Annotated in this window: 52 protein-coding genes, 4 tRNA genes and 2 pseudogenes (1 of these 58 running past the window's edge); 28 read left to right on the top strand and 30 right to left on the bottom strand. The window is 69.9% G+C overall.

Annotation, left to right across the window (positions count from 1 at the left end):
- From ACFYTE_RS36990 to ACFYTE_RS36965, 6 genes and pseudogenes are all read right to left on the bottom strand, one after another.
- Nucleotides 1–2,319: the 5' portion of a molybdopterin oxidoreductase family protein gene (locus ACFYTE_RS36990; protein WP_388720269.1), read on the bottom strand. Its footprint begins 336 nt before the window's first position; 2,319 of the gene's 2,655 nt are visible here — the first part of the coding sequence; its start codon is at nt 2,317–2,319; the stop codon falls past the left edge of the window.
- Between the two features lie 250 nt (nt 2,320–2,569).
- Nucleotides 2,570–3,316 carry an SAM-dependent methyltransferase gene (locus tag ACFYTE_RS36985; protein WP_388720266.1) on the bottom strand — a complete coding sequence of 249 codons (747 nt, stop codon included), beginning with the start codon at nt 3,314–3,316 and terminating at the stop codon, nt 2,570–2,572.
- A 183-nt stretch (nt 3,317–3,499) separates the two neighbouring features.
- A complete protein-coding gene (locus ACFYTE_RS36980; RefSeq protein WP_388720263.1) occupies nt 3,500–4,027 on the bottom strand; it encodes a DUF1062 domain-containing protein in 528 nt (175 codons plus the stop codon).
- Nucleotides 4,028–4,268: 241 nt separating this feature from the next.
- Nucleotides 4,269–4,964 (bottom strand): annotated as a pseudogene (locus tag ACFYTE_RS36975) (SDR family oxidoreductase).
- A 97-nt stretch (nt 4,965–5,061) separates the two neighbouring features.
- Nucleotides 5,062–5,475, bottom strand: a complete 414-nt coding sequence (locus ACFYTE_RS36970; protein ID WP_388720260.1) for an NUDIX hydrolase — start codon at nt 5,473–5,475, stop codon at nt 5,062–5,064.
- Nucleotides 5,472–6,134, bottom strand: coding sequence for an NUDIX domain-containing protein (locus ACFYTE_RS36965; protein WP_388720257.1), 663 nt, complete (start codon nt 6,132–6,134; stop codon nt 5,472–5,474). Before ACFYTE_RS36965 ends, ACFYTE_RS36970 begins: the two co-directional genes overlap by 4 nt.
- A 506-nt stretch (nt 6,135–6,640) precedes the next feature.
- Here ACFYTE_RS36965 and ACFYTE_RS36960 point away from each other — a divergent pair.
- The 6 genes from ACFYTE_RS36960 to ACFYTE_RS36935 all read left to right on the top strand — a co-directional run bounded on the left by ACFYTE_RS36960 (nt 6,641) and on the right by ACFYTE_RS36935 (nt 11,218).
- Entirely contained in the window at nt 6,641–7,150 is a 510-nt protein-coding gene (locus ACFYTE_RS36960; protein WP_388720254.1) for a nucleoside-diphosphate kinase, read from the top strand.
- A gap of 72 nt (nt 7,151–7,222) precedes the next feature.
- Nucleotides 7,223–7,522 carry a hypothetical protein gene (locus ACFYTE_RS36955; protein WP_388720251.1) on the top strand — a complete coding sequence of 100 codons (300 nt, stop codon included), beginning with the start codon at nt 7,223–7,225 and terminating at the stop codon, nt 7,520–7,522.
- Nucleotides 7,523–7,674: 152 nt separating this feature from the next.
- Nucleotides 7,675–8,259, top strand: coding sequence for a hypothetical protein (locus tag ACFYTE_RS36950; protein WP_388720248.1), 585 nt, complete (start codon nt 7,675–7,677; stop codon nt 8,257–8,259).
- Nucleotides 8,260–8,299: 40 nt separating this feature from the next.
- On the top strand, nt 8,300–9,067 hold the full coding sequence (locus ACFYTE_RS36945) for a hypothetical protein (RefSeq protein ID WP_388720246.1): 768 nt from the start codon (nt 8,300–8,302) through the stop codon (nt 9,065–9,067).
- Nucleotides 9,067–10,458, top strand: a complete 1,392-nt coding sequence (locus ACFYTE_RS36940; RefSeq protein WP_388720243.1) for a hypothetical protein — start codon at nt 9,067–9,069, stop codon at nt 10,456–10,458. The genes ACFYTE_RS36945 and ACFYTE_RS36940 overlap by 1 nt, the downstream gene beginning before the upstream one ends.
- A gap of 19 nt (nt 10,459–10,477) precedes the next feature.
- Complete coding sequence (locus ACFYTE_RS36935; protein WP_388720240.1) at nt 10,478–11,218, top strand: class I SAM-dependent methyltransferase; 741 nt, start codon at nt 10,478–10,480, stop codon at nt 11,216–11,218.
- 136 nt (nt 11,219–11,354) lie between these two features.
- On the opposite strand, the pseudogene ACFYTE_RS36930 reads toward ACFYTE_RS36935, so the two are convergent.
- The 3 genes and pseudogenes from ACFYTE_RS36930 to ACFYTE_RS36920 all read right to left on the bottom strand — a co-directional run.
- Nucleotides 11,355–11,531 (bottom strand): annotated as a pseudogene (locus ACFYTE_RS36930) (DUF1062 domain-containing protein); the annotation flags it as partial.
- Between the two features lie 226 nt (nt 11,532–11,757).
- Nucleotides 11,758–12,369: a hypothetical protein gene (locus ACFYTE_RS36925; protein ID WP_388720237.1), complete on the bottom strand. Its 612-nt coding sequence runs from the start codon at nt 12,367–12,369 to the stop codon at nt 11,758–11,760.
- Entirely contained in the window at nt 12,366–12,620 is a 255-nt protein-coding gene (locus tag ACFYTE_RS36920) for a hypothetical protein (protein WP_388720234.1), read from the bottom strand. The genes ACFYTE_RS36925 and ACFYTE_RS36920 overlap by 4 nt, the downstream gene beginning before the upstream one ends.
- A 105-nt stretch (nt 12,621–12,725) precedes the next feature.
- Here ACFYTE_RS36920 and ACFYTE_RS36915 point away from each other — a divergent pair, with 105 nt between their 5' ends.
- Nucleotides 12,726–13,553, top strand: coding sequence for a helix-turn-helix domain-containing protein (locus ACFYTE_RS36915; protein ID WP_388720231.1), 828 nt, complete (start codon nt 12,726–12,728; stop codon nt 13,551–13,553).
- Entirely contained in the window at nt 13,550–13,759 is a 210-nt protein-coding gene (locus ACFYTE_RS36910) for a DUF397 domain-containing protein (protein WP_388720229.1), read from the top strand. The genes ACFYTE_RS36915 and ACFYTE_RS36910 overlap by 4 nt, the downstream gene beginning before the upstream one ends.
- A 62-nt stretch (nt 13,760–13,821) precedes the next feature.
- On the opposite strand, the gene ACFYTE_RS36905 is transcribed toward ACFYTE_RS36910, so the two are convergent.
- From ACFYTE_RS36905 to ACFYTE_RS36895, 3 genes are read right to left on the bottom strand one after another with little or no spacing between them, the layout of a single operon-like run.
- Nucleotides 13,822–14,682 (bottom strand): helix-turn-helix domain-containing protein, encoded by an 861-nt coding sequence (locus ACFYTE_RS36905; RefSeq protein WP_388720226.1) that lies wholly within the window; start codon nt 14,680–14,682, stop codon nt 13,822–13,824.
- A 21-nt stretch (nt 14,683–14,703) separates the two neighbouring features.
- Nucleotides 14,704–15,234 carry a DUF6879 family protein gene (locus tag ACFYTE_RS36900; protein WP_388720223.1) on the bottom strand — a complete coding sequence of 177 codons (531 nt, stop codon included), beginning with the start codon at nt 15,232–15,234 and terminating at the stop codon, nt 14,704–14,706.
- The gene (locus ACFYTE_RS36895; protein ID WP_388720220.1) at nt 15,206–15,466 is read right to left on the bottom strand and encodes a hypothetical protein; all 261 of its coding nucleotides are present in this window, start codon (nt 15,464–15,466) and stop codon (nt 15,206–15,208) included. The genes ACFYTE_RS36900 and ACFYTE_RS36895 overlap by 29 nt, the downstream gene beginning before the upstream one ends.
- A gap of 927 nt (nt 15,467–16,393) precedes the next feature.
- On the opposite strand from ACFYTE_RS36895, the gene ACFYTE_RS36890 reads away from it, so the two are divergent.
- The 3 genes from ACFYTE_RS36890 (at nt 16,394) to ACFYTE_RS36880 (ending at nt 18,135) form a co-directional block, all read left to right on the top strand.
- Nucleotides 16,394–16,636: a DUF397 domain-containing protein gene (locus tag ACFYTE_RS36890; protein WP_388720217.1), complete on the top strand. Its 243-nt coding sequence runs from the start codon at nt 16,394–16,396 to the stop codon at nt 16,634–16,636.
- Between the two features lie 68 nt (nt 16,637–16,704).
- Nucleotides 16,705–17,226, top strand: a complete 522-nt coding sequence (locus ACFYTE_RS36885) for a hypothetical protein (protein ID WP_388720214.1) — start codon at nt 16,705–16,707, stop codon at nt 17,224–17,226.
- A 12-nt stretch (nt 17,227–17,238) separates the two neighbouring features.
- Nucleotides 17,239–18,135, top strand: a complete 897-nt coding sequence (locus ACFYTE_RS36880; protein WP_388720211.1) for a JmjC domain-containing protein — start codon at nt 17,239–17,241, stop codon at nt 18,133–18,135.
- 127 nt (nt 18,136–18,262) lie between these two features.
- On the opposite strand, the gene ACFYTE_RS36875 is transcribed toward ACFYTE_RS36880, so the two are convergent.
- Both ACFYTE_RS36875 and ACFYTE_RS36870 read right to left on the bottom strand, forming a co-directional pair.
- A complete protein-coding gene (locus ACFYTE_RS36875) occupies nt 18,263–20,140 on the bottom strand; it encodes a DEAD/DEAH box helicase (RefSeq protein WP_388720208.1) in 1,878 nt (625 codons plus the stop codon).
- A gap of 87 nt (nt 20,141–20,227) precedes the next feature.
- Nucleotides 20,228–20,431: a cold-shock protein gene (locus ACFYTE_RS36870; RefSeq protein ID WP_059194910.1), complete on the bottom strand. Its 204-nt coding sequence runs from the start codon at nt 20,429–20,431 to the stop codon at nt 20,228–20,230.
- 387 nt (nt 20,432–20,818) lie between these two features.
- Between ACFYTE_RS36870 and ACFYTE_RS36865 the strand changes: the two genes are divergently transcribed.
- Nucleotides 20,819–23,542 carry an SdrD B-like domain-containing protein gene (locus ACFYTE_RS36865; RefSeq protein ID WP_388720205.1) on the top strand — a complete coding sequence of 908 codons (2,724 nt, stop codon included), beginning with the start codon at nt 20,819–20,821 and terminating at the stop codon, nt 23,540–23,542.
- A 156-nt stretch (nt 23,543–23,698) separates the two neighbouring features.
- Nucleotides 23,699–26,617, top strand: a complete 2,919-nt coding sequence (locus tag ACFYTE_RS36860) for a SpoIIE family protein phosphatase (RefSeq protein ID WP_388720202.1) — start codon at nt 23,699–23,701, stop codon at nt 26,615–26,617.
- A 32-nt stretch (nt 26,618–26,649) separates the two neighbouring features.
- Here the strand turns inward: ACFYTE_RS36860 and ACFYTE_RS36855 are convergent, their stop codons facing one another.
- From ACFYTE_RS36855 to ACFYTE_RS36845, 3 genes are all read right to left on the bottom strand, one after another.
- Nucleotides 26,650–27,327 carry a vancomycin high temperature exclusion protein gene (locus ACFYTE_RS36855; protein ID WP_388720199.1) on the bottom strand — a complete coding sequence of 226 codons (678 nt, stop codon included), beginning with the start codon at nt 27,325–27,327 and terminating at the stop codon, nt 26,650–26,652.
- A gap of 176 nt (nt 27,328–27,503) precedes the next feature.
- Nucleotides 27,504–28,175, bottom strand: a complete 672-nt coding sequence (locus ACFYTE_RS36850) for a hypothetical protein (RefSeq protein WP_388720196.1) — start codon at nt 28,173–28,175, stop codon at nt 27,504–27,506.
- Complete coding sequence (locus ACFYTE_RS36845; RefSeq protein WP_388720193.1) at nt 28,169–28,441, bottom strand: hypothetical protein; 273 nt, start codon at nt 28,439–28,441, stop codon at nt 28,169–28,171. Before ACFYTE_RS36845 ends, ACFYTE_RS36850 begins: the two co-directional genes overlap by 7 nt.
- Nucleotides 28,442–28,610: 169 nt before the next feature.
- On the opposite strand from ACFYTE_RS36845, the gene ACFYTE_RS36840 reads away from it, so the two are divergent.
- From ACFYTE_RS36840 to ACFYTE_RS36820, 5 genes are all read left to right on the top strand, one after another.
- On the top strand, nt 28,611–29,480 hold the full coding sequence (locus ACFYTE_RS36840) for a sirohydrochlorin chelatase (protein WP_388720190.1): 870 nt from the start codon (nt 28,611–28,613) through the stop codon (nt 29,478–29,480).
- Between the two features lie 464 nt (nt 29,481–29,944).
- Nucleotides 29,945–31,216, top strand: a complete 1,272-nt coding sequence (locus tag ACFYTE_RS36835) for a deoxyguanosinetriphosphate triphosphohydrolase (RefSeq protein ID WP_388720187.1) — start codon at nt 29,945–29,947, stop codon at nt 31,214–31,216.
- 135 nt (nt 31,217–31,351) lie between these two features.
- Nucleotides 31,352–32,614 (top strand): NAD(P)/FAD-dependent oxidoreductase, encoded by a 1,263-nt coding sequence (locus ACFYTE_RS36830; protein WP_388720184.1) that lies wholly within the window; start codon nt 31,352–31,354, stop codon nt 32,612–32,614.
- Between the two features lie 144 nt (nt 32,615–32,758).
- Entirely contained in the window at nt 32,759–34,654 is a 1,896-nt protein-coding gene (gene dnaG, locus ACFYTE_RS36825; protein ID WP_388720181.1) for a DNA primase, read from the top strand.
- Nucleotides 34,655–34,745: 91 nt separating this feature from the next.
- Entirely contained in the window at nt 34,746–36,059 is a 1,314-nt protein-coding gene (locus ACFYTE_RS36820; protein WP_388720178.1) for an RNA polymerase sigma factor, read from the top strand.
- A 273-nt stretch (nt 36,060–36,332) separates the two neighbouring features.
- On the opposite strand, the gene ACFYTE_RS36815 is transcribed toward ACFYTE_RS36820, so the two are convergent.
- The 4 genes from ACFYTE_RS36815 to ACFYTE_RS36800 form a co-directional block, all read right to left on the bottom strand.
- Entirely contained in the window at nt 36,333–38,261 is a 1,929-nt protein-coding gene (locus tag ACFYTE_RS36815; RefSeq protein ID WP_388720175.1) for an ABC transporter ATP-binding protein, read from the bottom strand.
- Nucleotides 38,261–39,994, bottom strand: a complete 1,734-nt coding sequence (locus ACFYTE_RS36810; protein ID WP_388720172.1) for an ABC transporter ATP-binding protein — start codon at nt 39,992–39,994, stop codon at nt 38,261–38,263. The genes ACFYTE_RS36815 and ACFYTE_RS36810 overlap by 1 nt, the downstream gene beginning before the upstream one ends.
- Nucleotides 39,995–40,191: 197 nt before the next feature.
- Nucleotides 40,192–41,643: an FGGY family carbohydrate kinase gene (locus tag ACFYTE_RS36805; protein ID WP_388720170.1), complete on the bottom strand. Its 1,452-nt coding sequence runs from the start codon at nt 41,641–41,643 to the stop codon at nt 40,192–40,194.
- A 101-nt stretch (nt 41,644–41,744) separates the two neighbouring features.
- Nucleotides 41,745–42,050: a YtxH domain-containing protein gene (locus ACFYTE_RS36800; protein WP_388720321.1), complete on the bottom strand. Its 306-nt coding sequence runs from the start codon at nt 42,048–42,050 to the stop codon at nt 41,745–41,747.
- 161 nt (nt 42,051–42,211) lie between these two features.
- On the opposite strand from ACFYTE_RS36800, the gene ACFYTE_RS36795 reads away from it, so the two are divergent.
- From ACFYTE_RS36795 to ACFYTE_RS36785, 3 genes are all read left to right on the top strand, one after another.
- Nucleotides 42,212–42,284, top strand: a tRNA-Asn gene (locus tag ACFYTE_RS36795).
- 5 nt (nt 42,285–42,289) lie between these two features.
- Nucleotides 42,290–42,362, top strand: a tRNA-Asn gene (locus ACFYTE_RS36790).
- Between the two features lie 178 nt (nt 42,363–42,540).
- Nucleotides 42,541–42,614: transfer RNA gene (locus ACFYTE_RS36785), tRNA-Ile, on the top strand.
- A gap of 510 nt (nt 42,615–43,124) precedes the next feature.
- On the opposite strand, the gene ACFYTE_RS36780 is transcribed toward ACFYTE_RS36785, so the two are convergent.
- The 3 genes from ACFYTE_RS36780 to ACFYTE_RS36770 all read right to left on the bottom strand — a co-directional run bounded on the left by ACFYTE_RS36780 (nt 43,125) and on the right by ACFYTE_RS36770 (nt 44,152).
- Nucleotides 43,125–43,526, bottom strand: coding sequence for a hypothetical protein (locus ACFYTE_RS36780; protein WP_388720167.1), 402 nt, complete (start codon nt 43,524–43,526; stop codon nt 43,125–43,127).
- A gap of 129 nt (nt 43,527–43,655) precedes the next feature.
- Nucleotides 43,656–43,958, bottom strand: coding sequence for a hypothetical protein (locus ACFYTE_RS36775; RefSeq protein WP_388720165.1), 303 nt, complete (start codon nt 43,956–43,958; stop codon nt 43,656–43,658).
- On the bottom strand, nt 43,955–44,152 hold the full coding sequence (locus ACFYTE_RS36770; protein WP_388720162.1) for a hypothetical protein: 198 nt from the start codon (nt 44,150–44,152) through the stop codon (nt 43,955–43,957). The genes ACFYTE_RS36775 and ACFYTE_RS36770 overlap by 4 nt, the downstream gene beginning before the upstream one ends.
- A gap of 210 nt (nt 44,153–44,362) precedes the next feature.
- Between ACFYTE_RS36770 and ACFYTE_RS36765 the strand changes: the two genes are divergently transcribed.
- From ACFYTE_RS36765 to ACFYTE_RS36755, 3 genes are read left to right on the top strand one after another with little or no spacing between them, the layout of a single operon-like run.
- Nucleotides 44,363–44,623, top strand: coding sequence for a hypothetical protein (locus tag ACFYTE_RS36765; RefSeq protein ID WP_388720159.1), 261 nt, complete (start codon nt 44,363–44,365; stop codon nt 44,621–44,623).
- Entirely contained in the window at nt 44,595–45,122 is a 528-nt protein-coding gene (locus ACFYTE_RS36760; protein ID WP_388720156.1) for a DUF6879 family protein, read from the top strand. The genes ACFYTE_RS36765 and ACFYTE_RS36760 overlap by 29 nt, the downstream gene beginning before the upstream one ends.
- Nucleotides 45,123–45,145: 23 nt before the next feature.
- Entirely contained in the window at nt 45,146–45,997 is an 852-nt protein-coding gene (locus ACFYTE_RS36755) for a helix-turn-helix domain-containing protein (protein WP_388720153.1), read from the top strand.
- Between the two features lie 77 nt (nt 45,998–46,074).
- On the opposite strand, the gene ACFYTE_RS36750 is transcribed toward ACFYTE_RS36755, so the two are convergent.
- Nucleotides 46,075–46,344, bottom strand: coding sequence for a hypothetical protein (locus ACFYTE_RS36750; RefSeq protein WP_388720150.1), 270 nt, complete (start codon nt 46,342–46,344; stop codon nt 46,075–46,077).
- A gap of 391 nt (nt 46,345–46,735) precedes the next feature.
- Here ACFYTE_RS36750 and ACFYTE_RS36745 point away from each other — a divergent pair.
- A tRNA-Ile gene (locus ACFYTE_RS36745) sits at nt 46,736–46,811 on the top strand.
- 355 nt (nt 46,812–47,166) lie between these two features.
- On the opposite strand, the gene ACFYTE_RS36740 is transcribed toward ACFYTE_RS36745, so the two are convergent.
- The 4 genes from ACFYTE_RS36740 to ACFYTE_RS36725 all read right to left on the bottom strand — a co-directional run bounded on the left by ACFYTE_RS36740 (nt 47,167) and on the right by ACFYTE_RS36725 (nt 52,546).
- Nucleotides 47,167–47,694: a hypothetical protein gene (locus tag ACFYTE_RS36740; protein WP_388720147.1), complete on the bottom strand. Its 528-nt coding sequence runs from the start codon at nt 47,692–47,694 to the stop codon at nt 47,167–47,169.
- Nucleotides 47,695–48,230: 536 nt separating this feature from the next.
- A complete protein-coding gene (locus ACFYTE_RS36735) occupies nt 48,231–49,268 on the bottom strand; it encodes a rod shape-determining protein (protein ID WP_388720144.1) in 1,038 nt (345 codons plus the stop codon).
- A gap of 626 nt (nt 49,269–49,894) precedes the next feature.
- Entirely contained in the window at nt 49,895–51,331 is a 1,437-nt protein-coding gene (locus tag ACFYTE_RS36730; protein ID WP_388720141.1) for an acyl-CoA synthetase, read from the bottom strand.
- Nucleotides 51,332–51,460: 129 nt separating this feature from the next.
- Nucleotides 51,461–52,546: a MerR family transcriptional regulator gene (locus tag ACFYTE_RS36725; protein ID WP_388720318.1), complete on the bottom strand. Its 1,086-nt coding sequence runs from the start codon at nt 52,544–52,546 to the stop codon at nt 51,461–51,463.
- A gap of 153 nt (nt 52,547–52,699) precedes the next feature.
- Between ACFYTE_RS36725 and ACFYTE_RS36720 the strand changes: the two genes are divergently transcribed.
- Nucleotides 52,700–53,575 carry a RimK family alpha-L-glutamate ligase gene (locus ACFYTE_RS36720; RefSeq protein ID WP_388720138.1) on the top strand — a complete coding sequence of 292 codons (876 nt, stop codon included), beginning with the start codon at nt 52,700–52,702 and terminating at the stop codon, nt 53,573–53,575.
- 87 nt (nt 53,576–53,662) lie between these two features.
- On the opposite strand, the gene ACFYTE_RS36715 is transcribed toward ACFYTE_RS36720, so the two are convergent.
- On the bottom strand, nt 53,663–54,217 hold the full coding sequence (locus ACFYTE_RS36715; protein ID WP_388720315.1) for a hypothetical protein: 555 nt from the start codon (nt 54,215–54,217) through the stop codon (nt 53,663–53,665).
- Between the two features lie 441 nt (nt 54,218–54,658).
- Here ACFYTE_RS36715 and ACFYTE_RS36710 point away from each other — a divergent pair, with 441 nt between their 5' ends.
- Nucleotides 54,659–55,117 carry a lactococcin 972 family bacteriocin gene (locus ACFYTE_RS36710; RefSeq protein WP_388720135.1) on the top strand — a complete coding sequence of 153 codons (459 nt, stop codon included), beginning with the start codon at nt 54,659–54,661 and terminating at the stop codon, nt 55,115–55,117.
- Between the two features lie 142 nt (nt 55,118–55,259).
- Nucleotides 55,260–55,937 (top strand): hypothetical protein, encoded by a 678-nt coding sequence (locus ACFYTE_RS36705; RefSeq protein WP_388720131.1) that lies wholly within the window; start codon nt 55,260–55,262, stop codon nt 55,935–55,937.
- The last annotated feature ends 330 nt before the right edge of the window (nt 55,938–56,267 follow it).

Genomic DNA, 56,267 nt, shown 5'->3' with positions numbered 1-56,267 from the left:
GGTGGTCAGCAGCACCGGGTACTCGGCGTCCGGCTCCTCGGCGGCCGGCCGATGCGACACGGGCACGAACCGGGCCCGCCCGTCCTCGGTGGCGAACCGATCGAGAAACAGCCGAGGCGTACCAGGATGCCCCCCGGCCGGACCGGCAACCCCCGCCTCCGCCCCAGCCCCGGCCCCCGCGGTCGCCGTAGCCGGCGTGGCCGTTGTGCCCGCCGTGCCGGTGGGGGTGAATGCGGCCGTTGTCCTCGCGGTGGCAGTGGGAGCCGGCGTGGCCGTTGGGCTCGGCGGGGCCGTTGCCGTCGCCGCGGCCGTCACGCTTGGCGTGCTCGTCGCAGCCGCTGCACCTCTCCTGGCCGTCGCGGTCGCCGTACTCGCGATGCCCGCCGAGGTCGGCGAGCCGGGCATGTCTGGCGTGGCCGTCGTACTGGGCGTGGTCGGTGTGATCGTCGTACTCACCGCGGCCGTCGTACTCACCGCGGCCGTCGTACTCGTCGTGGCCGCCGAGGTCGGCGAGCCCGGCATGCCCGGCGCAGCCGTCGTACTGGGCGTGGCCGCCATACTCGGCATGCCCGTCGCGGTCGGCGTGCCTGTCGCGTCCGTCGTACTCACCGCCGCCGTCGTACCGGGCGTGGCCGCCCCACTCGGCATGCCCGGCGCGGCCGTCGTACTCACCGCCGCCGTCGCGCTCGCCGCCGCCGTCGTGCTCGGCGTGGCCGTCTCGGTCGGGCAGGGCCAGAACACGCCGTTCTCCTGGGCCAGCCGGTCGTAGGTGATGCCCGAGTAGTCCGCCGGGCCGCCCGCGCTCGCCCGGCGCAGTTCGTCGAAGACCTCCTCGGGGTCCGTCGGGAAGCCCTTCTCCACGCCCAGCCGGTCGGCGAGCCCGTGCAGCACCTCCAGGTCGCTGCGTACCCCGACGGGCGGGTCGAGGGCCCGCCGCCGCAGCAGCACCCGGCCCTCCAGACTGGTCGTCGTGCCCGTCTCCTCGGCCCACTGGGTGACCGGCAGGACGACGTCCGCGAGCGCCGCCGTCTCCGAGAGCACGACGTCCGCCACGGCCAGGAAGTCCAGCGACCGCAGCCTGCCCTCGATATGGGCCGCGCGCGGCGCCGACACCACCGGGTTGGACCCCATCAGCAGCAGCGCGCGCACGTCCGTGCCGAGGGCGTCGAGGAGTTCGTACGCGCTGCGGCCAGGACCCGGCAGCGTGTCCGGGTCCACGCCCCACACCTCCGCGACATGCCGCCGCGCCGCCGGGTCGGTCAGCTTGCGGTAGCCGGGCAACTGGTCGGCCTTCTGGCCGTGTTCGCGCCCGCCCTGTCCGTTGCCCTGCCCGGTCAGACAGCCGTACCCGGACCGTGGCCGGCCCGCCCGCCCGGTCGCCAGACACAGGTTGATCCAGGCGCCCACCGTGTCGGTGCCCTTGGACTGCTGTTCCGGCCCCCGCGCCGTGAGCACCATCGCCGCCTCCGGCGCGCAGAACAGCCGTACGGCATCCCGGAGTTGGGGGACCGGCACCCCGGTGATCCGCTCCACGTGCTCAGGCCAGTGCGCCATCGCCGCCGCCCGCGCCTCCGTCCAGCCGGCCGTGCGCTCCCGGATGTACGTCTCGTCCGTCCGGCCCTCCGCGATCACCAGGTGCAGCAGTCCGAGCGCCAGCGCGAGATCGGTGCCCGGCCGGGGCGCCAGATGCAGGTCCGCCTGCTCGGCGGTCCGGGTGCGGCGCGGGTCGACGACGATCAACGTGCCGCCGTTCTCCCGCAGTTCGGTGAGGTAGCGCAGCGCGGGCGGCATCGTCTCGGCGAGGTTGGAGCCGACCAGGATCAGACAGCCGGTGCGCGGGATGTCCTCCAGCGGGAAGGGCAGCCCCCGGTCCAGTCCGAAGGCGCGCGTGCCGGCCGCCGCCGCGGACGACATGCAGAAGCGGCCGTTGTAGTCGATCTGCGAGGTGCCGAGGACGACACGCGCGAACTTGCCGAGCGCGTACGCCTTCTCGTTGGTCAGCCCGCCCCCGCCGAACACTCCGCAGGCATCGGCGCCGTACCCGCTGCGCGCCGCGGACAGGCCCCCGGCGATCCGGTCCAGCGCCTCGTCCCAGCCGGCCGGCACGAGGGCCCCGCCCTCACGCACCAGCGGCGAGGTCAGCCGCAGGCCCGACGCGAGCAACGCGGGTGCCGTACGACCCTTGCCGCACAGCGCCCCCCGGTTCACCGGGAAGTCCGCGCGTTCGGTCACCTCGGCACCCCCCGGCACGGGCGACAGACGCATCCCGCACTGCAGGGCGCAGTACGGGCAGTGGGTGGGCGTCGAGACGGTCTCCATGCGGCCCAGCGTGCTTCGACCGTGTTACGCCCCGTGCGGGCACCCGGTTACACCCCCGCGACCACACCCTCCCCCCGCCGACCGCCCCACTGTGAGGTGGGTGGCCTACCAGCGGCAGGTCTGTCCGTCCGGAGTGACGGTGATCGTGACTCAAGCTCCGCTGACCGGCCAGGCTCGTCCGGCGCGCGTCATGAATCACCCGGCAAGCGGGGCCGGCAGCATGCTGCCGGCCCCGGCCTCGACGTGGCCGTCAGCGGGCCATGAGAGCGAAGACCCCCCAGCCGAGGTACTCACGCTGGTACCTGGCATAGCGGGCCGGTTCCTCTGAGAGTTCGGCTCTCAACTGGGCCGCCAACTCGTCATCGGGGTTCCGGTCGAGCCAGCGTCGGATGTTGAGCCACTGGGCGGCCTGATACCGATCCCAGCTGTCCTGGTCGGCGAGCATCATCTCGACGACGTCGTAACCCAGTTCGCCGAACTGCTCGATCAGCTCGGGCAGCAGCCGGAAGTCGTCCTTGCCGCTGGCGAGGCACGCTTCGGCGGTGTGCTGGTCCAGGGGGTCCCGACGCCAGTACGGTTCGCCGATCAGCAGGATGCCACCGGGGCGGAGGCTGCGACGCAGCAGATCGATCGTGCCGGCCACTCCGTTGCCGATCCAGGTGGCGCCGATGCACGCGGCGAGGTCGACGGGTTCGTTAGCGACATAGCCGGATGCATCGCCGTGAAGGAAAACCACCTGATCGGCGACGCCCAGCTCGGATGCCCGGAGCCGGGCCCCGGCCGTGAACTCGGTGCTGATGTCCACTCCGGTCCCGACGATGCCGTGGGCGTGCGCCCAGGTGCACAGCATCTCGCCCGACCCGCTGGCGAGGTCGAGCGCGCGCGTCCCGGGGGCCAGGTGCAGCGCCTGCCCCAGGGCGGCCAGCTTCTCGCTGGTGAACGGGTTGTGGATGCGGTGGCTGCTCTCGCGGATGGTGAAGTTACGTGGAAGATCCACTGTGGGGATTCCTTACGTCCGATGAGGTCATGGCGTGCGCGGGGAACGGCCTGTTCACGCAGGCCGCCGTTGCCTGGACCGTCATCAAACGCACCTCATCCGGACGTACGAACTTCGAACTTCGGAGAGGCTAGGACGCACAAGTAACCGTGTCCATCGATTTTCGCCTGCGCTGGGGAGGGCTCAGCGTTTGAGTGTGAGGGTGAAGTCGGTGGAGAGCTTGCCGGTCAGCCGGACCGCCGAGACGAGAGTCCTTTCCGTGATCAGTTTCTCGACCTCGGCCCGTGAAAGACCGCAGCCTTCGGCGATCAGTCGCACCGGCCGGACAGGGATCCGTGCCGCGAAGCGGACCGAGACGTCGATCACCTCGCGGTCCAGATGATCCGGTCCGCCGGTGTAGAGGTGCCAGGCGTTGTCCCAGTCGAGGGCGATGCGATTACGGCGCTGCACGACCGGGTCCTGAAGCAACTCGGCTGTCAGGGAAAGGTCGTTGTCGTGCAGCCGGTTCAGCAGCTCAGGTCGTACGGAGCGTACGTTCATCCGCTCCAGGACCGTGAGCTTTGTCGTTTCCCCGCAAGCGGTGCAGAGCGCGAGGAGCCAGGCGTCGATGAGCTTGTGGTGTGCGTTGACGCGGAATTTGCCGTTCGCCCGGAAGTGTTCGGACGCGCACGTATGGCAGCGGCGGCGAACGAGCGGCAGGCAGGTGGGCATGACCACCCAGTTTTTGAGCACAGAAGTACACCGGTTTCAGTGAGAAGTCCGCAGCAAGAAGCAGCGCGTCGCACAGGTGCGACGCGCGACAGATCAGCGCTCGGGGGGTCTCACGAGGTGTACAACGGCACGTCCTTGACCAGACGACTTGGTTCAGCAGCACGGTAGTGGCGCACAGCGGCGCCGCTCCACCGCTTTTCGGGCGCCTCACCGCGTCCATCACTGCCGTGGGGACCGCTCGTCAGGCATGGGCGTGAACGCCCATGCCACCGGAGACAACGAGGTTGTCGCCGGCGATGTAACCGGCGGCGTCCGAGGCGAGGAAGGCCACGGCTTCGGCGATGTCGGCGGGTGCGCCGACACGGCCGAGCGGGACGTCCCGACCCCAGGAGTCGACCATTTCCTCGGAGACGCCCATCTTGCTGTAGGCGGGGGTGTTGATCAGTCCTGGGCTGACGGCGTTGACGCGGATGCGGCGGGGGGCGAGTTAGTGCGCGAGCGACCGGATGAGGGGCAGCAGTGCGCCCTTGGCGGCTGTCATGGCGGCTCCGAGCCCTTCGTCGGCGCCCACGGTGAACACGACCGAGGCGCCCTCGTTGAGGAGCGGGAGCGCCTTTTGCGGGGTGAAGAAGTTGCCCTTGACGTTCGTGTCGAACAGGGCCTCGAAGGTGTCTTCGTCGGTTGACTCGATCGGGCCGGGTCGGGAGATACCCGCGTTGAGGAAGAGCAGGTCGAGGAAGCCGAACCGCCGGCGTGCCTGGTCGATCGTGCGGTCGATGTCCGGCAGGGACCGTGCGTCGGCCAGGACGACCAACACGTCTTCGGGAAGTCCGGCGTCGGCGACATTGCCGACACCGGTGACCATGACGCGGTACCCGCGGGGGTGGAGCAGTTCAGCAGTCGCCTTGCCGATGCCGCTGGTTCCACCGGTGATCAAAGCTGCGGGTGCGGACCCTTCCTCGTTGACGCATTGGCAGCCAAACGGGGCTCGCGCATCGGGCAGCCTGAGTTGGCGACCGGTCAAAGCGGGAAGGCTACCTGATCAGCGCGGCGTCGAGATAAGCCTGCACCGGATCGAAGAGGCCGTACGGCACGTACTCGGGAATCTGGGCATGCTGAACCCACGCGAGTTCAGCAAGTTCTTCATCGTCCGCGACGTAAGGAGTCCCGGACTCTACGGCACAGGCCACGTACGACATGCTTCGGCCTGTTGTGGGGTGGACTCGTTCTCCAAGGAGCTTCAGCACGGTCACGTTCATGCCGACCTCTTCGAGCGTCTCGCGCACGGCTGCTTGCTCAGGGCTCTCGCCTGGCTCGATCTCGCCCGCCGGGAACTGCCACGACAGCTGGCCTTCCGAAACGCGGCGACGGACCATGAGAACGGCACCATCCTGGACCACGATCGCGGCTGTGATGCCCGGTCGCTCTTCTGTCGTCTGCTCGGTCATGCGTCTTCCTCCAGTGCCGCCAGGATCGGCGGGTAGATCGTGTCGGCGGAAATGAAGCGGCCCACCGCATTCTTCGGTACCCAGGTCACATCTACGTTCTCCACCACGTCGCTGTTCGTCGCGTCCCCTGCCAGGTACTCGCAGAGGAAGTACACGCACTGCACGCCCGTCACCGGATGGACGCGCTCACCGAGACTTCGCCGTACAGCACAGTGCACGCCCGTCTCATCCAGCGTCTCGCGGACCGTCGCGGTCTCGGGTCTGACTCCTGGCTTGATGACGCCGGCAGGGAACTGCCACGTGATCCCGGAAGCGTCGTCGCCGCGACGGCAGACCAGGAGGACCTCCTCGTCACGAACGACGACTGCGATCGCTACGCGCAGGGTCTGTGGCTGCGGCCCCGATGCTTCCGTGCTCTTGCTGCTGGAACTCGCGACCAGCAGAGTGAAACGCTGCCGGACCGTGGCTGGCGCGCTTTCGAAGGCGGCGTCAAGGAGTTGCTGCATGTCCGAGCGCGGTATCACGTCTGGGTCCGAGTGCCAGGCGGCGACCGTTCGGGTTGAGATGCCCAAACGGTCAGCGAAGGCCTCATGGGTCAAGCGGAGAGCAGATTGGAGCATGCATGCACGGTGACCCGTCCAAACGTCGATCACTTCCATCGCGGATGCCTCCCGGATCGGGTCGGCAGGTGCATGGTCAATGTGCCGAAGTTGCATGCTTGTTGCACCGGCACTTCATGGCGAAGTGATGCGATCAGCGGTTGACTCTCAGGTGTGCCGACCGAGACCCCGCGATTCGCCTCATCCATGCCGGACTGGCGAGCCTGCAGCCACCTGGGCATGGTAGGTGGAAGTCCTCTTGTACTTCAGCGAGTTGGCCGACGCTCCCGCGATCTTGGCGTGATGGTGCGCCTTGAGAGCCACCTGAACCGCAATCCGGGACACCAGCCACAGCCAGGCCATGGTCGCTCCGCAAGAATCGCCGCCCGGCGCTTCGATTCTGGCGTCTCGTTCGGACTATCGAATCGCCACACAAGAGGAGTAGGCCAGCACCGGCGGACGTCATTCAACTGCCAGAAATGATCAGCCCTTCGAGCGCGGGTAACCTCAGTCCGTGACGCGCTGAACATCCGTCACATCACCTGCGGAAGAGATGAGAGAGAACCATGGCGCAGGAGCAGGAACAGAAGGTGGAACGCACACTTGTGCTCCTCAAGCCCGACGCGCTCGTGCGGGGCTTCGCCGGGAAGATCATTACCCGGTTCGAGGACGCGGCGCTCAAGGTCGTCGGTATCAAGCTGAAGCAGATGGACGCCGAGTTCACCAGGCGCCACTACTTCGATCTCGAAGAGCGACTGGGGGCTGAGGTGTACGAGTTCACCGCCCGATTCATGCAGCAGGGGCCGGTCATCGCGCTGGTACTCGAAGGCTTCGACGCCATCGCCACCGTGCGCAAGATCGTGGGCAGCACGTACCCGAACGAGGCACCGGCTGGCACGATCCGGGGCGACTTCTCGCACTACAGCAAGGGGGCCAGCGTCGCGTCAGGCAAGGCGGTTGCCAACCTCGTGCACGCCTCCGGCAATGCTGAAGAGGCCCAGCAGGAGGTGGAGCTGTGGTTCGACAAGGACGAGCTGCACGACTACCGCACCCTCGCAGAGATCTACACCTACTGAGCATGGCGACGTCACCCAAGGCGCTTCGGCGCGTTGAGCCTACCTGGTACCACCGTTATCAGAGAGGGCACCATGACCAACCAGACCCGCGCCGCCTCCGTCCAGGAGCTGGAGTCGATCTTCCAGCAGGAACTGGCGACCGACCGATGGGCGGCGTCGGAGAGCGCCTACGCGCTGGCCTTCCGTTACCGGGAGGAGGGCAACTGGGAGAAGTCCCGCGAATGGGTGAAGCGGTGTCTCCAGCTCCTGGAAGGCTTCCCTGCCGACACGATGGAGCAGGTCGCCACCAGGCGCATGACCGTCGGCGGCGTCGCACTGCCGAACTACCTCCACGAGGGCGTTGTGCGTGAACGCTTCGGCGAGCTTGCCTGATCTTTCCACGGGCCGCTGAGGCGGCGGTGCGCGCAGTCCGCTGTCCGCACCGCCGCCGTACAACCTCATATGCCACCCCCTACCGAACCAGCCACGGGCCATCTGAGCAGGTTCGGGGCGGGTCAGCCATGCCTGAAGAAGGGACCAGACCGTTGCCCGTAGAGATCGAAATGCGCGCCCGATTCGACGAGGAGGCCCATGGCCGACTCGTCGCCCGACTGGAGCAAGAGGGCATCGACCTGGGCTGCGACGACAAGCACATCTACTTCTACGTTTTGCCGGACAAGCTCCTGAAGGTCACCGACAACACCGCCGCCGGGTCGGCGAAGATCACACTCAAGCACAGCAAGATCGGCCAAGGCGCTGCATTCCCCGAGACAGAGTTCGCCATCGCTCGCGAGGATGTATCCGCGGCCGTGCGGGTCTTCAACGCGCTGGGCTTCGAGTCTCAGATGCACCAGGCGTTCAACCAGCGTCACAACTACCGCTTCCGAGGCGTGGAGATCGCCGTCAAGTGGAGCGAGGCGTGGGGATATCACGCCGAATTCGAAGTGCTGCTGGACGACAACGCGAGTGACGCCGCTCGCCAGGAGGCGATTGACCGCATCTTTTCCGTGGCCAAGGAACTGGGGGTCACGTTGATGACCGAGCAGGAGCTAGCCGACTTCACCGCTGAATTCGAGGCTGCCGAACAGGCCCGTAAGGCCGCCCCTGCGGAGATCGAGCCCCAGAGCTGACCGTCATCCGTCTTTCCGAGGCCCCGAGGGGGTAGGCCCGATGAGCACCACCCCGCCGGCCGACAGCCTGGTCGAGCTGGCTGCACGTAAGCAGCTTCCGCACCACCAGTTCATGGACCACGCCACCCTGCGATGGATCGAGGCAAACCGGCCGGAATTCCCGGGCGCTCCGGCGTACGGGCTGCGGGCCGCCTCTCAACGGCTCCTTTACCGGTCGGCCATCCCCGTCTCGTGGATGGCCGAGCCGAGGCTCGCTGACTCGTTGCACGGTATCCGCCACGCCATGCGGACCGCTGCGCTGGCCGCGCTCCTCGCGGAAGCAAGCAGTCTGTCCCAGGAGGACACGGCCACGCTGATCGTGTCGGCAGCGGTCCACGACTGCCGCCGTCTGCATGACAAGGACGACCGTGGCCACGGGGCTCGGGCTGCGGTGTGGCTTACGGCCAACGCCGACACGGTGTGGGCGCACTTCCACCTGACCGCTATTCCCCGGTTCATCGGGGCTGCGACGACCGCGGTGCGTCTGCACGATGTGCCCTACGCCGCCTTCACCGCGGACGACAGGACCGATCACGCCCAGGCCGAGGGGGTCACCGACCTGCTCAAGGCAGCCGACGCCCTCGACCGCTACCGGCAACCGAAACTGTCCTGGTGGCCAGACAGCTCGTTGGTACGCACCGCAGCACTCGACGCGCTGCGGGCCGTGGCATTCGAACTCGTCGTGGCTTCAGAAGCAGCGCACCTTGCCGGCTTCGACAGCGCGAGCTCCGTGTTCAAGGCGCTGGAGCAGCGGGGGTTAGTCAGCTGATGGACATCCGCGACGGCTACCACCTGTGGGCCGACGCCCACGCCTTCTTTGATTCCCCGCTGATCTCCAGCACTCCCGATCCCAGCGACCCTCTGGGTCAGCAGTCCGCCGCATGGGAGATCCGGCTGGCAGAAGGCACGCCGAACGGCGCCCTGCTGAGAGGCAACGCCTTGTTCGATGCCCTCACCGGAACCGGACCGCTGTACCTGCTGCATGTCACCCACGCGCTGGAGGAGATCAGCCGGCATGGCTTCCTTTACCCCTCCGGAGGATGCCTGGTCGGCAGCATCTACTGCGCGCCGCTGACCGCGGACGGCAGCGGTTTTCGCATGCACAACCTGGCCGAGTACGTCCTGACCAAGGAAGCACCTGCCTTTGTGGCGAAAGTGGGGACGTCTGGCCGTAGACCGACCCCGCTGATCTTCGAGATCGCCCGTCCTCGACGCGCCTACCGTGGACTTGCAGGAGTGGACTACCTGCGCCTCGGCTCGATCCACCTGAGCATCTACACCCATCTCGAATACCTGTTGTCTACCGCCGAGAGGTACGAGCTTCGCGAGACCGTAGTCAGTCGCGTCAAGAACTCCACTACGTTTCTCGCGCTCGCGGCGGCGATCGCCCATGAGGGTGCCGACATCACCCCGACCGTGTTTCTGGAGCTACTGGACGAGACGATCCCCCGCCTGCCGATCCTCGGCTACCTCTACTTCGAGGCGTTGGCCGAGTACCTGATGCTCCACTCCACCAGCGAACACACCCAGAGGCTGGCGGCCCGAGGGGAGTTCAACAACTGGCTCTACAAGGACATGCTGTTCGCCATCCTCGGCATGGCCGGCAAGTTCGACCTGGCAAAGTTCCGGCCGCCTTCGGCCGGCTTCGAGGAACTCCTGAGGCAGGTCGACGCGTCCGTGAACGCCGTGGACGCCCGAGCCTATCTCCGGGACCGGATCAGCTACCTCGTCGCCGCCCGACTGTTCACCCCCGGCAAGGTCCCGGATGCCTGGCACCACACCCGCTGGGAGTTCGACAGCCTCGCCGCCCACCTGGGCCCGCTCCTTGGACATCTGATCCACCGAGAGCTGCGGACCTTCGGACGCTACCCGGACTTCTATTTCTACTTCGACCAGCACAAGGCACTCCAGGCGTGGAACTACTGGAACCACATGGACATCTTCGCGCCTTTCAACGGCACGATGCCCAAGGGCGAGGTCGGCATCAACCCGGCCTATCCCGACTTGGAGTACCGCATCTGGCGGGCCGAGCAGGATGATCTCGGCCGCGTTCACCCCATCGAGCAACAGAACCTGACCATCGCGCCGCGTCTCGTGGACGTCAAGTACACGCTGATGCGCAACAACAAGTGGTCGGTCCCCGAGTCTTTAGCCAACTGATGCTTCACAGGGAGCCCGTATGACCGCGCACCTCTCCGCGCTCTCGCTCGATTGCCTCGCCGAGCAGATCGCGGCCCTCCTTGAAGAGCCATCGACCAGCCACGGTCTCGCCCGCACGTTGCGTGCCGCCGCCAAGGAGATCGACATCAGCAGGTACCACCACACCGGCACCCGAGCATGGCCGAACGGACGCATCGACAAGGCCCCAGAGAAGGTCCAGGTCGGAGGTGGCGCCCACCGTATCGACGGCTTCTACAACATCGACGCCGTACCGCCCGCCGATCTGCTCTGGGACATCCGCGAGAGCATTCCGCTACAGGACGGCAGCGTCCGATTCATGTTCTCCGAGCACTTCCTGGAGCACATCGACTATCCGAACTCCGCCAAGCTCTACGCACGAGAGGCGCACCGCGTGCTCGTCCCCGGTGGCCAGCTCGTCACGGGCGTTCCCGACGCCGCGTTCGTACTCCGGCACTACCCGCATAATCCTCCCCTCGCCGAGGAGATGGTCGAGCGGTGGTACGCCAAGCGTGACTGCATCGGCGACATCAACACCTTCCTCGACCTGATCAACTACGTCTTCCGCGACCAGGACGACGACCCCACCTACAGCACGCACCTCTGGGCATACGACCGCGAGAAACTGACGCAGATGTTCACCGAAGCTGGTTTCCAGACCGTGGAGCCGTGGGACTTCGACCCCACGATCGCCAACCCGAAGCGCCAGTGGGGCAGTGTCTACGTCATCGCTACGAGATAGCCTGGCCACGTCCGCTCGGACGCGCCCGAGTCCGACGGGGCCGGGGGCGCCGGATCAACTGACAGCGGCGGCAACACGATTCCGGCCTGGTCGAGTGCCGCTCGCAGAGAGGGGACGTCGGTCCTGGCTCCCTCCAGAGCTTTGTCGTTTCCCCGCACGCGGTGCAGAGCGCGAGGAGCCAGGCGTCGATGAGCTTGTGGTGTGCGTTGACGCGGAATTTGCCGTTCGCCCGGAAGTGTTCGGACGCGCACGTATGGCAGCGGCGGCGAACGAGCGGCAGGCAGGTGGGCATGACCACCCAGGTTTTGAGCACAGAAGTACACCGGTTTCAGTGAGAAGTCCGCAGCAAGAAGCAGCGCGTCGCACAGGTGCGACGCGCGACAGATCAGCGCTCGGGGGGTCTCACAGGGTGTACAACGGCATGTCCTTGACCAGACGGCTTGGTTCGGCAGCACGGTAGTGGCGCACGGCGGCGCCGCTCCACCGGTTTTCCAGCGCCTCATCGCGTCGACGGTGAGGTAGCCGGCCGGCCCGGGAACTCAGCGCTGGGGACGTTGGGGGCCCTTCTCGTCCGGGTTGTATCCCTTCACGTGCTGCGGACACGTCCACACCTCGACCCCGGGTCCGCTTCCGGTGTCGATCCACTCCACGAGCACCGCCTCGGCCGTCTCGCGCAGACAGCGCGCGCAGACGCGTGTGGCGGGCCGGGGCCAGCGGGGGACGCCCCACTCATCCAGCCGTTCCGCGACCCACGCGTGGCTGACGTGGAACGACCGGGCGAGGGACGCGACGGATTCACCACCCCGGTAGCGCGCGATCACGCTCGCACGGCTCTCGGTGAACTCGGCCTGCGCCCCCTGCACTTCGTCCCCGGTCCGGCGCTGCTCACGCCCACGGAACAGGCGTTGGGCGGGACGGCGGTGCAGGTGTGCCTCGTGGTGCCGTCGGCGCGGAACGCCCCATTCGTCCAACCGAAGCGCCAGCCAGCTCGCGGTCACGCCGTACGCGTCGGCGATCCGGCTCACCGGCTCGCGCGCCCGGTACCGCTCGATGATGGCGTCCTTGTCCGCGCGCGCCGCCTCACGCGCGGCGGCCCTCTCCGACGGGGTCGGGCGACGCGAGGCGAAACCGCGGCGGGTCGAACCGGTCACAGCACCTCACCCCGGCTTCGCGCGTTCGCACGGGCGGTCTCAGCGCGCAAGCGCTCCGCTGGGCTGGCCAGTTGTACGTCGTCGGGGCTAACGGACCACTCCCTGCCGCCTGTTACGGGACGCAGGAACCAGAACCCGTACGCCTCGCCGCGGAACTCTCCGACCCGTTGGTCGGCGTCCACCATCAGGGTGCCGGGGGTCGGAAGGTGGGGGGTTTGCTGCCGCTCGGTGGGGTCGTTGTTGTCGGACACGACCACTCCTCTCCGTAGTGATTCCACTACCAAGCGGATTCAGCGTGGACTACAGTTGAGCCGTCTTCAACCTGCGCTAATTGCACGGATAGTTAGGCGTCGCCGGTGAACCGAAAAGAACTGGACCCGGAAAAGTCACCAAAGGCCGCTTTTGGTCAGCGTCTGCGCACGCTGCGAGACGAGCGCGGCTGGACCCAGGACGAGCTGGCCGAACGGATGGGCTATTCCGGGACGCATATTTCAGCGGTCGAAACCGGTCGCCGATCTCCAACTCCGCACTTCGCGCGGAGTGCGGACAGAGCGCTGGGCACGGGCAGCCAACTCGAACGCCAGGGCAGCGCGGTACGGCAGACGGCACTGCTGGACGGCTTTCCGCAGTTCGTCGAGTACGAAGGACGCGCGGCAGAGATCCGGCTGTACGAGGTCGGTGTCATCCCTGGACTGCTCCAGACACCGGAGTACGCGTCCGTCCTCGCCCAGAGCGCGGTGAAACGGGGGGCCATCACCAGCGAGCAGGCAGACGAGCGGGTCGCGCTCGTCGCGACACGGCAAGCCTCGCTCGTCCGGACGCCCCCGCCGTTGGCCTTCGTGGTGCTGGACGAAAGCTGCATCCGTCGGCCCATCGGCGAACCCGCTGTCATGGAGGCCCAGTTGGCGCGTATTGCCGAGTTCGCCGAACTGCCCAACACGGTGCTCCAGGTCGCACCGTTCAGCATGGGGTCCCGTCGTCCCTTCAGCCTGCCGGTGACGCTGCTGACGCTGCCGGACCGCTCGCTGGTGTCGTACGCCGAGTCCGCCCATCGGGGTCATCTCGAACGGGATAGCACGTTCGTACTACCCATACTGGCGGCCTACCATCAACTACAGGCCGAAGCCTGCTCGCAGGCGGAATCGGTGGCCATGATCAGCCAGCCAGGAAAGGGCACCCAGTGACGACCGAGAACCCGCGTTGGATCACGTCCTCCTACAGCGAAAACGGCGGCCAGTGCGTCGAGGTCGCCGCCAACCTCGTCGCCTCCCGCGGCCTGGTCCCCGTCCGTGACTCCAAGAACCCGAACGGCCCGGTCCTGGACCTCCCGGCCCACGCCTTCACGTCATTCGTGACCGGCGTCAAGACCGGCCGGTTCGGCAGCGTCTGAGCACACGCATCCGGCCCCGCGATCTCCCGCCCGGCGGGAGGGGCGGGGCCACTTTCCTGCATTCAGGTCCAGGTCAGGGCTTCGATCGCCTTGAGGATCAACGCCCGCGCCTCGGCCCCGTACACGGCCATGGCACGCAGCTCCTCGAAGGCCCTGACGTACAGGTCGATTTCGGAAGGCTGATGGATCCGTACCCGGGCGGACACCAGCTCGACGGACACGAGTTTGTCGTCATACATGTGGAAGGTCTCGCGCGGCCACTGGGAACGCAACCGCGCGTCTGCCGGAATGATGCCGAGGGACACCGTGGGGATCGCGCCGGCGGTGAGGAGGTAGCCGAGCTGCGCTGCCATCGCGTCGACGTCGGTGATCTGGCAGTGCAGTACGGACTCTTCAATGAGCAGGGCGAAGCGGCGGCCGGGGTCATGGATGACGTGCGAGCGGTCGACCCGGGCTCGCGCGGCTTCAGCGCTGTCGTCGTCCGGTAGGTCACGGAAGCGGGCCGTCGCGCTGAGGACGCTGGTTGCGTAGCCCTCGGTCTGCAGGAGGCCGGGGACAAGCGTGGACGAGTACACGCGGAAATGGCTGGTGGTGCGGAAGAGCTTGCCGGTGCCCTTCTGGAGTTCCGTCAGGCCCCTGCGGAGCTGGTGGCGCCATTCCCGGTACATCGACTCGGCGTGCACCGATTGCACGATGATGTCCCGCGCCTGGGACGTTGCCCCGGTGGCAGCGCACCACTGACCGATGTCGTTGGCCGTGGGGCCGGTGATCGCGTTCTCGATGCGGGACGTCTTGGAGTGGTGCCAGCCGCACCGGTTCGCCAACTCGACGATCGTCAGTCCTGCTTCCTTACGGAGGTCGCGCAGCCGTCCGGCCACGGCCTCACGGGCGGCCTGGGCGGATGAGGACGGGGACATGGGCATGGGCTGGCTTACCGGTGCTTCCTACTGATGGATCTCGTACTGCTCGTGCGGGACGGCTCTGGACCACACCTCATCGAATGCGGCGGCGCACAGTTTGGCCGCGGCGGGATCGTCGGAGAGTTCCTGGCCTGCCGAGCCGCCGTCGCCGGTGAAGTGGTTCCACCGGATGAGGCGGCCGTCGAAGAGCCAGAAGTCGTTGCCGGGCAGGGCGATGTCGGATGCGCGTCGGCGTGGGAGCCAGCGCACCTGTTCGCCGGCCGCGACGTTGGTGAAGGTGCCGGAGTGCTCGAAGCGGATGTATTCACTGACGGGCTCGGACACGATCCGGGCGCGCCGCACGACGACGCCACGGGCAACGGTCTCCTGGATCAGGTCCAGCCACGGTCGCCACCAGGATGCCCGGTCGGCTGGGGCATGGCGGAAGCCCCGGCGCCACGCCTCGAACCGCTGGCGTTCGTTGTCGACCGAGTAGACGTCGCGCATCTCCAGGTGCACGGCCGAGTGCGTGCAGCCTGCGATCAGTTCAGCGAACGTCGGGATGCTCGACCGCATCGCACGCCTCCCTGATCATGTGCACCATCCTGCCCGGGATACGGACCACTGCCTCGTGTGCCGGGATCCCTTTCGCATGGCCGGGTACTTCGAACGCCGCGCATTCGACTTCGAGTTCTGGGCTCGGCTTCCATCCCTGGAAGACCAGTTCGTGGTTCTCCTGGTCTACCCAGACCGTTGGGCTCTCGTCGTCGCCGGTGTTCGGATCGATCCCGATGAACCGTAGTGCCACGTCTGCCTCCCTCAAGACGGTGTGCAGGATTCTGCAACACCGTCATGCCACCGGGGCACAGGGGCAAGTGCGCGAATCGGCCAACGCTCCTCTACACAGGTGGTGCATTGCACAGATCTGCACATCGCTGGCTGTGACGCTGTTCACGCTCCTACCGTCGGCAGGTACGAAGAGACCCCGGCGACCGTGCGACCGGTCCCGGGCCGTGGCCGACTGGTGAAGGAGTCGACATGCGGCACGCCACAACGTCCGTACCAGCGGGGGCTGTCCACCTGTTACCGCTCCACCCGATCCGTGACCTGACCGAAGCCCAGGTACGCGGACGCGCGTGCGTCTGGTGTGCCACTGCCCTGACCGCGGGCGCCGTCATGGGCCTCGGCCCGCGGCGACGGCCCGGCACCGAGAGCGACGCCTGCTGGTACCGCGCGGCTGTACGGCGTGTGTGCGCGCCGAGGTCCGCCGCATCGCCGCCCTCCACGCCCGGACCTGCTCCACCTGCCGCAGTCCTCGCATGTGTGAGATCCGTGCGGAACTGCTCAGCTTCGCCGAGAGGGGTCAGGGATGACCGCGCGACGGCTTCCGGCAGGCGCGGCCCGTGCTCCTGGTGCAGGCGGTACGCCGGCAGTATCCAGCTGATCCAGGCACACGACGCAGGACCAGACCCCGGCGTGCCCGGCCTGTTCGCCTGCGGCCGGTGCCGCAAGGGCCACCGCAAGGTGCCGCTCACCGACCGACCACCACCCCACGACCCACGTCCTCGACAACGAGGTCAACGCCTGCCCCGACCGCGCCCAGAGCACCAGACCGCGCCGGTGCAGCGCGACCAGGAGCCGCCCGCCCCGCTCAACCCCGTACGGGACGAACGCCGAGGCGGGCGCAGCACGGCACGGAGACCGCTTCTCCGAACAAGTCCACCGGAGGTCAGCCATGGCCAGGACCAGCCTGTACGAGTTGCCCGCAGCCGCCGACGCCCCCGCACGCATGTGGTGCGGCGGCAACCTCGGCGGCGACAACGAGACGTGCGTGACCACCACCCAACTGGCCGGTACGGACGCGTTCGCCGTCACCGACTCCAAGCCCGAGGGCTCCGGGCGCGAGCTGCGCATGACCGGCTCGGAGCTAGACACGTTCGCCGTCCACTGGGCCCGCGCCCGCGGCCTGACGCTCTAGCCTGACCGCCCACCTCACCGCACACCACGGGCCGCTCCGCGTCAGCGGTCGGCCCGTCCGGAGGACGCATGACCACCATCGCACCAGAGGCGCCCGAGGTCACCAGCCAGACGTGGGCGGGCCACTGGCACGGCTTCGGCCCCTGGCTCGGCTCTCCCGGCCACTACGCGAAGGAGGGCAACAGGAGGCCGCCCCACCCTGTGCGGCCAAGGCCCGACGCGGACTTCGCCACCCGCTATCAAGAGGCCGGCGGCGAGTTCGCCACGTCCAGCCTCCCGCCGCTGATGACCGGCCACTGGCTGGCCAAGGAAGGACAGACCGCGAGCGACCGCACCTGGACGGACGCCGCCGAGGCACTCACATGGCTGAAGCGCGGATACAGCGAGCACCCGCCGTACGAGCGAATCGACGGCAGGCAGGCGTACATCGGCCTGGACGGAAAACTCGCCTACGCCGCAGACGTCCTCCCCCGGGGAGTCGACGTCACCTGGGTCCACTACACCCAGACGCGCAGCCTGCTATCACTGGCCGTCGTGTGCTGCCCGAACCTCTTCCACCCGGATCTGAAGTGCCCGCTGCTCCCTCGATGACGAGGAGATCAGATGTCGCTGAATCTGCTGCTGCCCCCGCAGGAGTTGGCCGGCCTTCTGGCCGACTGGCCCACCGAGCCTCGCGTGTATGCGCGCGGGCGCACGGCACTCGACAGCATCGTCACCGTCCGCTCCTTGCACGAGTGGATCGACACGGGATGCGTTCCGGTCGCCGAGGTCGCGGTCATGAAGGCCGGCCCATCCAACCGGGAGGCCTTCAAAACCGACGGGCGTACCGACCCCGTCAAACTCCGCACGTTCTACGCCGACGGCTACACCATCCGTCTGGGCAACCTCCAGCGCGTCATCCCGGCCTTCGCCACCATGTCCAAGGCCATTCAGCGGGAGACCGGCTACAGCAACTACGTCCATGCCTTCCTCACCCCGGCCGGCGAACAGGGACTGCTGCACCACTGGGACCAGCAGATGGCGCTCGTCGTACAGATCGCCGGCGCCAAGACATGGCAGCTGTGGAAACCGGTGTACGAAGCCCCCATGCGCGAGTACCAGGAGTCATTCCGGGTCTGGCAGCCCGACTTCATCCCGGCCTGGAAGGCTGCCGGGCCCGACCTGTCGATCGACCTTGAGGCCGGGCAGACCCTGCTGTTGCCGAGAGGCTGGGTGCACAACCCTCACGCCCTGGGTCACACCGAGGACAGCGTCCACCTCACCTATGCCATCCGCGAGCGCACCCCCTTGTGGCTCGCGGAAACGCTCGTGGCGCGCGCGATCGAAGACCCGGAGTTCCGGCGCGTCATCGCGCCCCGCGACCTGTTGGGCCCCGCACTCACCGACCGACTGAGCGAGACCGTGCAAGCACTCAGGACGTACCTTGGCGGACTGGATCTGGGCGAGGCCGCCGAGGTGGTCCGGAGGGCGGCGCTGCACGAGCGGGAGTACACCACCTGACCACCCCCACGCAGCCCCGCTCGCCGCCTCCCCGTCAGGTCCGACGAGGCGGGGGCACGGCGGCCCGATCCGCGGGCGGTCTTGCCGGAGGCCGCGCCGGTCGCCGTACCGGCCGCGGACCAGCGGACTAGCGGTCGGAGCCGCGACCCTTCGCCCCGGCGGTACCGCTCGTGGTCCCGCCCGATGCCGCCCGGCGGGGAGCGCGACGCCCGTCGGGCGCGGAGGTGCCGGCAGAGGTCGTCGCCCCGGTGACGCTCGTCGCCGCCCCGCCTGATGCCGCCCGGCGGGGAGTACGACGCCCGTCGGGCGCGGAGGTGCCGGCAGAGGCTGTCGTTCCGGCGGTGCCGCTGGTGGTCCCGCCGGATGTCGCCCGGCGGGGAGTACGACGCCCGTCGGTCGTGGGGGTGCCGGCAGAGGTCGTCGCCCCGCCGGATCCCGCCCGGCGGGGAGCGCGACGCCCGTCGGTCGTGGGGGTGCCGGCAGAGGTCGTCGCGCCGCCGGATTCCGCGCGGCGGGGAGCGCGACGCCCGTCGGTCGCGGCAGAACCGCCGGAGGCTGTCGCGCTGGAGCGGCGGTCGGCGCCCCGGCCCCCCGTTCCGCCGGCGGCGCCCGTCGCCGGGGACCCGGAGCCGCGTCGGCGCCCGGACCGTCTGCCGGGCTCGGTGCCGGTCTTGCGGTCGGGGCGTGCCGCCGGTGCCGCCGGCTGGGGGACCGCGATGGTGACGGCCACGCCGGACGGCTCACGCGCGCCGGTGATGGTGGCGAGTTCCGCGTCGCTCGATGTGATGCGGGCCGTCCGGGGCCGGATGCCCGCGTCCGACATGAGCCGGGTGATGTCCCGTTTCTGCTCGGGCAGGACCAGCGTGACCACGCTGCCTGAGCCGCCGGCGCGGGCCGTGCGGCCGCCCCGGTGGAGGTAGTCCTTGTGATCGGCCGGGGGATCGACGTTCACGACGAGGTCGAGGTCGTCGATGTGTATGCCCCGGGCCGCGACGTTCGTCGCCACCAGCGCGGTGACCTGGCCGTTCTTGAACTGTTCCAGGGTGCGGTTGCGCTGCGGCTGGGAGCGGCCCCCGTGCAGTGCCGCCGCGCGGACTCCGACGGCCAGGAGGCGCTTGGCGAGCCGGTCGGCCGACCTCTTGGTGTCGAGGAAGAGGATGACCCGGCCGTCACGGGCCGCGATGCGCGTGGTGACCGCCTTCTTGTCGGTCTCGTCCTGGACGTGGAGCACATGGTGCTCCATGGTGGTCACCGCCCCCGCCGACGGGTCGACGGAGTGCACCACGGGGTCGGTCAGGAACTGCTGCACCAGACGGTCGATGGTGCGGTCCAGGGTGGCCGAGAAGAGCATGCGCTGCCCGTCGGGCCGTACTTGCCGGATCAGCTTGGTGATCTGCGGCAGGAAACCCATGTCGGTCATCTGGTCGGCTTCGTCCAGCACGGTGATGCGTACGTCGCCGAGCACGCAGTCCCCGCGCTCCACGAGGTCGTTGAGCCTTCCGGGGCTCGCCACGACCACCTCGGCGCCGCGCCGCAGCGCACCGGCCTGCTTGGTGATGGACAGCCCGCCGACCACGGTGGCCAGCCGGAGGTTCACCGCTGCCGCGTAGGGGGTCAGCGCGTCCGTCACCTGCTGGGCGAGTTCACGGGTGGGCACCAGCACCAGGGCGAGGGGCGCCTTGGGCTCCGCGCGCAGTCCGGCCGTACGGGCCAGCAGCGCGAGCCCGAACGCGAGGGTCTTGCCGGAGCCGGTGCGCCCTCGTGCGAGCACGTCACGGCCGGCGAGCGAGTTGGGCAGGGTGGCGGCCTGGATGGGGAAGGGGGTGGTCACGCCCTGTGTGGTCAGGGTCGTCAGCAGCCCCGCGGGCATATCGAGACCGGCGAAGTCCTCGACGGCGGGAAGTGCGGGTGTCGTGCTTTCCGGCAGCCGGAATTCCCTCGGTGACGACGCGGACGGTCGGGGCGACGAGGCGCGCCGGTTCGGCTTCTGGGGTCTGCGGGGCATGCAGTGATCTGCCTTCCTGAAAACAGCACAAACCGGGGTCTGCACCATGACGGTGCGGACCCCGGTGAGCGGATACGCGTGCGGCGATCAGGCGGGGACGATGTTCTCCGCCTGCGGGCCCTTCTGGCCCTGCGTGACGTCGAAGGAGACCCGCTGGCCCTCCTGCAGCTCACGGAAGCCCTGGCTCTGGATGTTCGAGTAGTGGGCGAAGACGTCCGGGCCGCCGCCGTCCTGCTCGATGAAGCCGAAACCCTTTTCGGCGTTGAACCACTTCACGGTTCCCTGTGCCATGTCGCACTCCTTCTGTAGGCAGAGGCCCCATCCGGAGATGCCGGTAACGAACAAATGCGCCTGAAGGAGAAACATTCCCGTCAGGCGCACATGGGTTCATGGGTACCACAACTGCAACACCGAGACCGTAGCACAGCTCGGCGCCCTCGTACTCGTCTGTATTCGTCGCAGGAGGGCGGACGTTGCCCGATGCGGCACCGCTGCCACGCCGCCTCATGGGCCGGGGAACGCGCCCGTTCGGCTTATCTGGTCGTCATGTGAGAGGACCGTGAAGATCCCTACAGGTGTGCCTCGGCTCGCGAGCGTGCTCGCTCCGGACGCACATCCATTGGCGGAGGAAAGGAACGAGTAGTGGATCAGCGGCAGCGCCGGCGGTGGTCCGGCGGTATGTCCTTGGCCTTGTCGGCCGCGTTATCGGCGTCGCTCGCGGCGACGGGGGTGGTCTCGGCGGTGTCCCCGGCGGCGGCGGACTCCGGGGACGGCGACGCGACCGTCCGGGTCGTGCGTGAGGTGAACGCGAACGGCAAGTGGGATCAGGCGCTTGAGCCGGGTATGGCCGGGGTCACGGTGGTGCTGACCGATGACGCGGGGCGGTCGGTGACCGGGACCACGCAGGCGGACGGCACGGTGAAGCTGACGCCGGGCAACAGCCTGGGCGGCGGCAGGTACCGCATCGAGGTGAAGAACCCCGACCAGGGTGTGCTGTTCCCCGGGTTCGCCTCGTCGCGCAGCAATCTGATCGATCCGACGGTGCTGTCGTCGAACGTGGAGTTCGTGGATCTGTCGGGTGGCAAGAACGTGGAGGTCACGACCTCGTTCTGGTCCCCGGAGGACTACTGCCAGAAGAACGTCACCCTGGTCGCCGTCTGCCAGAACCCCACGATCCCGCCGCCGAACCCGACGCCGCCGAGCAAGCGCACGCTGTCGTCGTTCCCGTTCAACACGCGGGGTGACGCCGTGGCGAATCCGGGCCTGGTCACCGACCTGGCGAACGAGGGCACCACCGGCACGCTGTGGGGAGCCGGCTACAACCGGGTGACCAAGCAGTTGTTCACGGCCGCGTACGCCAAGCGGGGCACCGAGTACGGTCCCCACGGTGCGGGCGCGATCTACCGGACCGACCCGGCCACCAAGAAGACCTCGCTGTTCACCAAGGTCCCCAACCCCGGTGCCACCCAGCACCAGCCGAACGTCAACATGGACCTGGCGTTCAACCCGGTGGTGGGCAAGGAGTCGCTGGGCGACCTGGACGTCAGCGCGGACGGGAAGGATCTGTACGTCGTCAACCTGCACGACCGCAGGCTGTACCGCTACGACGCCACACAGCCAACTGCCGCCGCGCCGAAGGCGTCCTACCCCGTCAAGGACCCGGGCTGTGCCGCGCCGGGTGACTGGCGCCCCTTCGGCCTGGGCCTCCAGGACGGCAAGGTGTACGTCGGCGGTGTCTGCTCGGCGCAGTCGACCGGCAGCAAGGCCGACATGCGGGCCGTGGTGCAGGTCTTCGACCCGGTCACGGGCCAGTTCACCGGCACGGTCATGGACCAGCCGCTGAGCTTCCCCCGCGGTGGTTACTCGGCCAGGGCGGACACCGAGGGCAGCGTCCCCTGCCCTGGCCTCTCCTGGTACCCGTGGACCGACTCCCGGCCCGCTGCGCAGAACGGCGTGGCCTGCACGCCCGGGAAACCGATTGTGCAGCCGGAGGCGGAGCTTTCCGACATCGACTTCGAGACCAACGGCGACATGGTCGTCAGCTTCGCCGACCGCTTCGCCGACCGCGCCGGCTGGGCTCTGCCCGCATTCCCCGGTTTCCCCCAGACCTCCGCTTTCAACGCCGGTGACATCAACCGGGCGTGCCGTGGCGGGAACCACATGTTCGTCCTGGACGGCAACGGCGGCTGCAGGAACAACGCCACCGCGGCCAACAACGGCGGACTTCAGGCACCGGATGTCCGGGAGTTCTACCCGGGTGACTACGCGGCAGGCGGCGCCGGGTGGCACTCGGAGACCGCTGAGGGGTCCGTGGCCATCTCCAAGGTGGAGACGACCATGCCGCTCATCTCGGAAGACCCCATCGCGGACCCGATCACCGGGCACGGCCTGCACTGGGTCAACCGCGGCGACGGCACCCGTGTGGCCAACGACAACACCGGTGGCATCTACCTGAACAACGACTTCGGCAAGGCCCGTGGCATCGGCGACCTGGAAATGATGTGCGACGAGGCGCCGCTCCAGATCGGCAACCGGGTCTGGAAGGACACCGACCAGGACGGTATCCAGGACCCCGGTGAGGAACCGGTGGTGGGTGCCACGGTGAACCTGTACGACGCGGCCGGCAAGAAGATCGGTACGGCGGTCACCAACGAGCGGGGCGAGTACTACTTCGACTCCACCGTGACCAAGAACGTCAAGCCGGAGGACTTCCCGTACGGCAAGACGTACACGATCAAGATGGACAACCCGGGCGACTACCAGGCCGGTGGCGTCCTGGACGGCTGGAAGCCCACCCGCCCGAACCAGGGCGACAACGACCAGATCGACTCCAGCGGTGAGACGTCAGGCAACCCCTTCCCGGCCGTCGAGGTCACCCCGAAGGGCGCAGGACAGAACGACCACGGCGCCGACTTCGGGTTCACCAACCCGCAGGCCGACCTGTCCGTGATCAAGGTCGGTCCGGCCAAGGTCAACCCGGGCGAGGAGATCGAGTACCAGATCATCGTCACCAACAACGGGCCGAACACCGCCACGCGCTGGACGGTCACCGACCCGCTGCCCGAGGGGATCACCAACGCCCGCACCTCCAACGCGGACTGCGGTATCGCCGCCGGCAAACTGACCTGCTCCGGCGGGCCGCTGGCGGTCGGGCAGAGCCACACCATCACGGTCCGGGCCAACGCGCCCTACCCCGCGCAGACGGTCGTGCTGAAAAACTGCGTCAACGTCAAGGGTACGGAGCCCGACCCCAACCCCGACAACAATGACTCCTGCTGGCCGACCGAGGTCCCCGAGATCCCGGTCATCAACCCGGCCATCGGTGGCGCAGCCGCCGCGGCAGCCCTCGGCGGCTTCCTCCTGATCCGCCGCCGCCGCAACAGCGCGGGAGCCGTGCTCTAGCCCACCCCGGCAAAACCTCTCTGGACACACCGGCCGGTCCCTCCCCGACACCACGGGGAGGGACCGGCCGTTTCCGCCGCGTCACCCCGCCGCCGGCCCGGCGCTGACCGGTGCTCACGGGGCGCCCAGGCGCGGGCCGAGCGTAAAGTTTGCGGTGTGAACCCGCGACTGACTTTGCTCAGTACGGTGGCTCTCGGAGTCCCGGAGAGCGAAGTCTTCCGGCTGGCGCTCCAGCACGCAGTGGGCGAGCTGCGCGCTCTGGGCGGGATGATCCATCTCTGTGGTCCTACGTCCGTGTTGTGCCTGGCGTCGGCCGTCGGTCTGCCACCCGCCCTCACCCGCCCCTGGGAGATCATCGACCAGCAGAGCCCGCTGGCCCCGGCGCGTGCCCTGCGCCGGGGCACCGCTGTATGGCTGCCGCTGCCGCCCGGCGAAGCCGCCGACGCCCCAGGGCCCGGCACCGGCCTGGCCGCCCTGCCGGTGTCCGGCGGGGGCCAGATCGTGGGCACCCTCACCGTTCTGACAGGCGACCGGAGCGAGCCCACCCCGGAGCACTGGGACTTCCTCCGGACCGTCGTCGCATGGGCCGAGGAGCGCATGTCCCAGGCTCCGAAGATGGCCGAATCCGCGCCGAAGGAGCCCGACAGCGAGCAGCCCTGGCAGGGAGTGCCAGGGCTCAGGGTCGGCTGGTGGGACTGGAACCTCCGGACCGGTGAGCTGATCTGGGACGCGGCGATGATGGAGTTCTACGGCAGCAGACCGGCCGATTACACCGTAAAGGTCCAGGACTGGATGCACGTCCTCCACCCCGACGACCTGGCACCCACACTGGCGGAGGCACAGCGGGCGATCCGCGACCACTCGGTGTACGAGGCCGCTTACCGGGTACGGCGTCTGGACGGCACGTACGCCTGGTCGCGGGCCCGCGGTCTGCCCACGTACGACGACCGGGGCCGGCCGTTCCGGATGGTCGGCGTGAGATGGGAGAGCAGCGAGTCGCCTTCCGCTCGGGACGCGCTCAGCCGGGCCCTTCGCCAGATGAGCGACGGTTTCCTGGCGGTGGACGCCGAATGGCGCATCATCTTCACCAACCTGGAAGCGGAACATGCGCTGGGTTTCTCCCAGGAGGAGCTTTTCGGGCGTGTGCTGTGGGATCTGCCCGCCGCACGGTGGATCAAGGGCCTGGAGCGTCGCTGTCGGAAGGCCGCCGCCGAGGAGCAACCCGCCGGCTTTGATGTACGCCTGCCGGACACAGGGTGTCGCTACCGGCTGCGGCTGGTCCCGGGGCCCGTAGGCTGCGTCCTCTACCTGACGGACGTCACCGAGAAACTGCGTATGCAGGAGGAGCGCCGGGCGGCCGAGCGTGCCGCGTCCGAGCGAGCGGCCCAGATCACGGAGCTGACCGCGGCGCTCGCCAAGGCGACGACATCACAGGACGTGGTGGACGCGGTCGCGCAGTGGGTACTGCCACCGTTCGACGCCGTCGGACTCATGGTGCAGGCCATCGAAGGAAAGCGGCTCATCGGTGTCGGAGCCGTCGGCTACGCGGACGACTTCCTCGACCTCCTGAACAGCCGCACCACAGCGAGCACCAGCCCGGCCTGGAATGTGATCCGGTCCGGAGCACCGGCGTTCCTGTCCTCGCCGCAGGAATACGCCGCGTACTCGCCTGATCACACCGACCTGCCCGGCATCGCCCACAAGCAGGCCTGGGCGTTCCTGCCGCTGACGGCGTCCGGTTACACCTTCGGAGTGTGCGTCGTGTCCTGGGACCGTCCGCATCGGCTCAGCGACGACGAGCGCTCATTGCTGACCACGATCAGCGCCCTCGTCGCGCAGGCCCTGGAGCGGGCCCGGCTCTACGACGCCGAGCGCATCCGGTCCCGCGAACTCCAGCGCAGCCTGCTTCCCACCGGCCTGCCCGAGCTGCCCGCATGCGTGACCGCCGCCCGTTACCTCCCCGCCGGTCAGGGCATGGACGTGGGCGGCGACTGGTACGACGTCATCCCGCTCTCCAGCGGCCAGGTCGCCCTCGTCGTCGGTGACGTCATGGGTCACGGGCTGCCCGAGGCGGCCGCCATGGGCCGCCTGCGTACGGCCGTCCACACCCTGGCCGGCCTCGAACTGCCCCCCGACGAAATCATGGGGCACCTCAACGAGATCGTCGGCGGCATGGGCGAGGAGTCGTACGTGACCTGCCTGTACGCGCTCTACGACTCCACCACCCAGGTCTGCTCCATCACCCACGCCGGGCACCCGCCCCCGGCCCTGGTACACCCCGACGGCACCGTGCGGTTCCCGGAACTGGGCGAAGACCCGCCTCTGGGTGCGGCCGAGCCGCCGTTCCAGACGGTCGAGCTGACCCTGCCCGAAGGCACCCTGGTCGTGCTCTACACCGACGGCCTCGTCGAGTCGGCGAAACGCGACATCGACGCGGGCATGGCGGACCTGGCCAGGCTCCTGCGTACCGCCCACGAGGATGGCAGCGACGCGGATCTGGAGCGCCTCTGCGACACCCTGACGGCCGGCCTGCTCCCCGCCGAGCACCAAGCGGCCGATGACACAGCGCTCCTCGTCGCCCGCCTCCACGCCCTGAACGCGGACAGGATGGCCTCCTGGCCGCTCACCGAGGACCCGAAGGCGGCCGGCGTGGCCCGCCGCCACGTCCGTGAGCAGCTTTCCGCCTGGGGCCTGGACGACCTGACATTCACCACGGAGCTGCTGGCCAGCGAACTGGTGGGCAACGTCGTACGCCACGCCAAGGGCCCGGTCACCCTGCGTCTGCTGCACGGAGCCGAACTGATCTGCGAGGTCTTTGACGGCAGCCTCACGATGCCCCGTATGCGCCGCGCCGCGGACACCGACGAAGGCGGCCGCGGGCTGCAGCTGATCACGGCGCTCTCGCAACGCTGGGGCAGCCGCTACACGGCGAAAGGAAAGTGCATCTGGACCGAGCAGGCCCTGCCCGGCCCGGACCGCCGCGGGAACCAGTCGCCCGATGCCCTGGAGCTGATGTTCCCGAGCACGGACGGATTCGACGTGGACCCGACCGAGCACTTCGGGGAGGGGGAGTAGCAAGGGCTGCTTCAGGCCCGGGGCCGCTCGCGTCACCGCCCGCTCGCCAGTGCCTCGTGCACTCCGGGTTCCTTCGGGCCGAGGAAGTGGGGATTGGGTCGGAGCGTCGTTTCCAGGGCCGCCTTGCCCGCCGCGAAGATCTCGCGGACGCCGCCGTAGTACCAGGTGATGTCGCGCTCGTCGGCCACGCCGACGCCGTAGGAGTCGATGCCCGCCGCCTCGCACAGCGCCACCGCTCGCCGGATGTGGAAGTCCTGGCTGATCAGCACGGCCCGGTCGACGCCGAAGATCTTCTTCGCCCGGACGCAGGAGTCCCAGGTGTCGAAGCCCGCGTAGTCGCTGACGATGCGCCCGTCGGGCACGCCGTGCCGCGTCAGGTACGCGCGCATCGCGTCCGGCTCGTCGTAGTCCTCCCGGCTGTTGTCGCCGGTGACGAGGACGACCTCGATCCGGCCCGCCCGGTACAGCCGCGTCGCCTCGTCCAGCCGGTGCGCGAGATACGGCGATGGCTCGCCGTTCCACAGGCCCGCGCCGAAGACGACCCCGACCTCGGCGCGCGGCGCGTCCGCGGTGCTGCGCAGCCGGTCGGCCGTGGACAGGTGCAGCCAGGTCGCCGGGGACAGGGCCAGCACACACCCGGCCACCACGCCCTGCACCAGCCGCCGCTGCCCGGCCCGGGTGCGCGGCAGACGCGGTCGACGGATCCTCATGCGGTGCCCCCATTCCTCCCCGGGTGGCTTCGCCCCGGTCGGTTCCCGTTCTGGAGGACGCGCCGGAAGGGGGCCCGGTTCGCCTCACCGCGCGCGGGCGAACTCTCGTCGCCCCCGCCCTTCGGGCGAACGACGGCGGGCGACGGGAGTGCGAACGGCAGACCCAGGAGCGCGGCTCAGCGCACGCGCTGCTCCTCGGCCAGGTGCTGCGCACGCTCGCGTCGCGACCGGCCCATCACGTCCACGGCCCTTCCGGCGCCCTGACCGGGGGTCGCCTCCGCCTCGCGCAGCCGGTCGGCGAGTTCGCGGACCCGCGGGTCGGCGGGGCCGCGGTCCAGGTAGAACAGCGACTCGTTCACCGGGGAGTCGTCACCGCCCCAGCGGACCACGCCGTCGCAGTCCGCGAGGATGTCGCGCAGCACTATCTCCTGGAGTGGGAAGAGCCCGCCCTGCGCAGCGGCACCCGGGCGGATCCTGACCGCGGTGCCGGAGGCCAGGTTCGACTCCGGCAGCTTCTCGTCCAGGCCGTCGATCGGCTGCCAGCCGGCCAGATCGACGCGGGGGAGTTGCTCGACCTCGTAGTGGAAGCGCCGGACGACGTGGAGCAGGATCGCCTCGGCGTCGCCGATGCGGACGTCGACGCTCAGCCCGGTGCCGGGGACGGAGCGGGTCCACACGGTGGAGACGTGGTTGGCCTCCCGTTCCAGGGGCCAGCCATTGGCCGAGGTGGGGACCTCGCCCGGTGCCGTCGTCTCCGTCCTCGGAACCGCCGCGGGCGTTGCCGCGGCCATGCCCGGCACCGAGGAGCCCACGGCCGCCGCCGCGATGACACCGGCGTGCGTCAGCACGGTCCGTCTCGCCGTACCGTTGGTAGGGTCAGATAGGCGACCGAGCGGATGTTGTACGTGGGGTCCTCGTTGAGCTGGGTCCCTACGGTCCAGTCGCTGTCGGTCCAGCCGTCCCCGCCGGTCTCCGGCACACCGATGGAATCCAGATAGCTTCGGACGTCCCGCACCAGGAGGTCCTGGTACGCCGCCTTGTCCAGCTCCACGTCCAGGCCCACGGCCACCCCGCCACGCAGCTTTGAGGGTTTTTCAAGGGTCGGTAAATTCACCGGTGCCGGCGCTCCCGGATCGACGCCCGCCGTTCGCATCATGGATAACGGTCCGGTAACAGAACGGTCGGCTTCCCTCACCGCGCGCCGCCCGGGGGTGTGATCCGCCGGAAAACGGCCGTGACCGGCAGGCAACGGGCACGCAATCTGCTGCCGTCAGGATCTGTTCATGACGGCGTCGAACCACCCTCGCGACGAGTCCCGTATCCGCCTCGACAGCACGGCGCACCTCATGCACAGCATCAGCAGTCAACTGGCCGGTCAGCTCCGCCACATCGCGCTCGACGGCAGCCGCCGCCCGGGCCCGCCCGCCCTGGTCCTCGTGGCGCACGGCAGCCGCGACCCGCGTGCGCTGCACACCGTACGCGCGCTCATGGAGCGGGTACGGCGGCTGCGTCCCGCCGTGCCGGTCCGGCTCGGCCACATCGAGCTGAACGAGCCGCTGCTCCCCGATACCCTCGCCGGTCTCGGCGGCGCCCCGGCGGTGCTCGTCCCGCTGCTGCTCACCCGCGGCCACCACGTCAAGCGCGACATCCCGGAGGCGGTCGCCGCCGCGGCCCCGCACGCGCGCGTGGCCGCCCCGCTCGGCCCGCACCCGCTGCTCGTGGACACCCTGTGCGCCCGGCTCGCCGAGGCCGGCTGGCGCACCCGGACGACCGAGGCCACCCGCCGCGGCAGCGGGATCGTGCTCGCCGCCGCCGGTTCCCGGGACCCCGACTCGGCGGCCGACACCCGCCGCACGGCCCGCCTCCTCGCCGACCGCCTGGGTGTGCCCGTCGTCCCCGCCTACGCGTCCGCCGCGGCACCGACCGTGCCCGCGGCCCTGCGCGCGCTGGCCGACCGCGGCCGGCACCGGATCGCGGTGGCCGCCTGCTTCACGGCCCCGGGCCGGTTCGCCACCCAGTGCGCCGAACAGGCCCCCTGGATCGCGTCCGCCCCGCTGGGCGCGCACCCCGCGCTGGCCCGCCTGGTCCTGCACCGCTACGACCAGACACTGGCGGCCCCCACGAGCGCGGCACCCGAACTGGCATCGGCATGACACCACAGGCACCCAGCCCGGCAGGCCACCGACCTGCGGGCCAACCCGAACCAGGACGCGCAGGGCATCTCGATCGAGTCCCGGCTCGACCGCGGCAGCCTGCTGGAGGCGGTCGTGCTGACCGCCGACGCCGCCCTGGCCACCCGACAACGGACGCACCACCGCTGCCACAGTGCCCCCAGGGCACCCGACGGCGCCCACGGAACCCCGTGACACCCCACGCCCGGTCGCGCACCGCGCGGCACCGTGGGTGCAGGGACCCGGAGGGCATCCGGCGGCGTCCACGGAACCCCGTGACACCCCACGCCCGGCCGCGTCCCGCGCGGCACCGTGGGCGCAGGGCCCGGAGGGCATCCGGCGGCGCCCACGGAACCCCATGACACCCCGCACCCCGACGTGTCCCGGCAGACGCGCGGGCGCCCGGTCGCCACCCGAATGTCCCGGCCGCCGCTTACCTTCTAACCATGGCACCCGCACCCCCTGCCGGCTACGGCCCGGCGTCGGCCGACCGCTGGGCCCCCGAACCCGACAAGCGCCCCGGCCGCACCGCGTTCCAGCGCGACCGCGCGCGCGTGCTGCACTCCGCGGCGCTGCGCCGCCTGGCCGGCAAGACCCAGGTGGTGACGCCCGGCACCATGGGCCCGGCCTGGGACGCCAGCCCGCGCACCCGGCTCACCCACTCCCTGGAGTGCGCCCAGGTAGGCCGGGAGCTGGGCGCCGCCCTCGGCTGCGACCCCGACCTGGTCGAGGCGGCCTGCCTCTCGCACGATTTGGGCCACCCGCCGTTCGGGCACAACGGGGAGCAGGCGCTCAACGAGTTCGCGCGGGACTGCGGCGGCTTCGAGGGCAACGCCCAGTCCCTCAGACTGCTCACCCGCATCGAACCCAAACGCTTCACCCCGGAGGGCTCCGTCGGGCTGAATCTCACCCGCGCGGTCCTCGACGCGGCGACCAAGTACCCCTGGCCGCGCGGCGCCCACCCCAGCGACCCCGCCTCGCCCAAGTTCGGGGTGTACGAGGACGACCGGCCGGTCTTCGACTGGGTCCGCAAGGAGGCCCCCGGCACCCGCACCTGTTTCGAGGCCCAGGTCATGGACTGGTCCGACGACGTGGCGTACTCGGTGCACGACGTCGAGGACGGCCTGCACGCCGGCCATATCGACCCCGGCGCTCTGCGGGCCGGCCCGGAGCGCCGCTCGGTGTTCGAGGTCGCCGTCGGCCGGTATGTGCCCGCGGACACCGACCACGCCGAACTGGCCGCCGCCCTCGACCGGCTCCAGGACCAGGAGTGGTGGCCGCACGGCTACGACGGCACCGCGGTCGCCCAGGCCCGCCTCAAGGACGCCACCAGCCAGCTCATCGGCCGGTTCTGCCTGGCCGCCGAGGGCGCCACCCGGGCGGCCCACGGCAGCGGGCGGCTGACCCGGTACGACGCCGAACTCGTGGTGCCCCGGCAGACCCGGATGGAGTGCGCGGTCCTCAAGGCGGTCGCCGACCGGTATGTGATGCAGCGCGCCGAGCAGGAACGGCTCCGTGCCGACCAGCGCGTCGTCGTCGCCGAACTGGCCGAGGCGCTGACCGCGCGGGCCCCCGAGGGCCTGGACCCGCAGTTCCGTGCCCTGTTCGGGACGGCGGCGGACGACAGCGCCCGCAAGCGGGTGATCGTCGACCAGATCGCGTCGCTCACCGACGCCTCCGCGCGCTCGTTGCACGCGCGCCTGACGGGACGGACGTGACCGACACGTGAGACTGATGTGATGCATGTGACACGGATGTGACCCTCCGTGGCCTGATCGGGTCACTCCCCCTTCCCGCGCCACGCTCCGTGCGGGAGGCTCGCATGTGGCGGCACGTTTACGAGGAGGCATCAAGTGGTCGACGCGGACCAGACATTCGTCATCGTCGGAGGAGGCCTGGCCGGGGCCAAGGCGGCCGAGACGCTCCGGTCGGAGGGCTTCACCGGCCGGGTGATACTGATCTGCGACGAACGGGACCGCCCCTACGAGCGCCCGCCGCTGTCCAAGGGCTATCTGCTCGGCAAGGAGGAGCGCGACAGCGTCTTCGTGCACGAACCCGCCTGGTACGCGCAGAACGACGTCGAACTGCACCTCGGCCAGACGGTCGACGCGATCGACCGCGCCGCGAAGACCGTACGTTTCGGCGACGACGGCACCCTTGTCCACTACGACAAGCTGCTCCTCGCCACCGGCGCCGAGCCCCGCCGCCTCGACATCCCCGGCACCGACCTCGCCGGCGTCCACCACCTGCGCCGCATCGCCCACGCCGAGCGGCTGAAGGGGGTGCTCGCCGCGCTCGGCCGGGACAACGGCCATCTCGTGATCGCGGGCGCCGGCTGGATCGGCCTTGAGGTCGCGGCGGCGGCCCGCCAGTACGGCGCCGAGGTCACCGTCGTGCAGACCGCGCCGACCCCGCTGTACGGCGTCCTCGGCCCCGAGCTGGGCAACCTCTTCGCCGAGCTGCACCGGGAGCACGGGGTCCGCTTCCACTTCGGCGTGCGCCTCACCGAGATCGTCGGCCAGGACGGCATGGTCCTCGCCGCCCGCACCGACGACGGCGAGGAGCACCCGGCGCACGACGTCCTCGCCGCGATCGGCGCGGCCCCGCGCACCGCGCTGGCCGAGTCGGCGGGCCTGGAGATCGCCGACCGGGCACACGGCGGCGGCATCGTGGTGGACGAGCGGCTGCGCACCTCCGACCCCGACATCTACGCGGCCGGTGACGTGGCGTCCTACCCGCTCGCGCTGTTCGGCACCCGGCTGCGGGTGGAGCACTGGGCCAACGCGCTCAACGGCGGCCCCGCCGCGGCCCGCGCGATGCTCGGCAGGGACGAGGTCTACGACCGCATGCCCTACTTCTTCTCCGACCAGTACGACCTGGGCATGGAGTACAGCGGCTGGGCGCCGCCCGGCTCGTACGACCAGGTCGTGATCCGCGGGGACGCGGGCAAGCGGGAGTTCATCGCGTTCTGGGTGAAGGAGGGGAGGGTGCTGGCCGGGATGAACGTGAACGTGTGGGATGTCACAGGGCCCATCCAGCAGCTGATCCGCTCCGGGGCCCGGGTGGACACGGAGCGGTTGGCGGATCCGCACGTGGCGTTGGACGGCCTCGCCTAGGCGTCTGCCGGGTTCGGTCGTCTCGCGGGTGCGGCGTCGTTGTGGCTGGTCGCGCAGTTCCCCGCGCCCCTTCGGGGCGTGCGGGTCTTCTCGCGAAGTTCCCCGCGCCCCTTTGGGGCGCTGCGGTCCCCGTAGAATCAGCTCGTGGCAGGACGGATCAATGACGAGGACGTGAAGGCGGTGCGGGACGCGGTCCCGATCGACGCCGTGGTGTCCGAGTACCTCCAGCTGCGCAACGCCGGCGGCGGCAACCTCAAGGGCCTGTGCCCCTTCCACGACGAGAAGTCGCCGTCCTTCCAGGTCAGCCCGAGCAAGGGACTCTTCCACTGCTTCGGCTGCCAGGAGGGCGGCGACACCATCACGTTCGTGATGAAGATCGACCACCTCTCCTTCTCGGAGGCGGTCGAACGCCTCGCCGCCCAGGCGGGCATCACCCTGCGCTACGAGGAGGGCGGATACAACCCGGCGCACCAGCGCGGCGAGCGGATCCGTCTGGTCGAGGCCCACAAGATCGCCGCACAGTGGTACGCGGAACAGCTCGCCACCGGCCCCGAGGCCGAGACCGGCCGGATCTTCCTCGCCGAGCGCGGCTTCGACCAGGCGGCGGCCGTGCACTTCGGCGTCGGCTACAGCCCCCAGGGCTGGGACCACCTCACCCGCTATCTGCGCGGCAAGGGCTTCACCGACAAGGAACTGCTCCTCTCCGGGCTCTCCCAGGAGGGCCGCCGCGGCCCCATCGACCGGTTCCGGGGCCGTCTGATGTGGCCGATCCGGGACATCGGCGGCGAGGTCGTCGGGTTCGGCGCGCGCAAGCTGTACGAGGCGGACAACGGGCCCAAGTACCTCAACACCCCCGAGACGGCGATCTACAAGAAGAGCCAGGTCCTCTACGGCATCGACCTGGCGAAGAAGGAGATCGCCAAGAGCAGCCGCGCGGTGGTCGTCGAGGGCTACACCGATGTGATGGCCTGTCATCTGGCCGGGGTCACCACGGCCATCGCCACCTGTGGCACGGCCTTCGGCGGCGATCACATCAAGATCCTGCGCCGGCTGCTGATGGACAACGGCTCGGCGCGGGTGATCTTCACGTTCGACGGGGACGCGGCGGGCCAGAAGGCCGCGCTGCGCGCCTTCGAGGACGACCAGAAGTTCGCCGCCGAGACATACATCGCCATCGCGCCGGACGGCATGGACCCCTGCGAGCTGCGCCTGGCCAAGGGTGACGAGGCGGTGGCCGACCTGGCCGAACCCCGCACCCCGCTCTTCGAGTTCGCACTACGCCAGATCGTCGGCCGCTACGACCTGAACACACCGGGAGGCCAGGGCGCGGCGCTGGATGAGGCGGCACCGGTGGTTGCCAAGATCAAGGACCACAGCGTGCGGCGTGGGGTCGCAGTTCAACTGGCCGGGCTGGTCGGCATTGTGGACCAGGAGTTCGTCGTAGACCGTGTGGGGTATCTGGTGCGCCGGGGCGGAGGGTTTGCGCCGGGGGCCACGAGATCGCGTTCTCGCAGGCCGGAGTTCGAGCTTGCGCCTCGGCCAGCCAGTTCCGGCCCTTCCCTCAACCTGCGCAACCACGTGTACACGACCGAGCGTGAGCTGCTCAAACTAGCCCTTCAGCGACCCGAGTTGGTTTCCCCAGCCTTTGATGCGTACGGTGTCGACGAATTCACCGCTGCGCCGTACGCGGCTGTGCGTCAGGCGATCTTGGACGCGGGCGGCGCCGAGTACGGAGTGGAGGACGGCCAGGAGTACCTGGTTCGTGTCAGGGGTGCGGCACCCGACGACACGGTGCGTGCGATGGTGACGGAACTCGCCGTTGAAGAGATCATGCGGAAGACCGTCGACGTGCACTACGCAGGCACACAGTTGGTGACGGTCCGGCGGCGTGCCGTGGCTCGTCGTCTTGCGGACCTGCAAAGTCGCCTGACTCGCCTCAGCCACGAGGACTCGGCCCAGGCCGCCGCCGTCCAGAACGAGATGATGATCCTGACCAGGTACGACCGTGCGCTCCAGGACGACGGCCCGTCCGCTCTCTAAGGCTGAGTAACCGGAGGGTCACGCACGGGGCGCAAAAAGTCATCGCACGACCCTCGTGGCGGTGATGTGTCTTACCCCACACTGGGGTGCGGTGCCTGAGTCCTCGGAGCGCGGCAGATCCGTCCCCCACGGGTCCCACAACCCCGCGGTTCCGCTCATCTCGTACGGGACGGACAGCGGCGAGGCCGTCGACTCCGCCCCCGACGTACCGCTGCCGCACACCCGGGCAGCGATCATCCTGGAGGTCGCCCCCGTGCAGACCCAGACCCTCACCCAGACCGACGTCAGTACGACGGGCGCGCCGGACACGCCGGATGCCGGGAACGGCGTCATCGTGGCCGTGCCCCCGCAGAGCCGCGCCGCGCTGCACCCCGAGACGGGGCCGGACGGCCCGGCAGAGCCCGCCGAGCCGCCCGCCGAGCCGCCCGCCGAGGCGTTCGCCACCGAGGCGCCGGAGCCCGCCGAACCGCCCGTCGCGCGCGCCGAGACCGGCGGCCCCACCTCGGACCTGTTCCGCCAGTACCTGCGCGAGATCGGCCGTATCCCGCTGCTCACCGCGGCCGAGGAGGTCGAACTCGCCCGCCGGGTCGAGGCCGGACTCTTCGCCGAGGAGAAGCTGGGCAGCACCCCCGACCTGGACAGCCAGCTCGCCCTCGACCTGGACCGGCTGGTCGTGCTGGGCCGGATGGCCAAGCGCCGGCTCATCGAGGCCAACCTGCGCCTCGTGGTCTCCGTCGCCAAACGGTACGTCGGCCGCGGACTGACCATGCTGGACCTCGTGCAGGAGGGCAACCTCGGTCTGATCCGGGCCGTGGAGAAGTTCGACTACGCCCGCGGCTACAAGTTCTCCACGTACGCCACCTGGTGGATCCGGCAGGCCATGTCCCGCGCGCTCGCCGACCAGGCCCGCACCATCCGGGTGCCCGTGCACGTCGTGGAACTCATCAACCGGGTCGTCCGGGTGCAGCGCCGCATGCTCCAGGAGCGCGGCCACGAGCCCACCCCGGAAGAGGTCGCCGCCCACCTCGACCTGTCGCCCGAGCGGGTCGGCGAGGTGCTGCGGCTCGCCCAGGAGCCGGTGTCGCTGCACGCGCCGGTCGGCGAGGAGGACGACGTCGCCCTCGGTGACCTCATCGAGGACGGCGACGCCGCGAGCCCCGTGGAGTCCGCCGCCTTCCTGCTGCTCAGGGAGCATCTGGAGGCGGTGCTTTCGACGCTGGGGGAGCGCGAACGCAAGGTCGTCCAGCTCCGCTACGGGCTGGCCGACGGGCGGCCCCGCACCCTGGAGGAGATAGGGCGCATCTTCGGCGTCACCCGGGAACGGATCCGGCAGATCGAGTCCAAGACCCTCAACAAACTCCGCGACCACGCCTTCGCCGACCAACTACGCGGCTACCTCGACTGACGCCGGGGCCGTCGACCTCGGGGGAGGCCGTCGGAGGGGACGCCCCGCGGCCCGCATCGGCGTCGAGGGAACCCTCCCCTCTGCCGCCCACACCGCCGGGCTGCGCCGATGCCGGCACCGGCTCACGGCAGCCGCGAGCGGCCTTCGCCTCGGCGCCTGGACCACCCCGGGGGCCCGCACCGGGCAGCACTTCCCCCCGCCGGGCGGCGGCGCGGCGGGGCGAAGTGGTCGGGATCTCGAATCCGCAGGCGACGGCCCCCATCGTGGGTCGGGTCAGTCGATCTCGGCGACTGCCTGGGCGAACTGGGCCTTGTACAGGCGGGCGTAGGCACCGTCGGCCGCCAGCAGCTCGGCGTGCGCGCCCTGTTCGACGATCGAACCGTTCTCCATGACGAGGATCGTGTCCGCGTCCCGGATGGTGGAGAGCCGGTGGGCGATGACGAACGAGGTCCGGCCGTGCTGGAGCTTCGCCATCGCCTTCTGGATCAGCACCTCGGTACGGGTGTCGACGGAGCTGGTCGCCTCGTCGAGCACCAGGATCACCGGGTCGGACAGGAACGCCCGCGCGATGGTGATGAGCTGCTTCTCACCGGCGCTGACCCCCGTGCCCTCGTCGTCGATCACCGTGTCGTAGCCGTCCGGCAGGGTGCGGATGAACCGGTCGGCGTGGGCCGCCCGCGCCGCCTCCTCGATCTCGCCCCGGGTGACCTCGCGCGCGGCGCCGTAGGCGATGTTCTCCGCGATGGTGCCGCCGAACAGCCAGGTGTCCTGGAGCACCATGCCGATGCCGGAGCGCAGTTCGTCCCGGGACATCCGTGCGATGTCGACGCCGTCCAGGGTGATGCGCCCGCCGGACACGTCGTAGAACCGCATGAGCAGATTGACCAGCGTGGTCTTGCCCGCGCCGGTCGGGCCGACGATCGCGACCGTGTGACCGGGCTCGGCCTTCAGCGACAGGTCCTCGATCAGCGGCTTGTCGGGGTCGTAACGGAAGGAAACGCCCTCCAGCGCCACCCGGCCGCGCAGCTCGGTCGGCCGCTCGCCGGGCACCGGATCCGCCTCCTGCTCCTCCGCGTCCAGGAGTTCGAAGATCCGCTCGGCCGAGGCGACACCCGACTGCACCAGGTTCGCCATCGAGGCGACCTGGGTCAGCGGCATCGAGAACTGCCGCGAGTACTGGATGAAGGCCTGCACATCACCGATGGACAGCGAGCCCGAGGCGACCCGCAGACCGCCGACGACCGCCACCAGTACGTAGTTGAGGTTCGAGACGAACATCATCAGCGGCTGCATGATCCCGCTGTTGAACTGCGCCTTGAACCCCGCCTCGTACAACGCCTCGTTCTGCTCGGCGAACTGCCGCGCCGACTCCTCCTGCCGGCCGAACACCTTCACCAGGGTGTGCCCGGTGTACATCTCCTCGACGTGCGCGTTCAGTTTGCCGGTCGAGCGCCACTGCTGCACGAAGTGCGGCTGGGAGCGCTTGCCGACCCGGGTGGCGACGACGAACGACAGCGGCACGGTGACGAGCGCGACAAGGGCCAGCAGCCACGACACCCAGAACATCATCGCCAGCACGCCGATGATGGTGAGCAGCGAGTTGATGAGCTGCCCCATCGACTGCTGGAGCGTCTGCCCGATGTTGTCGATGTCGTTGGTGGCCCGGGACAGCACCTCGCCGCGCTGCCGCTTGTCGAAGTACGACAGCGGAAGCCGGGACAGCTTCGTCTGCACGTCCTCGCGCATCCGGTACATCGTGCGGTTGACGGACCGGTTCACCAGCCGGGTCGCCACCGCCATCAGCAGACCGGCCACCAGGAAGGTGCCCAGCGCGAACAGCAGGACATTGCCGACGGCGCCGAAGTCGATGCCCTGGCCCGGGGTGAAGTCGGTGCTCTTCAGCATGTCCGCGACGGCGCCCTCGCCCCGCTCGCGCATGGACTGGAGCACCTGCTCCTTGGTGGCCCCGGCCGGCATCCGGCGGCCGATGATGCCCGCGAACACCAGGTCGGTGGCCCTGCCGAGGATCTTCGGGCCGATCACGCTGAGGCCCACGCTCACGACCACGCACAGCAGCAGACCGTAGATCGTGAGGCGCTCGGGCCGGAACTGGGCGATGAGCCGCTTGCCCGACTTCGTGAACTCCATCGACCGCTGGTCCGGTCCTGCCCCGCCCATCATGCGTCCCATGGGACCGGCCATCAGGCAGCCTCCGCTTCCGTGAGCTGGGAGAGCACGATCTCCCGGTAGGTCTCGTTGCCCGCCATCAGCTCGTTGTGGCGGCCGGTGCCGACGACCCGGCCCTCGTCCAGGACCACGATCCGGTCGGCGTCCCGGATGGTCGCCACCCGCTGGGCGACGATCACCACGGTGGCCTCGGCGGTCTCCCGGGCGAGCGCGCCGCGCAGGGCGGCGTCGGTGGCGTAGTCGAGGGCGGAGAAGGAGTCGTCGAAGAGATAGATCTCCGGGCGCTGGACGAGCGTACGGGCGATGGCCAGCCGCTGGCGCTGACCGCCGGAGACATTGGTGCCGCCCTGCGCGATCGGCGCGTCGAGGCCGCCCTCCAGCTGCCGCACGAACTCCTTGGCCTGCGCCACCTCCAGCGCCTGCCACAGCTCCTCGTCGCCGGCGTCCGGATTGCCGTACCGCAGGTTGGTGGCGACCGTGCCGGCGAACAGGTACGGCTTCTGCGGCACCAGACCGACCGTCCTGGCGAGCAGTGCCGGATCGACGCTTCCCACGGGCACGCCGTCCACGAGCACCTCGCCCTCGGTGGCGTCGAACAGCCGCGGCACCAGGCCGAGCAGCGTCGACTTGCCGCTGCCCGTGGAGCCGATCACGGCGGTCGTCTCGCCCGGCCGGGCCACCAGGTCGACGGACCTCAGCACCGGCTCCTCGGCGCCCGGGTAGCGGAACCCGGCCCCGCGGATCTCCAGGTGCCCGTGCCGGCGCAGCTCCGTGACCGGCGCGGTCGGCGGCACCACGGACGACTCGGTGCCCAGCACGTCCTCGATGCGCTCGGCGCACACCTCCGCGCGCGGCACCATCATGAACATGAAGGTGGCCATCATCACGGACATCACGATCTGCATCAGATAGGCGAGGAACGCGGTCAGGTCGCCGATCGCCATGCCGCCGCTGTCGATGCGGTGGGCGCCGAACCACACGACCGCGATCGAGGAGACGTTCACCACGGTCATCACGATCGGGAACATCAGCGCGAGCATCCGCCCGGTGGCCAGCTGCATGTCGGTCAGCTCGCCGTTGGCCTTGCGGAACCGGTCCTGCTCGTAGGTGTCCCGGACGAAGGCGCGGATGACCCGGTTGCCGGTGATCTGCTCGCGCAGCACCCGGTTCACCGTGTCAAGCCGCTCCTGCATGGACCGGAACAGCGGACGCAGCCGGCGCACGATCAGCGTCACGCTGATGCCCAGCACCGGTACGACCGCGACCAGTACCGCGGACAGCGGGACGTCCAGGCCGAGGGCGAGGATGATGCCGCCCACGCACATGATGGGCGCGGACACCATCAGCGTGAACGACATCAGGACCAGCATCTGGACCTGCTGCACATCGTTGGTCGTACGGGTGATCAGCGAGGGCGCCCCGAAGTGGCCCACCTCACGGGCGGAGAAGGACTGCACCCGGTCGAAGGCGGCGCCCCGCACGTCCCGGCCGAGCGCGGACGCGGTCTTCGCGCCGTAGTACACGGCACCGATGTTGCACACGACCTGGGCGAGGGAGATGCCTATCATCAGCGCGCCGAAGGACAGGATGTAACCCGTGTCACCCTTCACGACGCCGTTGTCGATGATGTGCGCGTTGAGCGTGGGCAGATAAAGAGTGGCGCTCGTCTGCAGGAGTTGCAGCAGCACCAGGAGAACTATGGGTTTCTTGTAGGGCCTCAGAAAGGTCCGCAGAAGTCGTATGAGCACGCTGGGTCTCTTCGAGTCGGCGAGTGGGAGCTGGTCGGTACGCCCCTGGCCCCTATCGTCGGACACTCCACCCGCGTTACCTCAACCGATTAACCCGCCTGTGGGGCAGCGCCTCGAAGGGGCGCGGGGAACTGCGCGGCCGGCCACGATGGTGCCGCAGCCGGCCGACGACGTTCCACGGCCCTTCCCGCGGAGCGCTATGCCTGGAATGCCCCGGGGTGGGTCTGTTCCCGCACCGACACGAACTGCTGGCGCACCGCCTGCCCCACGGCCAGATCGTCGCCCGGCTCCAGCACCTGCGCCGCCGCGCCCTGCCAGGCGGGCGGGGTACGCGGGTCGAGCGAGCCCTGCGAGACCCCCAGCGCCCAGGCGGCCTGCCGGGCCGCGCCGATCGCGGCGTAGTCGGCGGGCTGCGGCACGACGACCTGCGCGCCGAACAGCGAGGGCGCCGCCGCCTGCACCGCGGGCAGCTCGGCGGCCGGACCCAGCAGGAAGACCCGGCGCACCTCCACACCCCGCCCGCGCAGCACGTCCAGCGCGTCCGCGAGAGCGCACAGCATCCCCTCGAAGGCGGCCCGCGCCAGATGCTCCGGCTTCATCGACTCGCGCCGCAGCCCAGCCAGCGTGCCGGCGGTGTGCGGCAGGTTCGGGGTCCGCTCGCCCTCCAGATAGGGCAGCAGCACCAGACCGTGCGACCCCGGCGTCGACTTCATCGCCAGCTCGGACAGCCCCTCCAGGTCGGGCAGGCCGAGCAGTTCGGCGGTGCCGCGCAGGGCCCGTACGGCGTTCAGGGTGGTGACGACCGGCAGGTGCAGACCGGTGGCGTCGGCGAGCGAGGTGATCATCCCGGACTGATCGGTCAGCGCCTCCGGGTGCACCGCCATCACGGAGCCCGAGGCGCCCAGCGACACCACGGCGTCCCCGAGACCGATACCGAGCCCGAAGGCGGCGGCCATCGTCTCCCCGGTCCCGGCGGAGATCAGCAGGCCCTCCGGCGTCGTACCGGCCGCGTCGGCCGGCCCGATCACCTCGGGCAGCACGGCCTGGTGACCGAGCGCCAGCTCGATCAGATCGGGCCGCCAGGCGCCGGTGGCCGCCGACCAGTACCCGGTCCCGGAGGCCCCGCCCCGGTCGGTGGTCCGCCGCACCGGCCGGCCGAGCAACTGCCACACCAGCCAGTCGTGGGCCTGGAGCAGCAGGGCGGTGCGCAGCGCGTGCTCGGGTTCGCTGCGGGCGAGCCAGCGCAGCTTGGTCACCGGCTGCGCGGCCTGCGGCACAGAGCCGACCGCCTGCGCCCACGCACCCCGCCCGCCGAGCGCGTCGATCAGGTCGGCCGCCGCGACCTGCGCCCGCTTGTCGCCGCCCACCAGCGCCGGACGCACCGTGTTGCCCTGCGCATCGAGCGGGATCAAAGCGTTCTGCTGCGCGGAGACGCCGATCGCCTGCACGCCCTCAAGCAACCCGCCGCCGGCCGCCTCCCCCAGGGACAGCAGCCAGGCCTGCGGGTCGATGTCGGAGGGGCGCCCGCCGCCGGGGCTCTCCACGGGGTGCGGCGCATAGCCCTGCCGGAGCACGGCCCCCGTGTCCGTGTCGCAGACGACGATGCGAGTGAAATCGGGCGAGCTGTCCAACCCGGCGACTATCCCCATGACCGAAATTCTGCCGTATCGCGGCGTCTGCTGTGGCCGTGGGCGGTTCATCGCTTCTCGGGTGCCCGGCCGGGCACCCGAGAAGCGGCCGACTGTGCCGACTACGGGGCGCTGGTACCCCAGTCGTCCGCGCCGGAGCCGCCGGCGGTGCGCTCGCGCAGGGTGCGCACCCGGTGGGCCACCGAGTCGGGCATGCGGTCGCCGACCTTGTCGCTCACGGTGTGCAGCGCCCGGCCCGCGAACTGCCGCCCCTGCTGGGCCGCCGTCTCCGCGGTGTTGCGGACGGCCGGGTTCTGCGCGAACTGCAGAGCGGACTTCTTCAGCTGCTCGTAACGCTCGCGTCCGGCCCTCGTGCCCAGTACGTAGCCCAGGGCGAGTCCGGCGACGAACGTGAGCCGGTAGCGCATGACGGCCACCCTTTCCTTGCGTAGGTCTGCTTGGTACGACATCGGCGTGGGGAGAGTACCGATTGGCGGAGCACCCCCCTGCTTGCGCTAATGTATGTGTCGCAGCGAGCGCGCGCCCCCTGGCGGATACCCAGGGAGGTACGTTCGATGCGATGAGGCATTCCTCCGTAGCTCAATTGGCAGAGCAGCCGGCTGTTAACCGGCAGGTTACTGGTTCGAGTCCAGTCGGGGGAGCTCGGTCCTCCGTAGCTCAATTGGCAGAGCAGCCGGCTGTTAACCGGCAGGTTACTGGTTCGAGTCCAGTCGGGGGAGCATGCTGAACGAGGACCCCGTAGGGGTCCTTTTTCATGTCCGCGCCGAATCCTGGGAACCGCCCGGCACGGGGCGGAGTCCTCAAGGTCATGTGAAGCCGACCATCCGAGGCAGGAGATCGTATGAGCGGCTATGCTGCGGCAGACGGCGCGCACACTTGTACGCGACACGCCGCTATGGGGCGGTAGCTCAGCCGGTTAGAGCAGCGGACTCATAATCCGTCGGCCGTGGGTTCGAGTCCCACCCGCCCCACCGAGGCGCCCCAGTGCAGAAACCTTCTGACCTGTACTGGAGCGTCGGCCCTTCCTCATCGGAGGGGCTTTCTTCGTCTCTCAAGATCGTTAGCTGGCTCGCTGCTGGCCCGAGAGCCAGGCGATCATGGCGCCGGGGGATCCCAAAGCAACTCGCCGACGTGTCGGGGGAGCACCGCTCCAATGGTCGAGCAGCCGCGTCCCTGGGCGACGAAGCGGCCCCGGCCGGGCAACTGTGGAGTGCCGGCCGGGGCCGTGGTCGAGCCTCAGGGCGTCAGGTCAGATTGCGGGCTGGCCGCTTCCGGGGCACATCTCGCGGCTGCCCTGCGCCTGGTGCGGGGCGGTCGGCTCGCCGGGGTTCGCGCTTCCGTAGGCGCCGCACACGGGGCAACTGGCCTCGCAGCGGCCGGGGTCTACACGCATGAGCAGGTCTCCCTCGATCGTCGGGATGGTGCTGATGTGTGGTGCTGGTGGTGCACTCCCCGGTGCCGCGGGCGCGGCCGGGGAGGTCTCAGATGCGCCGGATGAACGCCCGGGAGCCGTTGTGGAAGAAGACGGTCACGCCCTCGCCGCCACTGCTGTCCTCGCGGGTCGACCAGCGGTCGATCTTCGCGATCTTCGGGGACTCGGCGCGGCCGATGACCGCGGCCAGCCACTCCTCGCCCCCGTCCTGCACGGTGGTGTCCGTCCACGCAGCGGGCTGCCCGTCGACCTCGGCGGTGGGGGTGTCGTGCTTCTCGCCGTCCGCGAGCTGGTGGTTGAACTGCCAGCGGGTCTCCTTGGACCCGACGGTCACGACGATCCCGCGGGGGTGCTTGGTGTCGCCGGCCTCGGCGAGGGTCTGGACGCGGCTTACGCCCGGCGTGTTCTTGACGCAGTCCATGACGAATGGGACGAATGTGTCGTTGCGCATGACGGTCCTCTCCGTGCGAAGCGGCCAGTCTAGGCACTCGCGCACCGCCCGGTTCAGGGGTCTGGCCCCGGCCGGATCGGCGTCCGGCCGGGGCCTGGTGCCGCCCGCAGGCCAGGGGCGGGCGGCGTCTCAGGGCGCCAGCGCGAGGCGGCGCAGGGCGCGCGCGTCGGGGCAGTAGTCGCGGTGCGTGCACCGCGGGCACACCGTGACGTGGACCGCGTGCACGCGCGCGGCCTCCCGCTGAGCGCACGGCAGGCACGCGTGCGGGAACCAGCGGTCCAGGCGCCCCTCGGCCACCCGCAGCCGCGGCCCCAGCGGTATCTCGGGCTGCCGTGCGCACCAGGGGCAGGCGGTGCCGTCGAGTTGCGCGGCCGTGAACTCACGGCGGGGCATGGGCAGCATCTCGACCGCGTTCACGAAGGCGGGGTTCACGGTCGGTCGGTGAGCGGGACCAGGCCGTACACGTCGCGGCACGGGCCGCAGGCGAACAGGCCTACCCCGGGCCCTGAGCCCTGCTCGATCGCGCTGATGAGCCGGATGCCGTCGGCGGCGCCCTTGTGCCAGGTGCACCAGCCGTAGGCGGTGGGCTTGTCGGGGGTGGCCTCGGTCTGCGTAGTCTCTGCCATGTCGACGCTCCTCAGCGGCGTTGGCCATGCCCCGGGAGGCCCGCCGCCTCGCCGGGGTTTCGTCGTATCCGCCGACGCTAGGAGCGTCCACATAGCCACAGCCAGCAATGTGCACCGATGTACACGCGACTTATTTGCGCACTTGACCTGCCAAGTCCTGCGCATAACGGTGGTGTACATCTCTGAACACGAAACTTGCAGGAGGCGGTCATGCCCCTACAGTTCTTCGGGATCGACCCGAACACCGGCACAGGCGAAAGCCCGACAGTGTGGGTCGACGACAGCACGAACGAACTGGTCATCCAGGGATGGAAGCCAGGACCCGAACTAGAAGCAGAGTGCGCCGCGTTCAGGGTGCCCGGGCACGCGGCGGGCATCCCCGAGCATGAGGCAGTCATCCGAATCCCGGCCCGCATGGTGCCGGCCCTACGAAAGGCGTGCGATGCCGCGGAACGTGCCCAGCTTCGATGACCTCTTGGACGGTGCCGAACGCACTGCCGTCCACCTTGAGATGCGAGACGCCTATGGAGTGGCCAGCGAAGCCGACGACTTCGCCCGCTGGAAAGCCACAGGCGAACGGGACACCGATCCGGACTCTCCGTACTGGGGCCCGTGGACCAGGCTGATCCGGCGGACCGTCGCCCGCGGCGTCGCTGTGCGCCGAGCCCGTATCGTCTCCGAACCGGTGAGCGACTACATCCGGTACGAACACGCAAGCACTGTCGTGAACCTGGGGGCTGGGGAACAGGTGCGGTGGCTCGCCCGCCGGCGCGCCTCCGATATCGCGCTGCCAGGCAATGACTTCTGGCTGATCGATGGTCGTCTGATCCGGTGGAACCACTTCACCGGGGACGGCGCCTCTGCGCCCGGCGAGATCAGCGAGGACCCGGCCGCAGCAAAGCTGTGCGCCGAGGCGTTCGAAGCGGTGTGGGCTCGCGCCGTGCCACACGAGAACTACAAGATCAGCTAACGCGAAAGTGACCAGGCCAGCTCATGCCTCTCTCCCCGTCCTCCTCGGCCCAGGCAGCCCGCGAAGCCGTCGCCGGTCGCCTGAAGGAACTTCGCGCTGACGCCGGGATCACCGGGCCCGAGCTGGCCACGCGTTGCGGCTGGAGCCACCCGAAGACCTACCGGATCGAGGCCGCGCGCACGCCCCCTTCGGCTGAAGACATCCGCCGCTGGTGCGCGGCCTGCGACGCGCAGGACCAGGTGGACGACATCATCGCCCAGTCCCGTACCGCAGAGTCCATGTATGTCGAGTGGCGGCGCAAGGTCCGCACCGGGCTGAAGCAGCTGCAGAACAGCTACGTCCCGCTCTTCAAGGCCACGAAGCTGTTCCGGGTCTACTCGCCGATCATGGTTCCTGGGCTGCTCCAGACCGAGGGGTACGCACGCGGGCTGATGACCTCGATCACTCGCTTTCGGGACATCCCCGACGACGTCGCCGACGCAGTCGCCGCACGACTCGCACGCTCCCGGATCATCCACGAACCCGGGCACCGGTTCGCGATGGTCATCGAAGAACCGGTCCTCTACTACCAGTTGGGGGACGCGGACGCGATGGCCGCCCAGTTGGGCTACCTGCTGACCGCCGGCGCTCTGCCGCAGGTGTCGCTGGGCATCATCCCCAGTGCGACCACCGCGCGTCCCATGTGGCCGCAGGAGCTGTTCCACGTGTACGACGAGACGCTGGTGTCGGTCGAGTTGCTGGCCGCCCGCGTGCAGGTGACCCAGCCCTCGGAGATCGCCCTCTACCTGAAGGCGTTCGAGCAGCTGCGCGGCATGGCTGTGTACGGGGCCGACGCGCGCGCCCTGATCCTCAAGGCGATCGAAGCCCTGCCCTGACCCCTGAACGCACGAAAGCGGCCCCGCCTCTGCCGAAGCAGGAGCGGGGCCGCTGGGGTTTCGTTGCGCGTTTCGTTTCACCGCCAGGGGGTGAGGTCGAGTTCCTGCGGCGGCTCGGGCGCCGGCCCAGCTGGAGTGTCCGGGCCGACCCGGCGAGCCCACCGCCAGATCTCCAGCACGTAGGACGTCAGCAGCTTGCGCTGTGTGCGCTCCGCATCGAGATCCTTCCGCAGCTCGGCGGCTATCGTCGTGAACTCGCTGCGCCGGTTCGTCGCCCTCGACTGCGTCCACGACAGCACGCCCACCACCAGGGCGACGCCGCCCCCGACCAGTGCCCCAACATCCATCAGCGTCTCGCCTTTCTCAGGTACGGCGGCAAGGGATCGTCCATACCTGAGACGAGCACCACGCCGATCGTGAACGCCCCCCACCCACACGCGGACCCGACGGCTGGAGGGAACTGGCCGGCGGCAGCTGCCGCGAAGACCCCGGCCCACAGGCCCGCAGGCACGGCGAGCGCCGCGTAGCCGAGGGCCTGGATCCGGGTATGCTGGGCGTGGTGTTGAAAGGGCTTCTGACCTGCGGGTCGGGGGCCCTTCTTGCTGGCCCCCTGCTGGCCCGAACGCCCCGGAACGCGGTGACACGCGACGACACCAGACGGTATGAGAGCTTGAAAGCCAGTGCGGTCGAACACTTCGTGACCAGCATGAACCGCACTTGCATGGCACAGGACGGTACGGGGCGGAATGAGGCGTATCGAAGCTACCGGAGACTCATAATCCGTCGGCCGTGGGTTCGAGTCCCACCCGCCCCACCGAGGCAGGAACGTTTTCACCTGCGGCAGAGCGTCGGCCCCTCCGTGCCGGAGGGGCTTTCACCGTCTCTGAAGATCGTTGGCTCAGCCGAAGCTCAACCGAGACGTAGACGATCACGACGGCCGGGGCTCCCCAAGCAACTCGCCGACGTGTCGGGGGAGTACCCCTCCAATGGTCGAGCGGCGGCCTCCCGGGACATGGACGGATTCCCGTCAGCGGCTTGCCGGTTGGGGCGGGGTGGCCCGCGCGTCGGCGTCCGGCGCGGTTGTCGGGCCACGATGGCCAACGGCAGAGCACGGTCTTGGCCGGTGGCCGCTGGTGGGTGTCTCCTCGGCCTTGGCGTCTCCGCAGTGGTCAGGGGGCCGTGGTGACTTCTTTCTCGGCGAGGTCGTTGATGATCTTCTCGACGGCCTGGTGCAGTTCGTCGTCGGTCAGGGCGCCGCACGCGCCGGACCCGGTGGCGCCGGCGCCTTCATCGGTGGGGTCGGGGAGCGTCTGTTCGATCCAGGCCCGGCATGCGGCGGAGACGCCGGTGGCCGTGGTCGGCGTGGGCTCGGCGGCACCGGGCGTGGCGAGGTCGGAGACCGGGATGCCGTCGCCGAAGGCGTCCTTCAGGGCGTCGCCGGCGGCCTTGTCGGCCTCGTCGCTCTTCAGCCATTCCGTGATCACTTCGCCGGTCAGGCGTCGTAGCGTCTTGTCGTCGAGGCCGTCGCACTCGGCGGGCCGGCCGCCTTCTTCGTCGTTCTTCGCGGCTTTGGACACCTGCTCCTCCAGCGCGGCCTTGCAGGCTCCGGGGCCGGCTTCGGCGTCACCGCTGCCGCATCCGGCCGTGAGGGCGGTGAGCGCGAGCAGGGCAGCGCACAGGGCTGTACGGATCTTCATGGTTGCCCCCAGCAGTCACTGAGGGGGCATCATCCGCCGGGTGGCGGTGCCGTGCGGGCTCTGTGGCCGTGTTGTGACCCTGCCGGGCGGCCGGCGCAGCCGGGGCGGGGGTCGGCGGGCATGACGATGCCCCCTGCGCCTCCCGAGGGGAGTGCAGGGGGCATACCAGACACCCCGGTGATACGGCGCGGTCGTGCCCCAGGTTCTTCCCCGTCGGCCGCGCCGTCCTCCACCTCCAGTGTGCGCGTCGCGCTCCCCACCCGCACCTCGATCTCGGGCCCGACGGGCTTGGGCATGGGCCGGGCTGGGCAGGACGATCAGGACGAGGCACCGGGAAGCATGAGGAGGGCGCCATGGACCGCCGGATCCGTGTTCGTGTCAGCCGTCGGCCCGCCGCCCCCCGCGGCCAGGAGATCGACCGCAGGACCCCTTCGGGGCGGATCCTGCCGTACTGAACGGCGTGGCCCGGCGCTGAGCATGGTCGGCAGCAGGCGGGGCAGGGGGCCTCGGGCATACGGCCGCGGCGCGGTGCCGGCTCAGGCGGCCAGCGGGTTCAGGACCAGGGGCTCGATCTTGCCCTCCAGCATGGCGCCGATGCCCTGGACGGCGCACACGTCGGGCCGCTCGGCGATGTTCACCGGCATCCCGGTCGCCTCCCGCAGCATCTGGTCAAGGCCGGGCAGCAGCGCGGAGCCGCCGACCATGACGATCCCGACGTCGGCGAGGTCGGCGACCAGATCGGGCGGGCAGTCCCGCAGCACCTTGCCTATGCCGTCGAGCACGGCCGTCAGCGGGGTATGGATGGCGTCGCGCACGGCGGCGGTGTCGATCCGCACGCTGCGCGCGAGACCGGTCGCCACGTCCCGGCCGTGGATCACCGTGGACACCGGGCCGTGCGGGGTCAGGCCATTGCCGGACAGGGCCAGTTGCAACGGTCGTACGGACTGGCTGGGCAGCACCAACTCGTGTGCGTGCCGCAGGTGTTGCACGATCGCATGGTCGACCGCCTCGCCGCCGACCGGGATCCGTTCGGCGGTGACGATCGAGCCGAGCGAGAGGACGGCGACCTGGGTGGCGGCGGCACCGCATACGACGATCATCGTGCCCTGGGCGCGTTCCACGGGCAGACCGCAGCCGACGGCGGCGGCGATCAGGGTGTCCACGAGTTCGACGCGGCGGGCGCCGAGGCCGGCCAGCGTCTCGATCGTCGCCCGCTGGGCCAGCGGATCGGCGTCGTGCGGGGTGCAGGCGGCGGCGCGCAGCCGCGTCTTGCGGCGCAGCGCGCGGCGGATCTTGTCGCCGAGGAGATGGCGCAGCATCCGCTGGGCCATCTCGATGTCGACGACGGTGCCGCCGGACACCGGCCGTACGACGCGGATATAGCCGGGGGTGCGTCCCGTCATCCGCTCCGCCAGCTCGCCCACGGCGATGAGCGCGCCGGTGCGGGTGTTCACTGCGGCGGCGGACGGCTGGTCCACGACGAGGCCGACGCCCTTCACATAGACGCGGGTACGGGCCGCGCCCAGATCGACGGCGAAGTGGCAGCGGCGCAACTGCTCCAGACTGACGGTCACGGCAGATCCTCCCGAGTGCGCAGGCCGTGGCGGTGCCGCCGGTTGGCGGGCCTCTTACGTATCCTCCGCCCCCGGCGGATCCGACGCCTCCCGAAGAAGGCCGAAGAGGGCCGACCGGGGCACCCTGAACGGTGATCCGGGCCGGGCCGGTGCCCCGGGCGACGCGGGCTGTCCCTCCGTCCCGGCCCCTTGGGCGACTCACGTCCCGCGCTGTCGGACCCGGCCGCCGGCCACTTCCCTCGGCGAGGCGGCTCGGCCAAGAGGGTGACGTTACGCCGATCGGGTGGCACGAGGACGAGGGACCGGCGCCGCGCCCCGTAGGGGCGCGGGGAACTGCGCGACCAGCCACGACGCCGCCGCAGCCAACGATGGCGCCGCGCCCTATAGGGGCGCGGGGAACTGCGCGACCAGCCACGATGGTGCCGCAGTCAACGATGGTGCCGCAGTCAACGATGGCGCCGCAGTCAACGATGGTGCCGCAGTCAACGATGGTGCCGCAGTCAACGATGGTGCCGCAGTCAACGATGGCGCCGCAGTCAACGATGGCGCCGCAGTCAGCGATGCTGCCGCAGGCGACCGGCGCCGTAGCCAAGACGGCGCCGTAACCCGGCCCACCCAGCGGAGCGTCACAGCGTGCGTTTCATGACTTTGCCCAGATCGTTGCGAGGCAGCGCAGCCAGATGGTGGACGACGCGCGGCCGCTTGTGCGGGGCCAGGCGGCGGGCCACATGGTCGGCCAACTCCTCGGCTCCGGGCGGGGACTGGGCATCCACGGGCACGATCCATGCCACGATCCGCTCGCCCAGGTCCGCGTCCGGCTCCCCGGTGACGGCCGCCTCGCTCACCCCCGGATGTTCCAGCAGCGCGTTCTCGATCTCCCCGGCGCCGATCTTGTAACCCCCGCTCTTGATCAGGTCGGTGGCCTTCCGGCCGACGATGCGGACATAGCCGTCGGCCTCGCGCACCGCCATGTCGCCGGTGCGGAACCAGCCGTCCGCGGTGAACGCGGCGGCGGTGGCGTCGGGCCGGTTGAGGTACTCGGTGAACAGGTTCGGGCCGCGTACCTGGATCTCGCCGATGCTCTCCCCGTCGTACGCCGCGAGGACCGTGCCGTCCTCCTCCACCAGCCGCAGCTCCACGCCGGGCAGCGGCACCCCGACCGTGCCCGCGCGGGGCTCACCGTCGGCCCGCACGCTCGTGTTCATGAGCGTCTCCGTCATGCCGTACCGCTCGATCACCCGCTGCCCGGTCGCGGCCGTGATCCGCTCGTGGTCGTGCACCGGCAGCGCGGCGGAGCCGGAGACCAGCAGCCGGGCCCGGCCCAGCGCCTTGGCCAGCCCGGGGTCCTCGGGCAGCGCCTCGGCGATCCGGTGGTACATGGTCGGCACCCCGAAGAGCATGGTCGCGCCGTCGTTCAGCTCCCGGGTCACGCCCTGGGTGCCGAACCGCCCCAGGTGCCGCACCGAGCCGCCGCGCCGCAGCGGGCCGAGGACGCCCAGCACCAGCCCGTGCACATGGAACAGCGGCAGCCCGTGCACCAGGACGTCGTCCGCGGTCCACCGCCAGGCGTCGGCCAGCGCGTCCAGGGTGGCGGCGAGCGCGCGGCGGGGCAGCACCGCGCCCTTGGGCGGGCCGGTGGTGCCGGAGGTGTAGACGACCAGCGCGGGGTCGCCGCCCGCCGCACGGTCCTCGGGGACGTCGCCGCCGCCGTACGCGTCCACGTCGAGCCGCGCCAGTGCGTTCAGCGGCGCCGGGAGCCGGTCACCGGGCGCGGCCAGCACCAGGGAGGGCGAGCTGTCGGAGAGGATGTGGGCGAGTTCGCCCTCCCCGGACTTCGGGTTGAGCGGTACGGCGGCCACCCCGGCGAGCAGGGCGCCCACCACCCCGACGGCCGTCTCCGGTTCCGGCGTCGCCCATACGGCGACCCGGCCCGCGCCCCGGACCCGGGCAGCCACGGCACCAGCGGCGGCGCCCAGTTCCGCGTACGTCAGCGACCGTTCGCCGAACCGCAGGGCGACGCGCTCGCCCGGACCGCCCGCCAGGGCCGGAAAGAGAAGGGACACGCGGCGCACTCCTTACCCGTCGGGGAGCACCGGCACAGCGCTCCGCACGCTCCTGTGTGCCACCGACGGTAGAGGATCGGACCGTCGGCGAGGGCGCCCGTGCGGGAGCGGCGGGACGCGGCGGTGGGCTCAGGCCGCCGTCTCGACCACGTCGGCGACCACGCAGCTGACGTTGTCCGGGCCGCCGGTGGCGTTCGCCTCGCTGATCAGGGCGCCGACCGCCGCGTCGGGGGTTGCGGCCGTGGACAGCACGTGCGCGATCCGGTCGTCCGTCACGACCCCGGACAGGCCGTCGGAGCACAGCAGATACCGGTCGCCGGGCAGCGCGTCACGCAGCTTCAGGTCGGGGGCGGTGCTCGCGCCACCGCCGAGGGCGGTGCCCGTGTCACCGCCGAGCGACTTCAGGAGCAGGGCGCGCTGCGGGTGCGCGGTGGCCTCCTCCGGGGCCAGCCGGCCCTCGTCGAGCAGCGACTGGACCATGGTGTGGTCGTGGGTGATCCGGAACAGGCCGCCGTCGCGCAGCAGATAGGCGCGCGAGTCCCCGATGTGCACCAGGGCCAGCCGTGAACCCGTCAGCAGCAGCGCGGTCAGCGTGGTGCCGGCCTCCGTCGCGCCGCCTGCCGCGTCCCGCACGGCCTGGTGCGCGCCCTGGACGGCGTCCTCCAGCAGGTTCAGGATGCTGCCCGCGGACGGTTCCGCGCTCTCCAGGAACTTCAGCGCCTCCACCGCGGCGCTGCTCGCCGGCGCCCCGGCGGGCCCGTACCCGTCGGCCACGGCGAGCAGGCGTGCACCCGCGTACGCCGTGTCCTGGTTGGCGGGCCGCACTCGGCCGGTGTCGGAGCGGGCGCAATGACGCAGTTCCAGCATGACGGTGTCCTTCCTCGACTCTGCGTTCAGATGGTCGACGAGAAATGCGGCGAGGTCCCGGCGCACGGCCGTCTCGGCCTCCACCCGCGCCCAGTGGGCGCGGATCTCCCGTGCGGCGGCGGCCGGTTCCAGCGCGCACACCGCGCGGATCCCGGCGAGCGGCATGCCCAGCCGGCGCAGCCAGGCCACCAGCCGGGCCTGCTCCAACTGCTCGACGGAGTAGTACCGGTACCCGGTGTCCGGGTCGACCCGCGCGGGCCGCAGCAGGTCCAGCTCGTCGTAGAGCCGCAGCGCCTTCGGCGAGAGCCGGCTGGCCTTCGCGAAGGCGCCGATCGTCAGCATCTCCATGCCCCACCCCCGGGTGCCGCTGTGCTCGTCGTCCCGCCACCGATGCTGCGGCTTCACCGAGGGTGAAGGTCAAACCGGTTGCCGCGGTCGCCGTCGCGACGGTTAGCCTGCGGTCTGATCATCCGCCGCATTCATACGCCGAGGGAGCCCGCCGTGCCCCGTATCGCACTCGCCACCTACGACCCCGGAACCGAGCCGAACCGGGACCGCGACCTGCCGGTCCTGCTGCGGGCCCTGGCGGACGCCGGGGCCGAGGCCGCCGCCGTGCACTGGGACGACCCCGGCGTCGACTGGAGCGGGTTCGACCTCGTCGTCATCCGCTCCACCTGGGACTATGCCTGGCGGGCCGAGGAGTTCGTGGCGTGGGCGGAGCGGGCAGGCAAGGTGACGCGGCTGGCCAATCCGGCCGCCGTCGTGCGCTGGAACACCGACAAGCGGTACCTGGGGGACCTCGCGGCGGCAGGCGTGCCCGTCGTGCCGACCCGTTACGTCGCGCCCGGATCCGCGGCCGAACTCCCGGACGATCACGACTTCGTCGTCAAGCCGACCTTCGGCGCGGGCGCCCGGTACGCCGCGCGGTACGCACCCGGCGAGCGCGACGCGGCACTGCGGCAGCTGGCCCGCATGCACGAGGAGGGGCTGACCGCGATGGTGCAGCCCTACGTCCGCGGCATCGATGTCGGCGGCGAGCGGGCCCTGCAGTTCTTCGGCGGCCGGCTGCTGCACGCCAGCCGCAAGCGGGCCGTGCTGGCGCCCGGCACGGCGTACGACGCGGAGAAGGTGGCCCACCCCGACCTGGAGCGCTGGCTGCCGACACCGGCCGAACTCGCCGTCGCCGGGCGCGCGTTGGCCGCCGTACCGGACGCGCCCGAACTGCTGTACGCGCGTGTGGACCTGGTCGACGGCGAGGACGGCACGCCCCACGTGATGGAACTGGAACTGATCGAACCCAACCTGTTCCTCTTCCTGCACCCAGCTTCGACGGCCACGGTGACATCGGCGATCCTGGCGGCGTGCGGCGCCCCGTAAGGGGCGCGGGGAACTGCGCGACCAGCCACAACGCACCCGCACCCGACCGACTACCGGCGCGCCCAGCCACAACGCACCCGCACTCGACTACCGGCGCGTCACCCCTGAGGCGCCGCCGGCAACCCGCTGCAACAAGCCCCAAGTGAACTCGGCGACAACCTCGCGGCGGACGCCGTGCGCGTCGGGGGCCGTGAAGGCGAGGCCCCAGCGGGTGGGGGCCGTGCCCTCCAGCGGGCGGGCCGGGGCGAAGGCGCGGGCCGCCTCGTCGACCGTGCACGACCAGGGCGTGAGGTCTTCGAGGCGGGCGAGGCGCGGCGCGGGGGCGCCCGGCGCGCGGACCAGCCACTCGTTCCAGACCGCGCCCGTGGCGGCGACCAGCACCTCGAAGCGCAGGTCGGGCCAGAGCGGGACGGGCCACTGCCACACCGCGCACTCCAGGTCGCCGATGGTGCGTTTGCCCTCCGACTCGGGCGCGCCGAGCACCGAGCGGTACCGGGAGGCCGCCGGGCGCGGCCTGGGGGAGCGGACCATCGCCTGCCAGCGCTTGTTGGCCTCGCGCATGTCCGCGAGGGACACGCCCAGCTCGCGTCGGGCGTCCTCGACCAGGTCGGGGTACGTCCTCGACGGCACCCGGCCACACATCATCCGCCCGCGCCGCGCGCGAGCGCTCCGCTTCGAGACCGGCGGGAAGATCGTGTTCGCGAAGGGGGTGAGGCACCCAGGGACCAGGCCGAATAACTTCATGGGCCGTGCGCTTCGCCTCGGCCGGTAGGTCGTTTTTCTGTCCCAAAACCGTCGGTGTCACAACTCTACGTAGCAGTGACGGGAGAGGTCGATGAAGGCAGGTTTACGATGAAGGCAAGTTTCAGTAAGCGCGCCGTGGGCTAGAGCCCGTGATTTTGGAATGAGTGGCGGGAATGTGTCCCGATGGCGCGGAACCATCCAACAGATCGGTATGCTGACGGGTGTGCAAGTCGGCCAGGGGGAGCTTTCGGTCAACCTTCTGGAGTTCCCTTTACACGTGGACATGATGTGTAGAGGATCTCCCTTGATCCCCACAAGGGAATCAAGGGAGGGGTTTTCGTGAAGATCTCCGGTAGATCGGTCATTTTCGCCGTTGCGGGCGCAGCTCTGGCTGCTGGCGGCCTCGCCACGCCGGCCACTGCGGACGGTGCTCAGCTCGGCGCTTCCGACACCATCATCGTCCACCACCGCGGGGACGGGACCCAGCCGCCCCCAGAGCTCGGTGACCCTGAGGAATGGGGCGAGGTGACGTTCACGATGGACGACAGCTCGGCGGGAAGCGTTACGCCAAAGGTCATTGTCGAGGTCGGTGGCGGAACGTGGAGCTACGGCTGGTACCTCACCACGGGCGGCAAGTACTGCTACTCGAACTACTACCACCACGACGTGCGGCACGGCTCAACGGTGAAGATCGCTGGTGACACGGCGAAGGACATCGTGGGCCCGAACGACTATTCCAACGCGAACCTCACCAGAGGCGCCGCCTTCACGTGCTCCACCTACTACTCTAAGTACTGAGCCTTCATCTCCCGGCGCTCTAGCGCTGCGCCTCCACCCTGTGTGGTGTGGGCATGTGCTAGACGACCGGGGGAGGTTCGTGTCGCCCGGGGTTCCTGTACTGGCACCAGCACAGGAACCCCGGAGAGGCATCATTTTCACCTTGAGGATTGACCGTAGAGACGGGGAAAGAGAAATCCTGTACTTTCCGCGCGCACGCGTTGCGCCTATCGCGGTAGCTCTCGTGATGGGTGCGGCACTTGGCGTAATTGGCCCACTCGCGGGTAAGTTCGATAACGCGATCTGCCATGCCGTAGCCCTTGTATTTTCCGGCGGGTGGTCGTGGGCGTGTTTCGCATTTTTGGTGGGCTATTCCCGCCGATCGAAGATCGAATCGTCGCTGCTGGCCTCTTCGGCATTGGCCATCGGCGTGGTTGTGTACTATCTTTTCAAGTTCCTGACACCAACTGCTCCAGTCGGGCGGGTTATCTCTGCTGGATCCGGAGAGGACCTAACTTCCAGAATCCTGTTCTGGGGGATAGCGGCTTTCGTGGCCGGTGCGCCTGTGGGCCTCGTGGGGAACCTGGGGCGAACTTCCGGCATTGGCGGCCTTCCATTCCGTCTGCTTGTTCCATTGATCGCATTTATTGAGACTTCTCAGCGGCTGAGCGTGGAGGCGGACTCACAAGGACTGATTGTCGATCTAACCTGGAACGCGATTCGTGTAGTTGCCGTCGTTGCTGCCTTGGCTCTCGTGGGGCACACGATGTGGACCTGGCGCACTCGGCGCAGCCGCCCCGAGTGCCGGTCGGACGTTGGAGCGTCAGCGAAGCGCGTCTGACACATGGCTTATGGCTCAGCGTTGCTGACTCGGCCGCTGGCTGGCGTCTGTCTCCGCGTGTGTTCAGAGGCGTATCTCCGTGTGGAGTGCCGGTTCGCTTGGATCAGCGTGAATCAAGTGGAAGCCGTTGACGTCCAGCTAGGCTTCCTTGTACGCCGCTGGTTTTGGGCCGGGCGTCCCGCGCGGGAAGAGAAGGGCCACCCGCGGCTAACAGCAGCTAACACAAAGAGGTGGATCGGAGCCGATGGCCGTGTCCGGGGCGGGAGTTGACCGTTCGTTCCGGTGTGGGGACATCGCCGTGGATCGTGTCGGATGAGCTGTGGGACCGCC

This window comes from Streptomyces sp. NPDC004629, from assembly GCF_042873595.1.
In the GTDB taxonomy this organism is placed as follows: Bacteria; Actinomycetota; Actinomycetes; order Streptomycetales; family Streptomycetaceae; genus Streptomyces.
This window is presented reverse-complemented; position numbering and strand designations above follow the sequence as displayed.

Bases quoted from the DNA above. Each gene is read 5' to 3' on its own strand.
- ACFYTE_RS36770 (WP_388720162.1), bottom strand. From the start codon at position 44,152: ATGGCAGAGACTACGCAGACCGAGGCCACCCCCGACAAGCCCACCGCC.
- ACFYTE_RS36970 (WP_388720260.1), bottom strand. From the start codon at position 5,475: ATGACCGAGCAGACGACAGAAGAGCGACCGGGCATCACAGCCGCGATC.
- ACFYTE_RS36960 (WP_388720254.1), top strand. From the start codon at position 6,641: ATGGCGCAGGAGCAGGAACAGAAGGTGGAACGCACACTTGTGCTCCTC.
- ACFYTE_RS36870 (WP_059194910.1), bottom strand. From the start codon at position 20,431: ATGGCACAGGGAACCGTGAAGTGGTTCAACGCCGAAAAGGGTTTCGGC.
- ACFYTE_RS36940 (WP_388720243.1), top strand. From the start codon at position 9,067: ATGGACATCCGCGACGGCTACCACCTGTGGGCCGACGCCCACGCCTTC.
- ACFYTE_RS36945 (WP_388720246.1), top strand. From the start codon at position 8,300: ATGAGCACCACCCCGCCGGCCGACAGCCTGGTCGAGCTGGCTGCACGT.
- ACFYTE_RS36755 (WP_388720153.1), top strand. From the start codon at position 45,146: ATGCCTCTCTCCCCGTCCTCCTCGGCCCAGGCAGCCCGCGAAGCCGTC.
- ACFYTE_RS36835 (WP_388720187.1), top strand. From the start codon at position 29,945: ATGGCACCCGCACCCCCTGCCGGCTACGGCCCGGCGTCGGCCGACCGC.
- ACFYTE_RS36900 (WP_388720223.1), bottom strand. From the start codon at position 15,234: ATGCGGTCGAGCATCCCGACGTTCGCTGAACTGATCGCAGGCTGCACG.
- ACFYTE_RS36805 (WP_388720170.1), bottom strand. From the start codon at position 41,643: ATGGGGATAGTCGCCGGGTTGGACAGCTCGCCCGATTTCACTCGCATC.
- ACFYTE_RS36815 (WP_388720175.1), bottom strand. From the start codon at position 38,261: ATGGCCGGTCCCATGGGACGCATGATGGGCGGGGCAGGACCGGACCAG.
- ACFYTE_RS36855 (WP_388720199.1), bottom strand. From the start codon at position 27,327: ATGAGGATCCGTCGACCGCGTCTGCCGCGCACCCGGGCCGGGCAGCGG.
- ACFYTE_RS36760 (WP_388720156.1), top strand. From the start codon at position 44,595: ATGCCGCGGAACGTGCCCAGCTTCGATGACCTCTTGGACGGTGCCGAA.
- ACFYTE_RS36725 (WP_388720318.1), bottom strand. From the start codon at position 52,546: ATGGAGATGCTGACGATCGGCGCCTTCGCGAAGGCCAGCCGGCTCTCG.
- ACFYTE_RS36890 (WP_388720217.1), top strand. From the start codon at position 16,394: ATGGCCAGGACCAGCCTGTACGAGTTGCCCGCAGCCGCCGACGCCCCC.
- ACFYTE_RS36875 (WP_388720208.1), bottom strand. From the start codon at position 20,140: ATGCCCCGCAGACCCCAGAAGCCGAACCGGCGCGCCTCGTCGCCCCGA.
- ACFYTE_RS36840 (WP_388720190.1), top strand. From the start codon at position 28,611: ATGACGGCGTCGAACCACCCTCGCGACGAGTCCCGTATCCGCCTCGAC.
- ACFYTE_RS36905 (WP_388720226.1), bottom strand. From the start codon at position 14,682: ATGCCCATGTCCCCGTCCTCATCCGCCCAGGCCGCCCGTGAGGCCGTG.
- ACFYTE_RS36980 (WP_388720263.1), bottom strand. From the start codon at position 4,027: ATGCCCACCTGCCTGCCGCTCGTTCGCCGCCGCTGCCATACGTGCGCG.
- ACFYTE_RS36800 (WP_388720321.1), bottom strand. From the start codon at position 42,050: ATGCGCTACCGGCTCACGTTCGTCGCCGGACTCGCCCTGGGCTACGTA.
- ACFYTE_RS36880 (WP_388720211.1), top strand. From the start codon at position 17,239: ATGTCGCTGAATCTGCTGCTGCCCCCGCAGGAGTTGGCCGGCCTTCTG.
- ACFYTE_RS36765 (WP_388720159.1), top strand. From the start codon at position 44,363: ATGCCCCTACAGTTCTTCGGGATCGACCCGAACACCGGCACAGGCGAA.
- ACFYTE_RS36740 (WP_388720147.1), bottom strand. From the start codon at position 47,694: ATGAAGATCCGTACAGCCCTGTGCGCTGCCCTGCTCGCGCTCACCGCC.
- ACFYTE_RS36715 (WP_388720315.1), bottom strand. From the start codon at position 54,217: ATGTGTGGCCGGGTGCCGTCGAGGACGTACCCCGACCTGGTCGAGGAC.
- ACFYTE_RS36935 (WP_388720240.1), top strand. From the start codon at position 10,478: ATGACCGCGCACCTCTCCGCGCTCTCGCTCGATTGCCTCGCCGAGCAG.
- ACFYTE_RS36865 (WP_388720205.1), top strand. From the start codon at position 20,819: ATGTCCTTGGCCTTGTCGGCCGCGTTATCGGCGTCGCTCGCGGCGACG.
- ACFYTE_RS36780 (WP_388720167.1), bottom strand. From the start codon at position 43,526: ATGCGCAACGACACATTCGTCCCATTCGTCATGGACTGCGTCAAGAAC.
- ACFYTE_RS36955 (WP_388720251.1), top strand. From the start codon at position 7,223: ATGACCAACCAGACCCGCGCCGCCTCCGTCCAGGAGCTGGAGTCGATC.
- ACFYTE_RS36750 (WP_388720150.1), bottom strand. From the start codon at position 46,344: ATGGATGTTGGGGCACTGGTCGGGGGCGGCGTCGCCCTGGTGGTGGGC.
- ACFYTE_RS36965 (WP_388720257.1), bottom strand. From the start codon at position 6,134: ATGGAAGTGATCGACGTTTGGACGGGTCACCGTGCATGCATGCTCCAA.
- ACFYTE_RS36885 (WP_388720214.1), top strand. From the start codon at position 16,705: ATGACCACCATCGCACCAGAGGCGCCCGAGGTCACCAGCCAGACGTGG.